At 43.4% G+C, this 57,671-nt stretch carries 43 protein-coding genes (2 of these 43 only partly in view); 13 read left to right on the top strand and 30 right to left on the bottom strand.

Annotated elements, in window-relative coordinates; genetic code table 11:
- The 3 genes from BFG52_RS02800 to BFG52_RS02790 form a co-directional block, all read left to right on the top strand.
- Positions 1-103, top strand: the 3' portion of a protein-coding gene (locus tag BFG52_RS02800; RefSeq protein WP_081408601.1) for an HlyD family secretion protein. The gene continues 1,133 nt to the left of window position 1, outside the view; 103 of the gene's 1,236 nt are visible here — the last part of the coding sequence; the start codon falls outside the window, past its left edge; its stop codon occupies positions 101-103.
- Positions 104-148: 45 nt separating this feature from the next.
- A complete protein-coding gene (locus BFG52_RS02795) occupies positions 149-1,060 on the top strand; it encodes a 1-aminocyclopropane-1-carboxylate deaminase/D-cysteine desulfhydrase (protein WP_067552353.1) in 912 nt (303 codons plus the stop codon).
- 235 nt (positions 1,061-1,295) lie between these two features.
- A complete protein-coding gene (locus tag BFG52_RS02790; RefSeq protein ID WP_067552350.1) occupies positions 1,296-2,495 on the top strand; it encodes a BaiN/RdsA family NAD(P)/FAD-dependent oxidoreductase in 1,200 nt (399 codons plus the stop codon).
- Between the two features lie 111 nt (positions 2,496-2,606).
- Here the strand turns inward: BFG52_RS02790 and BFG52_RS02785 are convergent, their stop codons facing one another.
- Both BFG52_RS02785 and BFG52_RS02780 read right to left on the bottom strand, forming a co-directional pair.
- Positions 2,607-3,011, bottom strand: coding sequence for a hypothetical protein (locus BFG52_RS02785; protein ID WP_067552347.1), 405 nt, complete (start codon positions 3,009-3,011; stop codon positions 2,607-2,609).
- Positions 3,012-3,221: 210 nt separating this feature from the next.
- Positions 3,222-4,823 (bottom strand): mechanosensitive ion channel, encoded by a 1,602-nt coding sequence (locus BFG52_RS02780; protein ID WP_067552344.1) that lies wholly within the window; start codon positions 4,821-4,823, stop codon positions 3,222-3,224.
- Between the two features lie 547 nt (positions 4,824-5,370).
- On the opposite strand from BFG52_RS02780, the gene BFG52_RS02775 reads away from it, so the two are divergent.
- The gene (locus BFG52_RS02775) at positions 5,371-7,038 is read left to right on the top strand and encodes an ATP-binding cassette domain-containing protein (protein WP_067552341.1); all 1,668 of its coding nucleotides are present in this window, start codon (positions 5,371-5,373) and stop codon (positions 7,036-7,038) included.
- A 67-nt stretch (positions 7,039-7,105) separates the two neighbouring features.
- Entirely contained in the window at positions 7,106-7,528 is a 423-nt protein-coding gene (locus BFG52_RS02770; RefSeq protein WP_067552338.1) for a hypothetical protein, read from the top strand.
- Positions 7,529-7,572: 44 nt separating this feature from the next.
- Here BFG52_RS02770 and BFG52_RS02765 read toward each other — a convergent pair whose 3' ends face one another.
- Entirely contained in the window at positions 7,573-8,334 is a 762-nt protein-coding gene (locus tag BFG52_RS02765) for a ferredoxin--NADP reductase (protein ID WP_067552335.1), read from the bottom strand.
- Between the two features lie 85 nt (positions 8,335-8,419).
- Between BFG52_RS02765 and gigC the strand changes: the two genes are divergently transcribed.
- A complete protein-coding gene (gene gigC / locus BFG52_RS02760; RefSeq protein WP_067552332.1) occupies positions 8,420-9,322 on the top strand; it encodes a LysR family transcriptional regulator GigC in 903 nt (300 codons plus the stop codon).
- A gap of 144 nt (positions 9,323-9,466) precedes the next feature.
- On the opposite strand, the gene BFG52_RS02755 is transcribed toward gigC, so the two are convergent.
- From BFG52_RS02755 to ndhC, 15 genes are all read right to left on the bottom strand, one after another.
- Positions 9,467-9,886: a hypothetical protein gene (locus tag BFG52_RS02755; protein ID WP_067552329.1), complete on the bottom strand. Its 420-nt coding sequence runs from the start codon at positions 9,884-9,886 to the stop codon at positions 9,467-9,469.
- Between the two features lie 180 nt (positions 9,887-10,066).
- Positions 10,067-10,702: a uracil phosphoribosyltransferase gene (upp, locus tag BFG52_RS02750; RefSeq protein WP_067552326.1), complete on the bottom strand. Its 636-nt coding sequence runs from the start codon at positions 10,700-10,702 to the stop codon at positions 10,067-10,069.
- 172 nt (positions 10,703-10,874) lie between these two features.
- On the bottom strand, positions 10,875-12,443 hold the full coding sequence (gene nuoN, locus BFG52_RS02745; RefSeq protein WP_067552323.1) for an NADH-quinone oxidoreductase subunit NuoN: 1,569 nt from the start codon (positions 12,441-12,443) through the stop codon (positions 10,875-10,877).
- Positions 12,444-12,445: 2 nt separating this feature from the next.
- Positions 12,446-14,062 (bottom strand): NADH-quinone oxidoreductase subunit M, encoded by a 1,617-nt coding sequence (gene nuoM, locus BFG52_RS02740; protein ID WP_171257358.1) that lies wholly within the window; start codon positions 14,060-14,062, stop codon positions 12,446-12,448.
- A gap of 7 nt (positions 14,063-14,069) precedes the next feature.
- Positions 14,070-15,965: an NADH-quinone oxidoreductase subunit L gene (gene nuoL, locus BFG52_RS02735; protein WP_067552316.1), complete on the bottom strand. Its 1,896-nt coding sequence runs from the start codon at positions 15,963-15,965 to the stop codon at positions 14,070-14,072.
- Positions 15,962-16,270: an NADH-quinone oxidoreductase subunit NuoK gene (nuoK, locus tag BFG52_RS02730; protein ID WP_067552313.1), complete on the bottom strand. Its 309-nt coding sequence runs from the start codon at positions 16,268-16,270 to the stop codon at positions 15,962-15,964. The genes nuoL and nuoK overlap by 4 nt, the downstream gene beginning before the upstream one ends.
- A complete protein-coding gene (gene nuoJ, locus BFG52_RS02725) occupies positions 16,270-16,788 on the bottom strand; it encodes an NADH-quinone oxidoreductase subunit J (RefSeq protein ID WP_171257357.1) in 519 nt (172 codons plus the stop codon). The genes nuoK and nuoJ overlap by 1 nt, the downstream gene beginning before the upstream one ends.
- Positions 16,788-17,324 (bottom strand): NADH-quinone oxidoreductase subunit NuoI, encoded by a 537-nt coding sequence (gene nuoI, locus BFG52_RS02720; RefSeq protein WP_067552308.1) that lies wholly within the window; start codon positions 17,322-17,324, stop codon positions 16,788-16,790. The genes nuoJ and nuoI overlap by 1 nt, the downstream gene beginning before the upstream one ends.
- Before the next feature lie 18 nt (positions 17,325-17,342).
- Positions 17,343-18,359 (bottom strand): NADH-quinone oxidoreductase subunit NuoH, encoded by a 1,017-nt coding sequence (nuoH, locus tag BFG52_RS02715; protein ID WP_067552305.1) that lies wholly within the window; start codon positions 18,357-18,359, stop codon positions 17,343-17,345.
- Positions 18,356-21,046 carry an NADH-quinone oxidoreductase subunit NuoG gene (gene nuoG, locus BFG52_RS02710; RefSeq protein WP_067552301.1) on the bottom strand — a complete coding sequence of 897 codons (2,691 nt, stop codon included), beginning with the start codon at positions 21,044-21,046 and terminating at the stop codon, positions 18,356-18,358. The genes nuoH and nuoG overlap by 4 nt, the downstream gene beginning before the upstream one ends.
- An 11-nt stretch (positions 21,047-21,057) precedes the next feature.
- Positions 21,058-22,392 (bottom strand): NADH-quinone oxidoreductase subunit NuoF, encoded by a 1,335-nt coding sequence (nuoF, locus tag BFG52_RS02705; RefSeq protein WP_067552298.1) that lies wholly within the window; start codon positions 22,390-22,392, stop codon positions 21,058-21,060.
- A complete protein-coding gene (gene nuoE, locus BFG52_RS02700) occupies positions 22,389-22,898 on the bottom strand; it encodes an NADH-quinone oxidoreductase subunit NuoE (protein WP_067552295.1) in 510 nt (169 codons plus the stop codon). The genes nuoF and nuoE overlap by 4 nt, the downstream gene beginning before the upstream one ends.
- Positions 22,899-22,912: 14 nt before the next feature.
- The gene (gene nuoC / locus BFG52_RS02695; protein ID WP_067552292.1) at positions 22,913-24,700 is read right to left on the bottom strand and encodes an NADH-quinone oxidoreductase subunit C/D; all 1,788 of its coding nucleotides are present in this window, start codon (positions 24,698-24,700) and stop codon (positions 22,913-22,915) included.
- A 98-nt stretch (positions 24,701-24,798) separates the two neighbouring features.
- Positions 24,799-25,476: a NuoB/complex I 20 kDa subunit family protein gene (locus BFG52_RS02690; protein WP_067552289.1), complete on the bottom strand. Its 678-nt coding sequence runs from the start codon at positions 25,474-25,476 to the stop codon at positions 24,799-24,801.
- 6 nt (positions 25,477-25,482) lie between these two features.
- The gene (gene ndhC / locus BFG52_RS02685; RefSeq protein WP_067552286.1) at positions 25,483-26,031 is read right to left on the bottom strand and encodes an NADH-quinone oxidoreductase subunit A; all 549 of its coding nucleotides are present in this window, start codon (positions 26,029-26,031) and stop codon (positions 25,483-25,485) included.
- A 965-nt stretch (positions 26,032-26,996) separates the two neighbouring features.
- On the opposite strand from ndhC, the gene BFG52_RS02680 reads away from it, so the two are divergent.
- Positions 26,997-27,353: a hypothetical protein gene (locus BFG52_RS02680; protein ID WP_067552284.1), complete on the top strand. Its 357-nt coding sequence runs from the start codon at positions 26,997-26,999 to the stop codon at positions 27,351-27,353.
- A gap of 96 nt (positions 27,354-27,449) precedes the next feature.
- On the opposite strand, the gene tuf is transcribed toward BFG52_RS02680, so the two are convergent.
- The 5 genes from tuf to BFG52_RS02655 form a co-directional block, all read right to left on the bottom strand.
- Positions 27,450-28,640 (bottom strand): elongation factor Tu, encoded by a 1,191-nt coding sequence (gene tuf / locus BFG52_RS02675; protein WP_067552282.1) that lies wholly within the window; start codon positions 28,638-28,640, stop codon positions 27,450-27,452.
- A 91-nt stretch (positions 28,641-28,731) separates the two neighbouring features.
- The gene (gene fusA, locus BFG52_RS02670) at positions 28,732-30,870 is read right to left on the bottom strand and encodes an elongation factor G (protein WP_067552280.1); all 2,139 of its coding nucleotides are present in this window, start codon (positions 30,868-30,870) and stop codon (positions 28,732-28,734) included.
- A gap of 185 nt (positions 30,871-31,055) precedes the next feature.
- The gene (gene rpsG / locus BFG52_RS02665; RefSeq protein ID WP_067552278.1) at positions 31,056-31,526 is read right to left on the bottom strand and encodes a 30S ribosomal protein S7; all 471 of its coding nucleotides are present in this window, start codon (positions 31,524-31,526) and stop codon (positions 31,056-31,058) included.
- Positions 31,527-31,686: 160 nt separating this feature from the next.
- Positions 31,687-32,061 carry a 30S ribosomal protein S12 gene (gene rpsL / locus BFG52_RS02660; protein WP_000246374.1) on the bottom strand — a complete coding sequence of 125 codons (375 nt, stop codon included), beginning with the start codon at positions 32,059-32,061 and terminating at the stop codon, positions 31,687-31,689.
- 251 nt (positions 32,062-32,312) lie between these two features.
- A complete protein-coding gene (locus BFG52_RS02655) occupies positions 32,313-33,722 on the bottom strand; it encodes an EcsC family protein (protein ID WP_067552276.1) in 1,410 nt (469 codons plus the stop codon).
- A gap of 449 nt (positions 33,723-34,171) precedes the next feature.
- On the opposite strand from BFG52_RS02655, the gene BFG52_RS02650 reads away from it, so the two are divergent.
- The 4 genes from BFG52_RS02650 (at position 34,172) to BFG52_RS02635 (ending at position 41,507) form a co-directional block, all read left to right on the top strand.
- Positions 34,172-35,275: an ATP-binding protein gene (locus BFG52_RS02650; RefSeq protein ID WP_067552273.1), complete on the top strand. Its 1,104-nt coding sequence runs from the start codon at positions 34,172-34,174 to the stop codon at positions 35,273-35,275.
- Positions 35,272-38,055: a DUF5682 family protein gene (locus BFG52_RS02645; RefSeq protein ID WP_067552270.1), complete on the top strand. Its 2,784-nt coding sequence runs from the start codon at positions 35,272-35,274 to the stop codon at positions 38,053-38,055. Before BFG52_RS02650 ends, BFG52_RS02645 begins: the two co-directional genes overlap by 4 nt.
- A gap of 195 nt (positions 38,056-38,250) precedes the next feature.
- A complete protein-coding gene (locus tag BFG52_RS02640; RefSeq protein WP_228703824.1) occupies positions 38,251-39,342 on the top strand; it encodes a VWA domain-containing protein in 1,092 nt (363 codons plus the stop codon).
- Positions 39,339-41,507, top strand: a complete 2,169-nt coding sequence (locus BFG52_RS02635) for a hypothetical protein (RefSeq protein WP_067552267.1) — start codon at positions 39,339-39,341, stop codon at positions 41,505-41,507. Before BFG52_RS02640 ends, BFG52_RS02635 begins: the two co-directional genes overlap by 4 nt.
- Before the next feature lie 186 nt (positions 41,508-41,693).
- On the opposite strand, the gene BFG52_RS02630 is transcribed toward BFG52_RS02635, so the two are convergent.
- The 4 genes from BFG52_RS02630 to BFG52_RS02615 form a co-directional block, all read right to left on the bottom strand.
- Positions 41,694-43,088, bottom strand: coding sequence for an MFS transporter (locus tag BFG52_RS02630; protein WP_067552264.1), 1,395 nt, complete (start codon positions 43,086-43,088; stop codon positions 41,694-41,696).
- A 48-nt stretch (positions 43,089-43,136) separates the two neighbouring features.
- The gene (locus BFG52_RS17420) at positions 43,137-45,623 is read right to left on the bottom strand and encodes a LuxR C-terminal-related transcriptional regulator (protein ID WP_157758063.1); all 2,487 of its coding nucleotides are present in this window, start codon (positions 45,621-45,623) and stop codon (positions 43,137-43,139) included.
- Between the two features lie 36 nt (positions 45,624-45,659).
- Positions 45,660-46,859 (bottom strand): saccharopine dehydrogenase family protein, encoded by a 1,200-nt coding sequence (locus BFG52_RS02620; RefSeq protein WP_067552258.1) that lies wholly within the window; start codon positions 46,857-46,859, stop codon positions 45,660-45,662.
- A gap of 63 nt (positions 46,860-46,922) precedes the next feature.
- Entirely contained in the window at positions 46,923-48,716 is a 1,794-nt protein-coding gene (locus tag BFG52_RS02615; RefSeq protein WP_067552255.1) for a DUF1302 domain-containing protein, read from the bottom strand.
- A gap of 369 nt (positions 48,717-49,085) precedes the next feature.
- On the opposite strand from BFG52_RS02615, the gene BFG52_RS02610 reads away from it, so the two are divergent.
- A complete protein-coding gene (locus tag BFG52_RS02610) occupies positions 49,086-52,829 on the top strand; it encodes a DUF4132 domain-containing protein (protein ID WP_067552252.1) in 3,744 nt (1,247 codons plus the stop codon).
- Positions 52,830-52,956: 127 nt separating this feature from the next.
- On the opposite strand, the gene BFG52_RS02605 is transcribed toward BFG52_RS02610, so the two are convergent.
- The 3 genes from BFG52_RS02605 to BFG52_RS02595 are packed head-to-tail and all read right to left on the bottom strand — an operon-like array spanning position 52,957 to position 57,203.
- Positions 52,957-53,565, bottom strand: a complete 609-nt coding sequence (locus BFG52_RS02605) for a hypothetical protein (protein ID WP_067552249.1) — start codon at positions 53,563-53,565, stop codon at positions 52,957-52,959.
- A complete protein-coding gene (locus BFG52_RS02600) occupies positions 53,546-54,457 on the bottom strand; it encodes a hypothetical protein (protein WP_067552246.1) in 912 nt (303 codons plus the stop codon). Before BFG52_RS02600 ends, BFG52_RS02605 begins: the two co-directional genes overlap by 20 nt.
- Entirely contained in the window at positions 54,447-57,203 is a 2,757-nt protein-coding gene (locus tag BFG52_RS02595) for a type VI secretion system Vgr family protein (RefSeq protein ID WP_067552243.1), read from the bottom strand. Before BFG52_RS02595 ends, BFG52_RS02600 begins: the two co-directional genes overlap by 11 nt.
- 359 nt (positions 57,204-57,562) lie before the next feature.
- Here BFG52_RS02595 and BFG52_RS02590 point away from each other — a divergent pair, with 359 nt between their 5' ends.
- Positions 57,563-57,671: the beginning of a beta-ketoacyl-ACP synthase II gene (locus BFG52_RS02590; RefSeq protein ID WP_067552239.1), read on the top strand. 1,121 nt of this gene lie beyond the right edge of the window; the window shows 109 of its 1,230 coding nt (coding positions 1-109); its start codon is at positions 57,563-57,565; the stop codon falls past the right edge of the window.

Raw genomic sequence — 57,671 nt, 5'->3', positions numbered from 1 at the left:
TGCCATTGATCCCAATCAGCCACACCTCGAACAGCTTCGTCCAGGTATGTCGGTGGTGACCTCAATCGATACGCAAAGCCAGCCGATGCAGCTCAACCCCTAAAAGCCTAAAGGCTTACAGCACTCGATCAAGGATACCGCAACCACCATGTCTAACCCACAAAGCGCCCCAGATACAGCACATATTTTGCAAAGATTTCAACAGATTGCACAACAAATCCCCTATCAAGATTTGGGTGAGATCGCAGGTGTACAGCTTGGTATTAAACGCTTGGATTGCATACATCCGCAGATTTCTGGCAATAAATTTTTTAAACTAAAATACAATCTGGTCGCTGCACGGGCACAAGGCTATCGACAATTGCTGACCTTTGGCGGTGCCTATTCCAATCATATTGCCGCCACTGCCTATGCCGCACAGCTTTTTGGCTTTGACAGTATCGGGATCATCCGTGGTGAGGAGCTGGCAGAGCGCCCACGCAATGCAACCCTGCACCATGCCGAACAGCTTGGTATGAGCTTAAATTTTGTTTCACGTGAAAATTATAGGCAAAAACAACAGCCTAGCTATATGGCACAATTACAACGACACTACCCAGATGCTTATATCTTGCCAGAAGGTGGCAGTAACCTGCTGGCTGTACAAGGCTGCGAAGAGATTTTGAGTGCGCAGGATCGAGAGAATTATGATGTGATTTGCTGTGCTGTAGGTACAGGCTCAACCTTGGCGGGACTGATTCGTGCCAGTGACACCCGTCAGCAAGTGCTTGGTTTCTCGGCATTAAAAGGTTGTTTTCAGGCAGACAGCATTCAACAATATACGCGGGCGCAACATTGGCGCCTGACTGATGACTATTGCGGTGGAGGCTATGCCAAAAGTTCTACCGAATTACGGGCATTTATGCAAGATTTTGAAGCGCGTTATCAAATTCCACTCGAACAGGTGTATACCGCAAAAATGTGCTATGGCGTGATTGATTTAATTCAACAAGGTTATTTCCCGACTGCGAGTCGCATCTTACTGCTGCATACTGGCGGGCTACAAGGGCGTAACATCTAAGCTGCTCTGTCTAAGTCACTAATATGCTAGTTAAGCCACTGATATGCCAGTATAGGCGAGCAACATTATTCCTATGTCTGCTCTTGATTTCTTCAAGAGATTTCGAGATATATAGAATATAAAGCAGTACGCTCAAAAGGCTGAATGCCGCGCCCCTAGATGGACTACGATCTATTGCCGAAAAAAAACTAGAAATTGTTTATAATGCGCAGCAATTTGATTGAATGAGTCCATTATGGCTACCTCAGAATATGACGTAATTGTGCTAGGCGGTGGTGCATCAGGGTTAATGCTCGCTGCGCTTGCTGGTGCACGTGGTCGTCGCGTATTGGTTTTGGAAAAATCCAATAAAGTCGGTAAAAAGATTTTAATGTCTGGTGGCGGTAAATGTAATTTTACCAACCTATATGTCGAAGCTGAGCACTTTATTAGTCATAATCCTCATTTTGTTATTTCGGCATTGTCACGTTATAGCAATTGGGATTTTATTGGGCTGGTCAGTGATTATAAAATTGCCTATGAAGAACGCAAACACGGTCAGTTATTTACCCAAAATGGTGCCAAAGAAATTTTAGACATGTTGCTTGAGCAATGCCAACGCAGCCAAAATGTCGAGATTCTGTGTCAGTGTGACGTGAGTAAAGTACAAACGCGCTTAAATGGTCAGTTTGAAGTCAAAAGCAATCAAGGCACATGGCGCGCTCAGTCTTTGGTAGTGGCGACCGGTGGGCTGTCGATTCCAACGCTCGGTGGTTCAGGCTTTGGTTATGACTTAGCCAAACAATTTGGTCATCAAGTCTATCCAACCCGTGCCGGGCTTGCCCCCTTTACCTTTAGTGATCAATTTAAAGCACTTACCACCCGTCTAAGTGGTACGGCGGTCGATGTGATGCTATCCAATCAACGCCAGTCTTTTCATGAAGCACTCCTATTTACTCACCGTGGTCTGAGTGGACCCAGTGCTTTACAGCTGTCGAACTATTGGCATTTAGGGGAAACGATTCATATAGATTTTTTCCCAACGCGACAACTCTATGCAGAACTTAGCCACGCCAAAAAACAACAGCCGAAAATCCTGCTACGAACTTGGTTAGCCGAATGGCTGCCGAAAAGCGTGGTCTTAGAATTACAACAAATCATTTGGTTGGAACAAGCTGAGTTACCTTTGGCACAGATTGCCGATGAGAAGTTATTATATATTGCCCAGCAATTACATCACCTCACCGTAAAACCAGCAGGTACTGAGGGCTATCGTACGGCGGAAGTGACCTTGGGAGGTGTCGATACGCAGCAGGTTTCCTCTAAAACCATGCAAAGTCAGATACAACAAGGGCTATATTTTATTGGTGAAGTATTGGATGTGACGGGTCATCTGGGCGGCTATAATTTTCAGTGGGCCTGGTCATCTGCCTATGCCGCCGCACAATATGTCTAGATGTCTAGTCTGCGATCACCATAAACGATTAAGAGCGCAATAGGAAAAGTCATAACGCCGCTTCCCTGCTGCGCGCTGCTCAAATTTACCGTAACTTAAGCTGATGAACCATTAAGCTTTTGGCGTGCTAGACTGGTCTTGATCACGATCTGCTGTGTTATCTGTATTGCTGTCTGTATTGCTGTCTGTATTGTTATCGGCATCGGCACTATTGTCTATGCCGTGGTCTGTATGCTGTACTTCAGCCGTTGCCACTCTACTCTGTTGTGCTTCATCTTCAGCTTTAGGCGCACTTTGCGTGACTATAACATCGAGTTCTGCTGCCGCAGTTGCTGCCTGTTGTTGCAGCGTGTCAAGCGTGGTTGTGGATACTGGTGCCAAATCCACTGCACCGTGTAGGTCTGCTAGTTTTTTCTTTTTTGCAAACACAAAACGATATGCTGCATAGAGAAAACCAGCAGTAACCCCAACAATGACGAATGGTGCCAATGCACCGCGTTTTTTAGTTTGAGACATGAAGCATTACTCCTTAGACAAGCGCATAACAGCACGTAGACTCGCCCACATGCTGTTATGCTTATTTAAGCATCTGATATTCATAAGAATGAGTGTAGAAGAATTTTGTAGATCTGCAACGCTATGCAGAGATAAATAACAAAATTCCCGAGCACTGTAAAAGTGCTCGGGAAAATGACGCAATAAACTGATAAATTTGCAGTAATCGGCTTAATGGTTTTGATCTGGTGTATTTTGATCCGGCGTATTTGCATCCGATTCATTTGCAGACTCTGGCGCTGCAGGCTTTTGCTCTAACAAGGCTACAGGCTCTGTACGTGACTTATCACAGTTTTTCTCTTGTTCATCCAAGAATCTGTTTAGTACACGTTCTGCAGGTTGACGACCACCCAAGCCGAAAGCCAAAGCGAATGCGACAGCAACCGCACCGAGGGTTAAGCCGAAGGCAAGGTTAACAATAGAGTCGGCAATGCCCATGGCACGAAGCCCCATTGCCAATACCAATCCCATAATCAAAATACGGACTAAATTGGCTAACCATTTGGAGTTGTGGCTAGAACCACGTTGTACCGTTTCGGCAACCAAATTGGCTAACCAGAAACCGATCACCAAGATCACAGCACCAAATAAGATATTGGCACCAAAATGGATAAACATCGCAATCAAATCACTGACTTGATCTAAACCAATACGATGCGCAGCTTCAGATACTGCAAACAACATGGTAAAGAATACGATGAAGTAACCAATAATCACCGATAGTTTTTGTTGGTTGAGTAAGCGTTGTAAACCGATTTTTTCAGGTAAGCTATCAATTCCTGTACCAGATAATACTTCTGTGATCAGACGTGCGATTAAGCGCGCCACCACATAAGCAAAAATCAGAATCAATGCTGCAGCAATAATATTTGGAATCGCAAATAAAATCTGATTCAGCATATTGGTTGCAGGATCAGAGATCGCATGAATACCAAGAGCTTCAAATGCGATGATCAAAGTCGTGATAATCACCACAGTAAAAACTAATGTTCCAAGGAAGGTCGAAATGCTGGAGTTTTTAAATAAACCAATTTTTTCGACATTTTGCTGTAAGCTCAGACTATTACTCAAACCTTCCACAATACCGCGTAGAATTTTGGCAATGATATAACCGACAAACACAATTACAGCACTAATAAACAGCTGCGGTAAGAAGGTAATGACGTCATTAACCATTTGCTGTACTGGAGCCAGCAAACCATTGAGTTTTAAAATCGATAATACGATCGGTAAGAAGAGTAATAAAATAAGCCAATACACGATCTCAGCAATATTTTTACTGATCTGGCTCACGCCAACTTCACTACTGAGTTTCTCATCAAGTTCTGTTTTTGATAATGCCGTCGTTAAAGCGCTACGCACCAAATTGGCCAATAACCAACCCACAAAGGCAACGATTGCAGCGGCAATCAGATGTGGAATAAACAGCAGAACCTGAGCTACCATTGAACTGAGCGGACCGCTGACACTACTGATATTGAGAATATTCAGTGCTGCAATAATGGCAATAATTAAAATAAACCAAAATACCAGCTTGGCTAATAAACTTTCATAATTTAAACTAGATTCATTGCCAGATATTTTTCCTGTAGCTGAGCTGAGATGTTGGTTTGTATTGATCTTATTGAGTAGTTTCTTAACGCCAGCAGAAATCAATAATGCTAGAATCCACCCTAAAATTAATATCAGTACAGCCGAAATAATAGGTTGAAATTGTTCCCAATAATACATGGAATCAAATCGTCCCAATGTTTGTCCAAAATAATCGTGCATCTGGATACCCTCTTCTTATCATTGCTTTGCGCAACTTAAAACATTGTGAAGTATTGAATGAGTAGTAATAATTAAATATTAGCCTAGTTACATAATCGCTTATGCCGTTCACATGACATGCTGAAAAAAACAGATATAAGCAAGAATGCTATCACATAATTGTGCTTAACATCACAACAAATATATAAGTCTGCTAAATAGATAACACTATATCAGACTCTTTATTTTGTTTTATTTGATGTATTTATGATCTACTTATAGCAAACTTAAGCAACAAAGCTCAAGCAAGATTACATAAATAGTGCTGTAAAAATAAACGCATCGCGACAGCGACTTTGAAAGGAGAAAACCTACTCGTACAATTACTTGCAAGCTTTTCTATCGAAATTGAGAGCCATGAATATCTAAAAACTTATTTTTTTATTGGATATATTATGCAGAAGAAATGGCCAAAAAATGACAGCGATAGATCACAAAGAGATATCTTAAGTTTGATTAAAATATTTTATCAATCGCACAACCACAAAATGCCAAGATCGGAAGTAACATGTCACCCATTTTAAGAATCGTACAACAACAAGGCATAGCAATTGGTATCGCGCTTTTCTTCTCCTTTATTTTGCGCCTGCTGATATTAGTTATCCCGATCATCTTTGGTAAAGTACTGGACCGATTAGCTGAGGGACAAAGCGACATTATGTCGCTGTTACTCCTCAGTGCTGCTATCAGTATTTTATATGCCTGTATGGCGCCCTTTTTGGTGCAAAAAATTACGCAAACCTTTCAAGAAATACTCAGACAATTTTCTATTGCAATGGTGCGTGTTATTTTTCAAAAAGACTATCAATTCTTTGAACAAAAAGGTTTGGGTTCACTGATTCGACAGCTAGAACGCGGCACCTTGGCTTATGAGAAACTCTTTCTTTTTATTGCTAATATTTTGCTCCCCAATAGTATTGGGCTGGTGCTGATTGCCGTATATTTGGCGTATACCGCCAATCTCAGTCTGGTCTTATTTTTAATGGTCTGGTCGATTTTATCGGTGTGCTGTATTTCCTATGCCATTAAATGTAGACGCCCACATATTCAAGCCATTAATGACACAGAAGACCAGCTCAGTGATGACTTTGCAGAAACGTTTTTAGCCGCACGCAGCATTAAGAGTTTAAATAGTCTGGATAAGTCTGCCCAACAGTTAAATCGAAGTTATCGGGATTATGCGCAAAAGAGCAGCATCCTGTCATTTTATTCAGAGAGCTTAAAATCGACACAGTTTATTTTGCTCAATTTAGCAAGCTGTATGATCATGTTGCTCGGTGTTTATATTTTTTTACAACAACAGCGCATCAGTATTGGTGACTTTGTGGTGATTTATAGTTTGGCAGCAATCTTTATGGGTAATATTATTAGCCTGACCGAGGCATATAAAGAATATGATCAGTTTAAACTCGATAAAGCGCAGTTAGATCATATTCTCGCTTTAGACAATATTCGCATGCAAGCCAACACCCCGTATGATGTTCAAACTCCACCTATACTGACCATACAAGCTTTCCAATATGAGATACATCCATATAAAACACTGACCAACCCTAGCAGCTTTCAAATTGAGGCAGGAATGAAAGTTGTGATTGTGGGTGCCACAGGTGAAGGGAAAACCACACTCATGAAAATTCTGGCGGGTATTATCGATCTACCACAAACCGTATATGTCGATGCGACAGATCTACACGATTTCAGTGCGCAACAACTGGCACAATGTCGCTCAGTGTCAGCACAATTTCCAGATTTTCTTAGTGGTGATTTTCAGCGCAGTATTTTATTGGATTATTTACATGCTGAACCTGAAAGTTGTCGAGAACATTTACAAACGCTCGGCTTTGCCGAAACGACGATTCAACGACTTTTAACTGAAACTGTTGCTATTGAGCAATTGTCGGGTGGTGAGAAAAAACGCCTTGATATTTTAAGAACAGCGTATATGCACAGCCCGATTATATACTTTGATGAACCAACTGCATCCTTAGATGGCGAGGTAGCCACACAAGTTTGGCAATTTATCTTTGCGGTGCATCGGGCTAAAACCATGATCTGTATTAGTCATGATGCATCCTATTTGCAACATTTTGATTTAATAATAAAAATCCAAGACAGCCAACTACAGGTCTATCGCAATACGGAGCAGCTTGAATCGCTTTCAGCAACCGCTATTTAGACAATGAGGCGGTTTTTTCAGTGGATTTCAGCTATAATGTGCGCTGTATTTTTTATCCAAATGCATTATGGCTTATCCACGACAAACCGTTTCGCTTGAACTAGACACCGATGTTACGCATCAGTGCTCTCTACATCACACGCGTGACGATCATTTGATCGGCATTATTAGTTTTCAAAAGCCTAGCCTATTTTTAAAATGGGGAGACTTAGAATACTTTCGTCGCCGTAGCGATGAATTTTCAGTCATGCCGTTTCCAGATTGTGTCAATGCCATGATTATCGATATTCAAGAGGTATTGGCTTATCTAGATCAAGATGTTCCCTTAGTCCCTTGGCGCTTATTAGAGGAAGACTGTCCTGTACGTATTATCGTACCAGCAGAACGCCTAGATTATTATATGGGAATCTTTGAACCGACTTGGTTATGTAGCAATATCGACATTGCAATTACTGAGCTACGTGACTTTATGGATATGTTAGTGCACTAAATCCACAAAACCACCAAAACCTCACGCTGAATTTGACAATCAAGCTACCAATAATTTTCCACCGCAATATTGCCCTCACCTCGGCGATTCATGGTTAAACCGCGCGCTTTCAGCGCAGCCTTGGTATCTTCAACCATTTGCGGGTTGCCACATAACATAATATGACTGGTCTCAGGATTAAACTCATAACCAACAAACTGTTCTAATTGACCATTTTCAATCAAGACGGGTAAACGTTGATGCAACTCAGCCGCTGGATCACGAGTAATAATCGGTACATATTGGAACCCACAATGCTGCTCAGAAAAGTCCGCAACAATCTGTTGGATACGCTCCTGATACGCCAATTCATCACGGTTTCGGACACTATATACCAAGTGTATATGTTGATAATTTTTCCATACATCAAAATCTTGCAAAATAGATAAAAAAGGCGCCAAACCTGTTCCCGTTGCCAATAGCCATAAATCATTGGGCAAGGGCTGTTGGAAGCGATTCAATGTCAGAAAACCATAAGAAATTTTTTCTAAATAAATATCATCGCCCACTTGTAGATGCTGTAATTTGGCCGTTAAAGCACCATCTGGAACCACAATGGAGAAAAACTCTAATATCTCATCATAAGGTGAGGACACCACGGAATAAGCGCGTATAACCAGTTCATCTCCCACTTTAACGCCAATGCGAGCAAATTGCCCCGCAGTGAATTTAAAATGTGCAGGGCGCGTCATGGTGAAACTAAACAGATTCTTTGCCCAATGATGCACAGTTAAAACTTTTTCTACGCTGTATTTATCTAAAGACATACGAACTACGTGATAGCAGGGATGTTGTTTATCCTAGCATAACTGTATAATTTATTGATATTTTAAAAGTGTTAAGGCAGAAACAATGCGCATGACCTTACGCCAATTGGCGGTATTTGTTGCTGTTGCACAAGAAGGCACTGTCACCAAAGCCAGTGAAGCAGTCCGATTAACACAAAGTGCCGCAAGTATGGCATTGGCAGATTTAGAGGATGGTTTAGGAGCTCCTCTGTTTGACCGCTTAGGCAAACGCTTACAGTTGAATGATTTGGGGCGTTATCTCTTACCCCAAGCACTGGAAATTTTAGGGCGTTGCGAAGCATTTGAACAAGCCGCAAAAGGTGAACTACAAAGCGTAGACTTAAGAATTGGCGCAACATTAACGATCAGTGATTATTTAATGCCAGACCTAATGGCAGATTTTTTAAAAATTCGTCCAAAAGCGCATTTACAATTACAAGTTGGCAATACCAGACAGATGATTGAAGCTGTCAATCAATTTCAACTCGACTTAGCCCTGATCGAAGGCTCTTGTCACCTACCACAATTACATTGTATTCCGTGGCGAAATGACGAACTAGCCGTGTGCTGCGCGCCGAATCATCCTCTGGTACAGCTGAATCGACCGTTACATCCACAAGATTTCAATTATGTCGAATGGATTTTACGCGAAGAAGGTTCTGGCACACGAGAAATTTTTGACCATGCCATTTTACCAGACCTAGAGCATGCCAAAATTCGTCTCACATTGGGTCACAATGAAGCGATCTTAAAAATTGTCGCAGGTGGTTTAGGGATCTCTTGTATTTCCAAACTTGCCATTGCCCCTTTACTCAAAGAGCAACAATTGGTCGTCCTGCACACACCATTTTGGCAGCTCAGTCGACCATTATTTATGTTAGCGCATCGTCAGAAATACCAAGGTCCGGGGCTGAAAGCCTTTATGAATTTTTGTGGTATTCCACTCAAAGGTGAGGAAGGCGAATAGCACACAGCCATCATATCGATTAATTGCCAATATATGGGCAATGCCTGCTGGTGCATACAAGCGCTATATCAAACGCGAACAAGCCAATAAATCATCTAAGCATTATTGGCTTGTTAAGCGCGTAAAGCAAAGCCTTGCGGGCTGTTATTTTATGTTTTTGGCATTTTCACAGACTAAATTAAGCATAGCCAAATCATGACCAGCATGCGCTTTTATGATTTCACCTTTTTTATCACTCTTATATTTCACTGCACCATTATTTTTATCGCCAATCATAAAATCTAAAATCTGTATGCTTTGATGTGCACAATCAAAAGCCATATGGTATTGGGCAATGGTATCTTCTTCAAATTTACCAGTATAAAATTTTGTTTCAGGTACGCCAACTAATTTTCTAATCGCTGTAATTTTAAATTTACTTTGAGTCGATGGATAAAACTCTATTGAATCCAATTCAAAAGCATAAGCAATATCACCATACTGAAAATAAACCTCTTCTGCCCGAATACTATTTGAAAAGGCTACACTGACCGCCAATATGAAACCCAAAATCGCTTTTTGCATTTGCTAAAACTCATCTATCCCTTTGATGATCTGATTTTACGGAACGATAGCATCTGATCATAGCTTAGATTTAAAATATATCGCAGCCTAATGCCGATGCCGATAAAAATAAAAAATAAGAACCGCATCCATTGCTGAATGCAGTTCTTGATCGCAGATTGGCAAATCGATATCAGACTTTTAGTCTTTTTGTACACTACCAAAAATTTTATCGCCAGCATCGCCTAAACCCGGCACGATATACCCTTGTGGGTTCAGACCTTGGTCAATCGATGCGGTAAAGATCATTACATCGGGATGTGCTGCCGCAACTTTGGCAATTCCTTCAGGCGCAGCAACCAGCACCATCACGCGAATATCTTTACAACCACTGGCTTTGAGTACATCAATCGCAGCAATCAAAGATGCCCCCGTCGCCAACATGGGGTCAATGATCATGGCAATACGGTTTTGTACATCTGGAACGAGTTTCTTATAGTAGGTGCGTGCCTGTAGCGTTTCTTCATCACGCTCTAAGCCCAAAACAGAGACCTTGGCACTTGGAATCAGATTTAAGAAGCCTTCCAACATACCAATTCCGGCACGTAAGATCGGCACGACAGTAATTTTTTTACCGGCAATACGTTGTGTGGTTACTTTTCCAGCCCAACCATCAACCTCATGATCGCACATCGCCAAATCTTTGGTCGCTTCATACGTCAAAAGCATAGTGACTTCTTGCGCGAGTTCACGGAAGTTTTTGGTGCTGATATCGTTACGACGTAATAAACCCAATTTATGTTGAATGAGTGGATGTCGAATTTCTTGAATGGGCACAGGAGGAACCTAAAAAATATAGTTAAACTGCAGCTATTATAAAACGAATTGTAAAGTGATTCTTATCTTTTCTGCACAAAAAGCCCTCAATCTATGAGGGCTTTTGTTGATTTCTCTAAATTAAGACCTAAGCTGATTAAAAATAACCAGCTCATGCCAAAACTTATACGATTTACTGCTGAACAAATAGCATAAATCCTAGTTGAATCAATTGAGGATCGATTGAGAATGTTGCAAGTTTTGCGAGCTGCAACATTGGCTCTGGATAAACACCTAAGACAAAGACCAAAGCAGTCGCACCAAGTACCATCAAACCACCTGCTTGTTGCCCCCAGTGACGCACAGCTTCAATCCGTGGTTGTTCAGGTGGTGTCATATACATCACCACAATCACGCGGAGATAATAATATAAACCGATACCACTGCCCACAATCACCATGGCTGACAAGAACCAACTGCCCATCATCACTGCTTGTTTGATCACCATAAACTTGGCAATAAAGCCCGCAGTTAATGGAATACCTGCCAGAGAGAGCATCATCAAGGTCAGTACAGCCGTCAAAATCGGACGACGCCAGAACATGCCGCGATAGTCAGCCAAGCTTTCAGCTTCATCACGATTGTTATATGGGCTAGACATTAAGGTCACGACACCAAAGGCACCGATCGTGGTCAAGACATAGGTCAAGACATAAACCGTCACCGCTTGCGTATCGACAGTGCTGATCCCCTGTGCTACGCCACGGAACATGTCGGTATAGTTGATACTGACCAAGCCCACCAAGATATAACCAAAATGTGCAATGGATGAATATGCCAAAATACGTTTGAGGTTAACCTGACGCACCGCGAGTAAGTTACCCACAATGATCGACAGTGTCGCAATGATGATCAGAATCAACAGAACGTTTGGTAATAAGATCAAACCTGAAGACATCACAAAGCGAATGAATAGACCAATCATGGCAACTTTGGCTACGGTACCCAAGAAAGTTGCAATCGGTGCTGGTGCACCCGCATAAACATCTGGTGTCCATTTATGAAATGGAGCCATCGACAATTTAAAGGCCACTGCACAGATCATCAAGCCAAGACCGAGGACCAAAGCAGGTGTAGGCACTTTGTCATAGAAGCCACTCAAGATCCCTTGTAGCGCTTGAGGGTCTACAAAAGACAAGGTTCCTGTATAGGCATAGATATAAGCCATTCCCATAAGCAACATCGCAGATGCTGTTGCGGAGAGCACAAGGTATTTTAAACCTGCCTCTAAAGATTTACCGCGTTGATGGGTATAAGCCAACAAGCCATACAAAGGAATAGACATCAACTCTAAACTAATAAAGAACGATGCATAGTGATTACTTGCCACCATGAGCATCGCACCTGCGGTGGATGCCAACATCATCAAATACAGTTCTTCGCGGTTGTCTTTGTAACTTTCGATATACGCATGTGACAAAGTACAGCAGGCTAATGCTGCCACTAAAATCATGAATTGATAAAACAGCGTAAAACGATCGACTGCAAATAAGCCCATCACTTGTTGTTCTGGCACTGCTGGACCAAACCACATCAAGATCAGATTTAATGCTGCAAGATTCAGCCCAACCACGGTAGCCGTTGCGACCAGATTATGATTACGTTTGACCGCAATCAATAGCATGACCGCAATCAAGGTCAATGCTACGATCATCACAGGTGCCAAAGGCATCAGCGCAGAGAAAGATAGTGTGAAGTTCATAACTATTTCATCTCCACATGTTGTTGAGAAGCCATCTGTTGCAAGATTTGATCAATCACAGGTTGAATCACAGGTTTCAAACTGGTATCGCTATGTACGATCCAATCCATACTAGACTGTGAAATATCCAAGAAGCTTTGTGGGTAGAGACCTAACCACAATAGGCTGACAGCACAAATCAATAGCAACGCCACTTCACGACCAGCAAGATCACGTAACGGGTTATTTGCTTGTTGTGCTGGATTCGGTGTGCCAAATAAAGCACGATGAATCAGGATCAAACCATAGAGACCGGCAAAGACCAAGCTGACTGCCGCCAAGATGGTATATACAGGATAAGCATTGAATGAACCCAACAGAATGAGGAACTCACCAATAAAGTTACCAAGACCTGGAATACCGACCAAGGCAGCGATAAAGAACATTAAGAAGAAGGCCAAATACGGTAATTGACCACGAATACCGCCCATCAAACGCATATCACGGGTATGTAAACGTTCGTAGACCTGACCACACATGATAAACAGTGCAGCGGAAGAAATACCGTGCGCCAGCATCATGATCATCAAGCCTTGGAAGCTCATTAAGGTACCCGCATATAAAGCAAGTAACACAAAGCCCATGTGTGAGATCGAGGTATAGGCCAACAGACGTTTCATGTCGGTTTGTTGGAAAGCACACCATGCACCGTAGAAAATACCAATTAAACCAAAGATGATGGCAATATCGGCAAATTGTGCTGAAGATTCAGGGAAGAACGGTAGCACAAAACGTAACAGACCATAGGCTGCAGTTTTGATCAAGATCCCGGCTAAATCGACAGAACCAGCGGTAGGTGCTTGCGCATGTGCATCGGGTAACCAGCCATGTAATGGGAAGACTGGCAATTTGACTGCAAAACCAATAAACATACAAATCATGAGAATGTATGCCAGTTTTGGAGATACACCTTCCATCACATGTGCTGCTGCCATCAAACTATAGTAGTTAAATGAGATGACACCATTGGTCAAGGTATAACTATAGATCACCAGACCCAAGATACCGATCAACATGATCAGACCTGCGACTTGGGTATAGATAAAGAACTTGGTCGCCGCATAAACACGCGATTTGTTTTCAGAGCCTTTATGCCCCCACAGTGCAATCAAGAAATAGATTGGCACCAACATCATCTCCCAGAAGAAGAAGAAGAGGAACATATCGAGGGCAATGAATACCCCGATCACACCGCCCAAAGACCACAGCAAGTTGAGATGGAAGAAACCAACGTTCTTTTGGATTTCCCCCCAAGAACACCCTACCGCCAACACACCCAATAGCGCAGTTAAACCGACCATGAGCAGTGATAAGCCATCGAGGGCTAAATGGATACTAATTCCGAGTGAAGGAATCCAGTTCACCAAGAACTGTGCGCCCCATTCTGGAAGGACTTGACCTACTTCATATTGATAGCTTTCTTGTGTACCGACCAATACCGTCAGACCCAAGGTGATCAGCATCCCAAATAACGCAATGTAGCGTGGTAGATGCTGGTCGATCTTATCGACCACCCAGCACAACAGACCCGCAATAAATGGGATCAAAATCAGTGCAGGAAGGATCCAGTTGTTTGTAATTTCCATGTTATCCCCCCACGACCTGAAGCATGACTAGAATCATGAGTAACACCACTAGACCAAGTGACATGCTTGATGCGTATTCACGTAACAAACCGGTTTGACGTGCACTGGTAAATTTATTACCACCACGCACTATGGCTGGTAGCATCAACCACAATCCATCAATAGGATCACGACCAAAGATTTTTGCTAGGAGTAAATACGGTTTTACAAACACAATATTATAGAGTGCATCGAAACCAAGTGCATTGCGGCAGATATTTGCCAATCCAGCACCCAGACTGGTTTGTGCAAAGGCTTTTAAGGCTGAATAGAGCACGGTAAATAAAATCACACCGATCACTAAACCTGCCAGCGCGATGCCTACAGCAGTGAGTTCCGCATGATGTACACCCGCTTCTAACGCTTCCGGAATCATAAAATCTGGGATTTTTGCTGAGTTTAATAGATTGCTCACAGGGTCTTTGAGTAAAGCACCGACCGCAGTAGACAACACAGCCAAAATCGCCAATGGACCCCAATAGGTCACACCTTTGATCGGATGATAAGCCGTTTTTTCTGGACCAAAGAACACCACCCATATCAAACGGAAAGTATAAATTGAGGTGAGGAATGCACCAGCAACACCGACCCAATACAAGCAGTTATATAACGGAATACCCGCAATATGGCTTTGCGCCCAAACAGCACCCAAGATGGCATCTTTAGAATAGAAGCCCACGGTAATGTAAGGAATCGCCGCCAATGCACCACCACCGATGGCAAAACAAGCAAAGAGGAATTTGTTATGTTTAAACAAACCGCCCATTTTGAAAATGTTTTGTTCGTGATGATAGGCCAAGATCACCGCACCAGATGACAAGAACAATAATGCCTTGAAGAATGCGTGAGTCAGCATGTGGAATAGACCCGCTTGGTATGCTTCTGCACCCACCGCCATAAACATATAACCGAGCTGACTCATGGTTGAGTACGCCAAGATACGTTTGATGTCGGTTTGTACCAATGCTGCAAAGCCTGCAACCAATAAGGTCACTGCACCAGTAATCGAGATGAAGACCATCACTTGTGGTGCAAGTTCTAACACGCTAAACATACGGCAGCACAGATATACCCCTGCGGTGACCATGGTCGCGGCGTGGATCAATGCCGACACTGGTGTTGGACCAGCCATCGCATCGGCCAACCAAGTTTGTAATGGGATTTGCGCAGATTTACCCGCTGCACCCAAGAACAACATCAAGGCAGTCCAGATGGTGATCGATGAACCTTTGCTCATCACCTCAGCAGCATGTTCTACGATGTACTGAATATTCAAAGTACCAAACTGTTGATAGAACAAGAATATTGCAATCAATAAGAACACATCACCAATACGCGTGACGGTAAAAGCTTTAATCGCCGCTTTGCCGTTGTCTGGATTTTGGTAGTAATAACCAATCAACAGATATGAGCACAAACCAACGCCTTCCCAACCAAGGAAGAGTAACGCTAAGTTATCACCCAAAACCAACAACAACATGCTGGCAACGAAGAGGTTGAAATAAGAGAAGAAACGTGCAAAGTCATGTTCACCGCGCATGTACCATGCTGCGAAGATATGAATCAAGAAACCAACACCGGTCACCATACCCAACATTAACAATGACAAACCGTCTAAGTGCAAGCTGATACCTGGTGCAAAGTCACCGACTTGGAACCACGTCCAAAGGTGAACCACTTGCTGGCTGGCTTGACTGTTAATGAACTGGATCCCTGCAAATAATGCAGACAGTGCAGACAAACCGACTGCCCCGACCCCGATAATGGCTGCCAAGCTTTCAGGAAGCTTATGACGCCCTGCCGCCAATAGTACAAAACCAATCAGCGGAAATAATATAGTTAAAGCTAATAGACTCATCCGCGCATCTCACTAGCAGCATCCACATCCAAGTGATGGAAGCGATGATAAAACTGAAGGACGATCGCAAGACCGATACACGCCTCTGCAGCAGCGAGGGTCAGAATCAAGATAAACATAATTTGTCCATCTGGTTGTGCCCAAGCACTTCCTGCCACCACGAATGCCAAAGCGGCGGCATTCATCATGATCTCAAGGCTCATTAAAATAAATAGAAGGTTGCGACGCACCATTACACCGTAAAAACCCAGTGCAAAAAGAATAGATGCGACGATCAAACCATGTTCTAAAGGAATGCTGCCCATTATTCTTTGCCCTCTTCTTCACTTGGCTCACGTTTACCCAAGTGAAATGCTGCAACCAAGGCTGCGAGCAAAATCATGGCGGCAACTTCAACCAATAATAAATAATGTGTGAATAACGACTGACCGACTACTTTTGGACCGACCATTTCTTTGCCCATCAACAGCGTACTTGGCGCATCGCCATAGCCGAGCATCCAGACCAAAACCAAGGCCAAAAGGAAGCTCATCAATGCAGGATAGGCCCATGCATCAGAACTCAGCCATTTGCGCTCTTGTTCAACCGTATGTTGCCCCAAATTGAGCATCATCACCACGAACACAAACAGCACCATAATGGCACCGGCATACACGATCACCTCCAGCGCAGCCGCAAAGGGCGCGCCGATGGTCAAGAAAATGCCAGCAACAGCCAACAAAGACACAATCAGACTGAGCAAAGCATGCACAGGATTAGTATTGGTCACCACACGAATTGTCGAAACGATAGCCACAACAGCCATCACATAAAATGGCCACATCATGGTAATAAGCTCCGTACATCTACAGGCGCGCTTTCACGTTGCGCTTGACCTTTGTCTTTGCCTTCAATTGCCATACCCGTCACACGATAGAAGTTATAATCTGGATATTTGCCTGGACCTGAAATCAAAAGGTTTTCTTTTTCATACACCAAGTCTTGACGTACATATTCACCCAATTCGAAATCTGGGGTGAGCTGAATTGCTGTGGTTGGGCAAGCTTCTTCGCACATCCCGCAGAAAATACAACGTGAAAAGTTGATCCGGAAAAATTCTGGATACCAACGTCCGTCTTCTTTTTCTGCTTTTTGCAAAGAAATACAACCTACTGGACAAGCTACCGCACAGAGGTTACACGCCACACAACGCTCTTCACCATCTGGGTCGCGGGTCAAGACAATACGTCCACGATAGCGTGGGGGTACCGGTACTGGCACCTCAGGATACAAGATCGTGTCACGCTTACGTACTGCATGGCTAAACACCATAAACAAAGTACGCACGACAGACCCGACTCCAGCGAGAATTTTAAACATGTTGAACTCCTTGCTGTCCTATGCCGAGTGATTTAACAAAATCACAGCACCAGTAACCAATAGGTTGACAAGCGCCAATGGTAAACAAATTTTCCAACCAAAATTCATGACTTGGTCATAACGTGGACGCATTAAAGAACCACGTGCCAAGACAAACATCATGACAAAGAACAAGGTCTTGATGATGAACCAGAATGCTGGTGGGATAAATGAAATTTCAAGGTTGAATGGTGCTAACCAACCACCAAAGAACAAAGTCACCATCAATGAAGAAATCAGAACGATGTTGACGTATTCTGCAACGAAGAACATACCCCATTTCATACCGCCATATTCGACATGATAACCTTCAGCCAATTCTTGCTCTGCTTCTGGTTGGTCAAATGGATGACGGTGCGTCACTGCAACACCGGCGACCACAAAGATCATAAAACCAATGAACTGCGGAATGATAAACCACATATCACGTTGTGCTTCAACGATGTCACGCAGGTTGAATGAACCTGCTATCGCCACCACACCCATCAATGAAATGCCTAAGAACACTTCATACGAAATGGTTTGTGCAGCAGAACGTAAGCCACCCAATAAGGCATATTTGTTATTGGAAGACCAACCACCAAATAACACCGCATAGACTGCAATCCCAGCCATTGCCATAAAGAACAACAGACCGATGTTCATGTCGGCCACGCCCATGGTTGGGCTAACCGGAATCACCATATAAGACATCACGGCTGTTGCCATTGCCACAGCAGGTGCCAAACGGAAAGTCAGTTTGTCGGCAAACTTCGGTGTCCAGTCCTCTTTGAACATGATTTTTAGCATGTCGGCAACGATTTGGAACATACCAAAAGGACCGACACGGTTTGGACCATAACGGTCCTGCCACAAGGCCAATAAACGACGTTCAATAAAGGACAGCAAGGCGGCAAACAGCACCACCACCAACAGAATGACGATCGCTTGTATCACGGAATATGCGATTGGCCAGTCTTGTGCCCAAGTCGGGAGTGCACGAATTGTTTCATTCATGATGAAGCTCCTACCGCAACGGATACAGGCTCAGCAAGCGATACAACTGGTGCTTGGCCCATTGGATAACCGATATAGCCTGTCGGGAAATATTCAACAATTTCGACAGGAAGTTGAATCGCAACATCGCCAGCATGTACCGTAATGTGCTGCCCATCTTGCAGATTTAAACGCTCAGCATCTTGCGCACCAAGCTTAAAGACCGGTGTCGGAATGCGCGTCTGCATCGCAGGGGTCTTCACGGTAAATTCGCCAGAAGCAAAGATGTGATATTGCGGAACCAAACGGAAAGTCTCTGGATTTTGTCGTGCAGTTGCCGGTGCAACATAACTACGTGCTGGACGCTTCGCCAAAAGATCAAATAAACGAATGCCTGCGTCACCACCTTTGAGATGTCCGCCAACATTATCTTGGTATTTGTTCCAAGCTTGGGGTGAGTTCCAACCCGGTGCCCATGCAAAAGGAACCAAGGATGACGCTTTTTGTGGTCCAACATAACCTTCCATGGAGAAGGTTAAAGCAGAGTCAACATCGACAGGTTGCTTCGGTTCATGAATGGAAATCGGTGCACGCATTGCGGTACGACCAGAATAACGACGTGGTTCACGCGCAATTTTTAGACCGTGTACACGATAACCAGCATCAGGTGCGACATCTTGAATTGCTTCAAGTTGTGGGACATTGCGTGCCACTTCTTCAATCACATCATCCAGCAACGTCCAAGAAATCGCTTTGCCAGCAAGCCCGGTTTCTAAGGCATGCAACCAACGCCAAGATTCTTTAATGGCATAATCTGGATGATAGTAACTTGGGTCATAGACTTGATAGAAGCGTTGTGCACGACCTTCTTGGCTCACCACCGTACCATCACCTTCAGCAAAACTTGCTGCAGACAGTACTACATCCGCTTTGGCCACGGTGTCAGTGAGAGAGTGATCCAGTACAATCACCTGTTCTGCTTTGGCCAATGCCGCATCAATTTGTGCTGCTGGCAAACGACGGTATAGGTCATTTTCAACCACGATGATAGCGTCATAGTCTTGTGCAAAAGCTTGCTCTAAGCTTTGACCACCAAACAGTGCCAAGCCCATTGAGTTCACTTCTGGAACAGTTAAGCTTATGCCAGCCGTTTCACCTAAGTTCTGTGCGACTTGCGCTGCTGCTTCAATAATTGCAGCATCTTGTAAGCTGGTGCCCGAAATGACCAAAGGTTTTTTCGCTGCTTTTAATGTTGCAGCAATATCCTGTGCATAGGCTTTGGCATCATCTTCTAAACCAACGATAGGCTCACCAGCAACTGCCGCTGCAATGGCAAAACCTAGGCGTGCAATATCATGCGGTGAAGCAACCACTTCACCCGATGCAACATCGGCAAGACGGGTTTCCGTGCTGGCAATGATGTAAATCGGTGATTTGGCATCTTGACCAATACGTTTTACCGGTTCAGCCAACCAATCTGGGGTACGACGATCTGCCGCCATTTGTTTGGCTTTATTTTTCGCTGCTTGACGTACTGACAAAGCCATACGTGGCGCAGTTTGGGTAAGGTCTTCACCTAAGATCAGCACCGCATCATAGCTTTCGATTTCACGCATACTGGGGTTGTATAACCCTTCGCTTTGCATAATCGATGCCACCAGCTCAACCAAGCTTTGTTCTTTTTGGCTCATACCTGTTGAGTAGGCCTCTGGACCCACCAATTGGCGTAGCGCAAAGTTACTTTCTAAGCTGGCACGTGGTGAACCAATGCCCAATACTTTCTTGGTTTTCAGTTTGCTAATCAAACTGTCCAGTGCTTCATCTACACTGATGTTCTGTAGTTGCTCGGCCACACGTTGTTGCGGTTGACGTGGACGATCTTCACGGTTGACATAACCTGTGCCGAAACGACCTTTGTCACACAAGAAGTATTGGTTAACATCACCATTGAAGCGGTTTTCGACACGACGCAATTCACCATAGCGTTCACCTGGAGAAATGTTACAACCAGAAGAACAACCTTGGCAGACGCTCGGCGCATACTGCATATCCCATTTACGGTTATAGCGTGCAGAATGGGTTTTGTCGGTAAATACCCCGGTTGGGCAAACTTCAGTCAAGTTACCAGAGAACTCAGACTCTAAAGTGCCTGATTCTGGACGACCAAAATAAACCCGCGAGGCATTGGCATAGACACCAAAATCGGTACCGCCAGCATAGTCGGTGTAATAACGCACACAACGGTAACACGCGATACAACGGTTCATTTCATGGGCAATAAAAGAACCCAATTCTTGGTTATAGTGCGTACGCTTGGTAAAGCGATAACGACGACGATCGTGCTGGGTCATAACCGTCATATCTTGAAGATGACAGTGACCACCCTCTTCACAGACTGGACAGTCGTGTGGATGGTTGGTCATTAAGAACTCAACCACCGACGCACGGAAGTCTTTTGCTTCTTTGTCTTCAATCGAAATATAGGTATTGTCAGATGCTGGTGTCATACAAGACATCACCAAACGACCACGTGTATCTTCAGGATTGGCGTATTGGGTTACCGCACATTGGCGGCAAGAGCCGACAGAACCTAAGGATGGATGCCAGCAAAAATACGGGATGTCGATGCCTAGACTCAAACATGCTTGTAGCAAGTTTTCTGAGCCATTGACTTCATACGATTTTCCATCGACATGAATGGTAGCCATAGTCGAATTCCTTAAGCTTGTTCAACGTTCTGATTTGCAGCAACTGAACTATTTTTCAATTTTGCTTCAAATTCATGACGGAAATGTTTGAGTGCGCCCATGAGTGGCTCCATTGCGCCGGGTGCATGTGCACAGAAAGTTTTACCAATCCACAACTTACGCGTAAGTTCTTGTAGATGGTCGATGTCTTCCTGCTTACCTTCACCAGATTCAAGTGCTTTAAGTGCTTTCACTGCCCATGGCAAACCATCACGGCATGGTGTACACCAGCCACAAGATTCACGCGCAAAGAATTCTTCTAAGTTACGTGTTGCAGACACCATGCATTGCGTTTCGTCTACAACCATCAATAAACAAGTCCCCAAACGCGAACCGGCTTTCATGATGCTTTCTGCATCCATTGGCAAGTCTATATGCTCAGCAGCCAAGAAGTCGGTTGAAGCTCCACCCGGTAACCATGCTTTGAGCTTGAGCCCATCACGCATGCCACCAGCATGTTCTTCGATCACTTCACGTGCTGTCGTGCCAAAAGGAAGCTCCCAAAGACCGGGGAATTTTACTTTGCCTGAAGCGCCATAAATTTTTGTACCTGGATCTTTAGACTTTCCTGCAGATAAGTTGATATACCACTCAGGACCACGCAACATAATGGCGGGTAAGTTGTTATAAGTTTCAACGTTATTGACAATGGTTGGACGCCCCCATGCCCCAGCAACCTGTGGGAATGGTGGTTTGGTCCGTGGGTTGGCACGACGACCTTCCAAAGAGTTGATCAATGCGGTTTCTTCACCACAGATATAACGACCAGCACCCGTATGGACAAAGAGTTCAAAGTTCCAGCCGGTGTCTAAGATGTTGTCACCCAAATAACCTTTGGCACGAATTTGCTCCAAAGCGTCATTGAGATATTGCGCAGCTTCGATGTACTCACCCCGGATAAAAATATAACCGTGTGTGGCTTCAAGCGTATAAGCCGCAATCAACATGCCTTCGATCAACTGGTGCGGCAGTTTTTCCATTAACAAACGGTCTTTAAAGGTACCTGGCTCCATTTCGTCGGCATTACAGATCAAGTAACGCGGACCGGAGTTATCATTGGGTGCCATCAAGGACCATTTAATTCCTGCTGGGAAACCTGCACCGCCACGACCTTTCACGGTTGCAGCTTTAATCACTTCAAGTACATCTTTGGGCGGCATGGTAATGGCTTTTTTAAAGCCAGCATAACCATCGAGCTTTTCGTAGTCATCCGCCAAACGTACATGTTCTTGACGGCTTAAACGCCAGGTCAATGGATGCGTTTCTGGGTTACCGTCGCCATAAATCGGTTTTGGTTCAGTATTCATGCATAGGCCTCCAGCAACTGTGGAATTGAGGAGATTTCCACCAATCCATGCGTATCACCATCAATCATTAGGGTTGGACCTTTGTCACAGTTACCCAAACAACAGATCGGGAGCAAGGTAAAGCGACCATCTGCTGTGGTTTGACCGTATTGAATACCCAATTCACGTTGGAATGCTTCAGCTAGGGTTTCAGCCCCCATCAAGAAACATGCAATGGAATCACAGAGTAAAATCACGTGACGTCCTACCGGTTGACGATAGATACGGTTATAAAATGTTGCCACACCCTCTAGGTCTGCAGCACTAATCGTCAGCAATTGTGCGATGGCATGCAGTTGTGCATCATCGACCCAACCATTGCGACGTTGTACGCATTTGAGGGCATCCAATGACGCAGCGCGTGGATAAGGATAATGGCTCAAGTGATGTTGAATTTCATGAATTTCTTCATGAGTTAAAATTCCTTCAACATTCACACGAGGCTTTTTATCAGTCAAAATCATCATAATGCATCTACCCCTTAGCGATCCACGTCAGCCATAACCACGTCAATGGTGGCCAAATAAATGATCAAGTCAGAGACCAAACTGCCATTAATCACTGCAGGCATTTGCTGCAAGTGCGTGAAGGTCGGTGTACGAATACGGGTACGATAACTCATAGTAGATTTATCAGACGTTAGATAGTAATTCGATGCACCTTTGACCACTTCAGCCATAACAGAAGCTTCTCCAGCCGGCATAACAGGACCCCATGACACGCTTAAGAAGTGCGTAATCAAGGTTTCGATGTCTTGTAAGGTCTTGTCTTTTGGCGGTGGAACAGCCAATGGATGATCCGCTTTATAAGGACCAGACGGCATATTGTCTAAGCACTGTTTAATGATCTTGAGTGATTCATTAATCTCATGGAAATGCACCATGACACGCGCATAAGCATCGCCTTCATATTCAAGCGGCACTTCGAAGTCATAGTTTTCATAACCACTGTATGGACGGTATTTACGTACATCAAAGTCAATCCCTGTAGCACGTAAACCAGTACCGGTTACCCCCCAAGCCAATGCTGACTTGGCGTCGTATTGCGCGACTTTCTGGGTACGTCCCATAAAGATTGAGTTGCGCAATGCCGCGGTATAGTACTCATTCATGCGTTTAGGCATCCACTCGAGGATGTCGCGAATCAGTTTTTGCCAGTTATTCGGCAAATCATGTGCAGTACCGCCAATACGAAACCATGCCGGATGCATACGGAAACCGGTAATGGCTTCAATGGCATCATAGATTTTTTGACGGTCAGCAAACATATAGAATACGGGTGTCATACCACCGGTATCTTGGATCGCGGTACCAATAAACAATAAATGGTTATTGATACGGAATAACTCAGACATCATGACGCGTATACATTGCGCACGATCAGGCACGGTAATCCCAGCCAGTTGTTCCACACCCATGACATAAGGCATGTTCTGAGCACAACCACCTAAGTAATCCACACGGTCGGTATATGGAATGAATGAATGCCATGTTTGACGTTCAGCCATTTTTTCTACACCGCGATGGTGATAACCGATATCCGGTACACAATCCATCACTTCCTCACCATCCAGTTGCAGGATGACACGGAAGGCACCATGCGCAGATGGGTGGTTAGGACCTAAGTTCAAGAACATGAAGTCTTCATCGGCATTGCCGCGTTTTAGCCCCCAGTCTTCAGGGACAAAACGTAAATGCTCTTGCTCAAAGTCCTGCTTGGCTTGGTTTTGCATATAAGGGGTATATTCAGTGGCACGCGCTGAATATTCCTTACGCAAAGGATGCCCTTCCCAATAGGTCGGCAACAAAATACGACGCAGCATCGGATGCCCAGCAAAATCGATGCCAAACATGTCATATGCTTCACGCTCATACCAGTTGGCATTTGGCCAGATATTGGTCGCAGTCGGAATGCTTAAATCGCTTTCACTCAAAGCCACTTTGATGCGAATGTCGCTATTACGTTCCAAGGACAATAAGTGATAAAACACTGTAAAGTCAGCGGCAGGTAATCCCTCACGATGCGTACGCATACGCTCGTCTACTGCAGACAAATCGAATAGCATCACATAAGGGCGTGCTACCTTGCGCAGAAACATTAACACATCTTGAACACGTGAACGTTCCACCCAAACGGTTGGAAAGTCTTCACAAGTAGCTTGCACGTAGAAGTTCTCACCAAACTTGGTTTTGAGCTCTTCTACAATGGCGAAAGCTGGGCGGGAATCAGTGATCGCTGATTCTGGCATAGCTAGTTCTGTTTCAGCCATTGGCTTGGCTTCCTATTTAATACAAATTCTGTCTATTTTCTTGTGCTGTAAATCTTGTGCTGTGAGTACTGTGGGTCATCCAGCGATCACAAGAAAAATTACTCAATCTCATCCATAGAGCGTAGGTTTTTCACCGCAATACGTTCGGCATTTTTGCGGTCGCGCTCTGGCATCATCTTCGGCTTATAAATGGGTTGTAAATCATCACCAATTACGGCAGACAATGGACGACGCTCTAATTGAATTTGGTCTTGTAACAGCATTAAAGCTTGCAATAAGGCTTCAGGACGTGGTGGGCAGCCCGGGACATAGACATCGACAGGAATGATTTTATCGACCCCTTGGACCACAGAGTAAATATCGTACATCCCACCAGAGTTGGCACAGGCACCCATGGAAATAACCCATTTCGGTTCGAGCATTTGTTCATATAGACGCTGGATAACTGGCGCCATTTTGACAAAGCAAGTTCCCGCAATAATCATCAAATCGGCTTGACGGGGTGAAGCACGAATAACTTCCGCACCAAAACGTGACATATCATGTACGCCAGTCAAGGTGGTGGCATATTCTACATAGCAGCAGGAGGTACCAAAGTTAAAAGGCCAAACTGAGTTTTTACGCCCCCAGTTGACCACATTGTGTAAAACGTCTTCGAGTCGTGTCATAAACACGTTTTTATTGATTTCTTCCTGAAGTGGATCGCGAACAACTTGACGTTCTTGCAGCGGATACTGATCAGCACTCGGATTCGCACGGGTTAAGGTATATTTCATCCCGAGTTACTCCTTATTTTCAGAGGTGACAGGTGAGTTGACACGTTTTGGACCAGCAGATTGCGCAGGAATTTTCCCGATAGGGTCCGTAACCAATTCTTCAATGGAGTTGAAACGTGTAATCTCAGCAATGTCCATATTAGGTGTACCAATCTTGGCTTTGATTCCTGCTGCTTTACGTCGATCTGATGGTGCCCAGTTCAATGCCCCCGTCGAAAGCTCGTAAATTAAGCCAACAAGCAAAACCAAAATAAATACAGCTGCTGTGATAAAGCCCACCCAACCCACTTCACGCACAGAGCTTGCCCATGCATAAAGGTAGAGTGCCTCTAAATCAAACACCACGAAAAAGATTGCGACCAGATAGAATTTTGCGGACAAGCGAATACGGGCACCGCCGGCACCCACAACACCTGATTCAAATTGCTCTTGCTTCGCACGCCCCCATGCTTTACCCCCAAGGAGTAATGGGACCGTAAGCATAAACACGCATAAAAAAGTAACACCGATTACAAAGGCAATAATTGCCCAATCGTATGAAGTAATGGCACTCATGCGGGGATAACTCCTGGCAGGCCTATAATAAAACTAAAGATTGTATGTATTGGCCTTTAAATACACCAAACACAAAATATAAATCTGCGTAATTGTACCTGATTTATGATTTCTCTTGCTAGTTCATAAACCTAAGTCTTTTCGGTGTTTTTTTAAGCTAAAATTATAATTGTTTCTAATTAAAGCAATTCTCGAGTTTCATAATCGCTTTAGTTAATCAGTTTTTATTTGCGACTCTTTTTTTCGATCAAAAATAATATTGGGTTACAATTTTATAAATTCACAATTAGCAATTTTTCTCATTTAATGCTTCAGAAATATTTGATTATCAAAATCATTTCGCCACAGAGAAATAAATCATCACATTAGAAATTTTACATTTCATCAACTTATCTTTAGATGAGGCTTCGCTAGAGCATGTTATTTTTTTGACGATTTGACCGGCTCAATTTGCATTTATTGCTGTATTTACTGCTGTATTGTTGACCAAATAACTGGCGATTTAAGCACCGCACACGGTATAAATATTAATCTCAGCAGAGATAATATTTTAAGCATTCTATGAGGGCTTAAAATGCTAATGACGCGCTTTAAAACAACATCATTTTAATGCAATGCAATTGCAATATAATCCGTTATTATTTTAATTATGTCGCAGTAGCTCAATGCATTTAGCAAAAATAATAAAGACCATCGTGACAAAAAATTAACGCCCTATGGCATCATCACTATACTTTAGGCAAAATAACCCACTCTCAGTTGCACATTAAATGCCAGAAAAATGCATATTTTTTAGGCAGTAATAGACAAAAATCACACAATCTTTGAATAACTCTACACATGACAGCGCCAAGGCAAAGATATACTTTAGCCTGAACAACAACCTGAACAACTCAACCCTTTAACCCAACTGACTTAAATCCAACCAACTGAATGAGCAAACAATTAATCATGGAGTATTGGCAATGAATTTAGAATATGCACACGAGCCAAATTATTTTTTATTTGCACAAGTTCTTGTTCGCTTCCTTGAACAACAAATTCATAAAAACCCTGAGCAATACCAAGCAAGCTATGAGCTGAAAGTGATCCGCGACGTGTTCCAACAAGATCATGCTGCCAGCACAACCAACTTAGAAAGCATTTTGAATATTGCTGATGAATATACGGTCGATACCTTAGATGGTCCAACCAAGATTATTGAAAGCTATCACGTCAATATTGAAGAGCTCAGCCTAATACTCAATTACAATCCCAAAGCAGTCGCTGCTATTCATGCTGGACAAGCTATTAATGAGCCTGATGCGACGTCTTATCAATAAGTAAATGCACCATTGATAGAAAGATAAAAAAAAGCGCCCGTGTTAAACACGAGCGCTTTTTGCTAAGGTCGGTCAAGACCCTAGCCTTTCGGTTACTTATGCAATTACTTTAGCAACTACACCAGCACCTACTGTACGACCACCTTCACGGATCGCAAAGCGTAAGCCAGCGTCCATTGCGATTGGGTGGATCAATTCTACTGACATTTCTACGTTGTCACCAGGCATTACCATTTCCACGCCATCTTGTAATTGGATTGCGCCAGTTACGTCTGTGGTACGGAAATAGAATTGTGGACGGTAACCATTCAAGAATGGTGTATGACGACCACCTTCGTCTTTAGACAATACATATACTTCAGCGTCGAACTTAGTATGCGGTTTGATGGTACCTGGTTTAGCAAGTACTTGACCACGTTGTACGTCTTCACGTTTTGTACCACGTAGCAAGATACCACAGTTCTCACCAGCACGACCTTCGTCTAGAAGCTTACGGAACATTTCAACGCCAGTTACAGTTGTTTTCACGGTATCTTTGATACCAACGATTTCAACTTCTTCACCAACTTTAACCACACCCGCTTCAACACGACCGGTTACAACTGTACCACGACCAGAGATTGAGAACACGTCTTCGATTGGCATCAAGAATGCTTTGTCGATAGCACGTTCTGGTTCTGGGATGTAAGTGTCAAGTGCTTCAACCAATTGAAGTACTGCAGGTACACCGTACTGACCGTCTTCACCGTTCAATGCTGCAAGTGCAGAACCACGGATTACAGGCGTATCATCACCAGGGAAGTTATAAGTAGATAGAAGTTCACGAACTTCCATTTCTACTAATTCGATTAACTCTTCGTCATCAACGATGTCGCATTTGTTTAGGAATACGATGATGTAAGGTACACCAACCTGACGAGACAACAAGATGTGCTCACGTGTTTGTGGCATTGGACCGTCAGTTGCTGAACATACAAGGATCGCACCGTCCATTTGCGCAGCACCAGTGATCATGTTTTTAACATAGTCGGCGTGACCTGGGCAGTCTACGTGTGCATAGTGACGGATTGGAGAGTCATATTCTACGTGAGATGTATTAATGGTAATACCACGTGCTTTTTCTTCTGGTGCAGAGTCAATTGCAGCGTAGTCTTTCGCTTCACCACCGAAAGTTTTTGCACATACAGTCGCAATTGCAGCTGTTAAAGTTGTTTTACCATGGTCAACGTGACCAATTGTACCCACGTTAACATGTGGTTTATTACGTTCAAACTTGGCTTTAGCCATGATGATCTTCCTTTGTGAACTACTCATGAGGATCACTCATGAGCAACGAGTTTATAACTAAAATATATTTTGGCGTATAGTAATCGAAAGATTACTCGTCGTCACCTTTTTTACCACCAGTTTGGAACTTAGCGATAATACCTTCTGCCACGTTACGTGGTGTTTCAGCATATTTAGCGAATTCCATTGAGTAGGTAGCACGACCTTGAGACATAGAACGCATTTGAGTCGCGTAACCAAACATCTCTGCAAGTGGAACTTCTGCGCGAATCGCTTTAGTACCACCAGGTAAGTCATCCATACCTTGAACCATACCACGACGACGGTTTAAGTCACCCATGATATCGCCCATGTAGTCTTCAGGTGTTTCAACTTCAACTTTCATGATTGGTTCAAGAAGTACAGGATCTGCTTTCATGAAACCATCACGGAATGCATAAGAACCTGCCATTTTGAACGACAATTCATCAGAGTCGACATCATGGTAAGAACCATCATAAAGAACAGCTTTTACGCCTACAACTGGATAACCAGCCAAGACACCATTCTTCATACGTTCTTGAATACCTTTGTCTACAGCACCAAAGAATTCTTTCGGTACCACACCACCAACCACTTCTTCAGCGAATTCGTATTCTTTACCAGCTGCTTCAACATCAAGCGGTTCAAGACGAACATAGACATGACCGAATTTACCTTTACCACCAGTTTGACGTACGAATTTACCTTCTTGCTCAACCACTTTCTTGATGGTTTCGCGGTAAGCAACCATTGGTTTACCGATGTTTGCTTCAACGTTAAATTCACGTTTCATACGGTCAACAATGATGTCTAAGTGAAGCTCACCCATACCTGCGATGATTGTTTGACCTGATTCTTCATCAGTAAACACGCGGAATGATGGATCTTCTTTCGCTAGACGACCAAGCGCAACAGACATTTTCTCTTGGTCAGCTTTGGTTTTTGGCTCAACAGCAAGTTGAATCACTGGCTCTGGGAATTCCATGCGCTCTAGGGTAATGATATTACCTTCGTCACATAAAGTATCACCAGTTGTTGTATCTTTTAAGCCTACACATGCAGCGATATCACCAGCGCGAATTTCTTCGATGTCCTGACGATCATTGGCGTGCATTTGTACGATACGACCAATACGCTCACGTTTCATTTTCACTGGGTTATACACAGGGCTACCTGCTTTTAACACACCAGAATAAACACGAACGAAGGTTAAGTTACCAACGAATTTGTCATTCATGATTTTGAATGCAAGCGCAGAGAACGGTGCTTCATCAGATGCTTCACGAGTTGCTTCAGTTTCAGCTTTGTCGTCAAGAATACCTTTAACCGCAGGAATGTCAGTCGGTGCGGGCAAGAACTCGATTACAGCGTCCAACATACGTTGTACACCTTTGTTCTTAAATGCAGAACCACACATTGCTGGTTGGATCTCAGCAGACAACGTACGAATACGTAGACCGTTGATGATCTCTTCTTTGGTCAAATCACCTTCTTCTAGGTATTTGTCCATCAATTCTTCACTTGCTTCAGCAGCAGCTTCGACCATGTTGGTACGCCACTCTTGTGCAAGCTCAACGAGATCCGCAGGGATTTCGCCATATTCAAATTTCATACCTTGTGTTGCTTCATCCCAAATGATTGCTTTCATTTCGATCAAGTCAACAACACCGGTAAAGGTATCTTCAGCACCGATTGGAAGCACGATTGGCACAGGGTTCGCACCAAGACGTGTTTTCATTTGCTCAACAACGCGAAGGAAGTTAGCACCAGTACGGTCCATTTTGTTTACGAATGCAATACGCGGCACGCCATATTTATTCGCTTGACGCCATACAGTTTCAGACTGAGGTTGTACACCACCTACAGCACAATAAACCATACACGCACCATCAAGTACACGCATAGAACGTTCAACTTCGATAGTGAAGTCTACGTGTCCTGGGGTATCGATTACGTTAATACGGTGTTGGTCGTATTGATTAGCCATACCTTTCCAGAAGCATGTTACTGCTGCTGAGGTAATGGTAATCCCACGCTCTTGCTCTTGTTCCATCCAGTCAGTTGTCGCAGAACCTTCGTGTGTTTCACCAAGTTTGTGACTTTCACCGGTATAGAACAAAATACGTTCAGAAGTTGTTGTTTTACCTGCATCGATGTGTGCAGAGATACCAATGTTACGGTAACGAGAAATTGGGGTTTGACGTGCCATGATTTCTAGCATTCCTAATATTTGTAGTTAAAACAGGACGCATCAAACAGATTTGATTGATGCGTACGAATACTTAAGCAGATGCAGCTTAAATTCCCGCGAACCCTCCACTGGGGTAGAGTGCGATATTAAATCTTGCAGCGGTACGCATAAGTATTCTCCTGATAAGGGACTGTTTTATCCGCTTAGAAGCGGTAGTGAGAGAAGGCTTTGTTGGCTTCAGCCATACGGTGCACATCTTCACGTTTTTTGATCGCTGAGCCTTTGCCTTCAGCTGCATCAAGCAACTCACCAGCAAGACGTAAAGCCATAGTTTTTTCAGAACGCTTAGCAGCAGCTTCTACCAACCAACGCATAGCTAAAGCGGTACGACGGGAGGGACGTACTTCCATAGGTACTTGATAAGTAGCACCACCAACACGGCGTGCTTTTACTTCGACCATTGGACGAACTTTTTCAAGAGTAGTTTCAAAAAATTCAACCGGATCGACTTTGTTTTTTTCTTGAACGCGCTCTAAAGCACCATACACGATGCTTTCAGCAATTGATTTTTTACCATCTTGCATTACGTGGTTCATGAATTTAGCGATTGTTTGGCTGCCGAACTTAGGATCCGGAAGGATTTCACGGGCAGCGACTACGCGACGTCTTGGCATTTTAATACACCTATAAATATGACACTTCAGGGTGATCCAGCAGAGTACAAAGTGTCATGTACTGTTCGCTGGCCTTACTACACGTCGCTTGAATTTACACATACTGAATGCAGAAATCAGACAAGCGAGACGATAAAGGATTTACAGCAACGACCTAAGATTATTTCTTAGGACGTTTCGCACCGTATTTAGAACGTGATTGGTTACGGTCTTTAACACCTGCGCAGTCCAATGAACCACGTACAGTGTGATAACGTACACCCGGTAAGTCTTTAACACGACCACCACGGATTAATACAACACTGTGCTCTTGTAAGTTGTGACCTTCACCACCGATATAGCTTGATACTTCAAAACCTGAAGTCAAACGTACACGGCATACTTTACGCATTGCTGAGTTAGGTTTTTTCGGTGTAGTAGTATATACACGAGTACATACACCACGGCGTTGAGGGCAAGCTTTCAACGCAGGAACTTTTGATTTTTCAACCAAAGTTGTACGACCCTTACGGATCAACTGATTTGTTGTTGCCATATGGCAATTCTCCCGTTAAAAAAAATCCACCAAAAACACCAGTTTTTGGGGGCATGCAATTGTATGCCAAGAAGCAAAAATGGTCAACATTCAATAACTCAACCATAATCGCCGCTTTGCATGATTGCGCATTCGTTTGCTGCGCTTGCGAGAACAGCAATTGACTACTATGCCATAGCAATATTGAAGCTTTTATGACGCAGTGCAATCATTGCTTTATCCAGCAAAATTTTATCTAAATACGGTGAAATTTAACTCTGCTTTGCACGCTTGCTGACTCGTGCAGATGAACCTTGGCGACGACGAGGTGTTGACGTTGCTGAACTTTTTTTTGTGCTTGCTGAAGATGATGCTACGGCTGGTGCTATTTCATGCTCCGCAATTGCATCGGGTGCTGTCGCTAAACGCGCTACAACATGCTCAGTTTGCTCATCCATAACGGCGGTTTCGGTTAGATCTGGCAGCTGGCTCTGATCTACTATGCTCTGATCTACTATGCTCTGATCCATTCGCTCTTGCGCTTCTCCTCGCTCTTGATCGATCAGCTCTTGCGCTGAGGGAACGGATGTAACGACAGTCGCTTGATCTGCAATAAGACTCGGTACTGATGTTGCTGCTGCCGATTGCTGTACAGCTTGTTCATAAGCATAAAGCGGTCCATGTTCAGCAAATTCTGGATGTTGATTAATAAAATCACGGGCTTGTGCAAATACCAATTGTGCTTGGCTCGTCGCTTGTTCTAATAGTTTTAAACTATAGATCGCCCCCACCCCCATATTGAGCAGTCCCAATACTTTACTGAGCTGCGCCAACTGCGGCAGTTGCTTGAGCCATTGCCATTTTAATTCACCGTCATCATTGCTCAACCAACGTTTTAAAAGCTCTACGTCATTTTCAGAGCCTAATATTTTTTGTAATTGCTGGATATCGTGAGTCTGCAAGGTGCTCGACAAAGCCCGTAAAGCAGCTAAAAGTGTTTGTTTTTCTAAAATACTGCCCAAATCAATATGCTTAAAAATATATTCAACCACGGCTTGGTCTTCATCTAACAACTCAAAACCATAAGCCCTGCCCGTCTGATAGATACTCCGCAGTGCCAAAGCAATCGAACTGGGAATATCTAGCGCAGCACCAACCACACCACTCACACCGGTCACAGCGCCAATCACAGCCGCATAGGTTTTATTTTGATTGGCAAGCGCCTGACTAATGCGCCCAGATCGTGCTGGATCTTGTGCCAGTTCAGCCAGATTTTTAGCCCCTACTTCTTGCAGCAATGCCGTGCTAGAACTGAGTTGGGACACCGCATGATTGAGCTGTTCAAATACATAAGCTGCGATTTTCTCATTGAGTTCTGGCGCAATGAATGAGCTGACATGTTGAATACGTTGATAATGCTTACCCAATAACTGTTGTGATAGTTGTGGCAGCTGTTGCTGCATAAATGCCTGCGGATGTGCATAAGCTGATTGTGCTTGCAAAGGATGAATACGTTGCGCATGCCCTTCCACAACCTGACGTGCCTGAGGTGAATCAGTCAAAGGCGCAAGCACATGTGGGGCTTTATGCTGTAGCAACTGTAAACTACTTTGACCAATCGATTGCGCCAATGCCAGCGTTTGAGAAAACAAGCCTTTGCGCTGTGTGTTTGACTTGGACATTTGTTCCTCTCCGCAATGTTATTTTAAAGATGGGCTCTACAACTGAGCTGCTTATTTTACACAAGTTTTACACAAGATTTTTTTTACACAAAATTTTCAACAACAAAGTGTTGCTTATTAAACTGGACTGATTCCCGTGAAATGTCAATTTTAACCCTGTAGCACTTTCTTTTAAACAAGGTTTTGCTTTTGAACAAACTTTTCAACAATTTTTTGAATACGGGCTGAAACAAGGGGGCACAACAAAATCAATCGACTAACCCATCAACCCATCGACCAATCAACCCATCAAGCAATCGACAATGTCTCGCCTGCTCCAGCATTTAGCCTTCCCAGCACGAGCAATTCGTGCGACTTTATTTGTCGCCATACCCATATAGCCAACTAGTCAGGGTTAAAATTCATGGTTATGATGTTTTTAAATTTAATTCATCCAAAGCTAGATTGTCATGAACCAGCTCACTGCAAATACACAACAGTTGAAATTAAAAGCCGAACAACAATATGCCGATGAACTACAACGTCTGGCGGAACAGGACCAACAGCGTAAACCCCAAGGATGGCAACTGTCAGCACACGCAGTACGTCGTTTTATTTTAGGTGACGATCAACTCGCAATTCAAAAGAAGTTTTATGGCGATGATGCTCTGGTTGACCGTGCTTTGGTAACCCTGATGGGCAATCAAGGGCTGATGCTGGTTGGCGAACCTGGTACTGCCAAATCAATGCTCTCAGAGCTCTTCAGTACCGCCATTTGTGGTAGCTCGCAATATACGATTCAAGGGACGGCGGGTACCACTGAAGATCATATTAAATACTCTTGGAACTATGCTTTATTGCTAGCCGAAGGTCCTTCAGAAAAATCGCTTATTGCCTCACCACTGTTTCATGCCATGCGCTATGGCAAAATTGCCCGCTTTGAAGAAATCACCCGTTGCCCACCGGAAATACAAGACGTTTTAGTCTCGTTATTGTCTGAAAAACAAATGATGATTCCAGAGATGGGACAAGACTACAGTCTACATGCACAGCAAGGCTTTAACCTGATTGCCACAGCCAACTTACGCGATCGCGGTGTGCATGAAATGTCTGCAGCACTCAAACGTCGTTTTAACTTTGAAACCGTCAAAGCGATTCGTGATCGTCAGTTTGAAATCGAATTGGTCCAGCTACAACTGCAAAAACAACTGGCAGAGCTGTATAGCGAATTGCATATTCAAGCCCCAGTGATTGAATTATTGGTTACTATTTTCAATGAACTGCGTACTGGACAAAGTCTACAAGGCGCCAACCTAAAAACACCCGATGCCGTCATGTCGACCGCCGAAGCAGTCAACATTGCCCATGCTGCTGGATTGCAAGCCATTTACTTAGGCGATGGCGTGTTACGTGCTGAACATATTGCACAGCAATTGATTGGTGTGGTGTTTAAAGACAATCCAGAAGATGCCAAACGGATGCAATATTATATTGAAACCGTCGCCAAAGAGCGTGCACGCCAAGATGCCGATTGGAAAGCCTTCTACAATGCCAGTCGTGAGTTTTCAGTATGACAACGCACCGAACTGAGCACTGGCCTGAACGCTTACAACAAGCCATGCAAGCCAAACAACAGCTGCAAGCAGAGCAACAGTTATATTTTGCGCCGATTCGCCATCACAGCCCAGCCTGTGCTTATGCCTTACAACATTATATTGCCCAGCTGCAACCGACGCATATTCTGATTGAAGCACCGACCAGCTTTGCTTTTTTGCTGCCGAGTTTGCTTGATGCTCAAACGCAACCACCTATAGCAATCTTTGCCCAAGCACATGCTCGCAACAAAACTGCGACAGCAACGAAAGCGGCAACCAAGACCACCACGACTCACCACGCTGAAAACAGCGCTGACAACAATGCTGAAAACAGTAAAGTTACTGCAAAACAGGATAATGCAGAAAATCAACAACTCGATGCGGCAACAGACGAGGTCGTAGAAGAAGCAGCCGAACAGGTCGCATCTGCCTATTTCCCTTTTTGCGATTACTCACCGGAATGGGTTGCACTGCAACATGGACAGGCTTTCGCTGCAAAAATAGACTTTATTGATCTGCCTTGGCACCAACAAAGTGAGCTGAGTTTAGTCCAACAGCAATTAGACCAACAGCAACGCAGTTTAATGTCGGAACGTTATTTGGCGCATAGTGACTATATCCAACAATTGGCACAGCGCTTACATTGTCGTAATCATGATGAGCTTTGGGATCATCTCTTTGAGTTACAAACACCAGATAAATTACAAAATGCCGCGACTTTTTTTGATGATGTCTTGGTGTGGTGTAGTTTGGCACGTTTGGACTATGAGCCCGAGGTACTCCGTCAAGATGCATCCCTCGCACGTGAAGCACAGATGTGGCAGAAAATTCAGGCTTATTTAGCACCTGATCACAGAGTGCTGGTGATCACAGGCGGTTTTCATAGTATTGCGCTGATTGAACACGCGCAAAGTTCACAACAATCTGCTCAGCAAGCAGCTCAACAATCTGCACAACAACCGATACAACAGAATGTACAACAAGATGCACCCGCTACTGTTGTCGCAAACACCGATACAGCACACATCGGTGCAGTAAACGAGGGGCAAAAAAATTGGCAAGAACAGGCGTGGCTGATTCGTTATAGTTTTGATCGACTGGATGCGCTCAATGGCTATGCGTCAGGGATGCCATCTCCAGCCTATTATCAAAACTTCTGGCAACAGCTACAAGCAGGTACACGAGATCTAGCACAACGCCAACATGACTTTTTAAGCTACCTCAGCCTATTGTGTAGCACACTACAACAGCAAGAGAGTTTAGATATCAACCGCTTCTTAGCCATTCGCCACACTGCCGAAATCGCTTGGCGCTTGGCTGATTTACGCGGACACTATCAACCCAGTCGCTATGACCTGCTCGATGCACTACAAAGTGCCTTGATCAAAGGCGAGATCGATGATGGTCAACAGCATTTATTACAAGAGATTTACCGTTTTCTCAGCGGTCAACAGCTAGGGCAAGTACCCGCCAACCAGCATCAGCCAGCACTGCTGCGCAATGTTTATCAGCAAATTGAACAATATCGTTTTAAACTCAGCGACACTCTCAGTAGACAACGTAAGCTTGATGTATTCCGTAAACCCTTACATCAGCAAATCAGCCAATTTTTACATTTGCTGGCATTTGTAGGTTGCGACTTTGCGCAGTGTTTATCGGGACCAGACTATGTCAATGGTGCTGGACTAGACCTGCTCTTTGAAGAATGGCGCTATGCTTGGACGCCCAGTGTTGAAGCACGATTGCTTGAACTGGCTGAACATGCCAGCCAATTATCACAGATTGCAGTACAAAAATTATTGGCACAGCAACAGCACAACCAACAACAAGGCTTGGGACAATCGGCTGCGGAAACCGCCAAATTACTGGCTTTGGCATGCCGTTTGGGGTTAAAACAACAATTGCAACTCTTGCGTCAGCAACTGAGTCATTACATCCAACAGGAGCAAAATCTTGGCTCGCTCATCAGTGCCGCACAACAACTGTACTATCTCTGGCATGGTCGGACCTTACTACAACTGCCCGCGCAGCAACTGCTAGATCAATTGCAGCTTGCCTTACAGCATAGCTGTCTATTGCTAGAGCAACTTTATGATGCGCATGAAGAAAAAGTTGCTGCAAACCTTCAGCATCTCAAGCAATTACACGAGCTAATTGTCAATACAGCGGCAATGATGCCGGATGCCAAGCTATTGACGCTGCTGTATCAACAAATTGATCGTCAACGCCTACAACAATTTCATCTCAGCCCACTCCTAGGCGCACTTGATGTGCTGCAATTCCTCGATCAGCGTATTGATCAAGCACAACTCAGCCAACGTTTAAAACAAAGCTTTGCCACAGGCAGTCAAGCAGATCAGTCTGTGCAATATTTACAAGGTATGTTCTTTATTGCACCAGAAATTTTTGTGCAGTCTCCGATTGCCATTGAAGCGCTCTATCAATTGGTCAGCGGCTGGTCCGAAGAGGATTTTATTCAAATTTTGCCAGACTTACGTTATGCCTTTAGTCAGCTCAACCCCAAACAAAGTCAAACAATTGCTGAGAAAATTGCCACACTCAGTGGGCTCAGTAGCCAAGATGTATTAGACCAAGTATTTGCTCAATTTAGTGAACAAGACATGTTGCAAGGGCTGCAGCTCAATCAACAGCTACAACATCTCTATGGGCATGATCAGCTACAAGATTGGTTCGAAAATCATGCAGCACACACCACCAGCCTAGCATCGGCAATATCCGCCGCCCCTACGTCTGACTGATCCAGAGGAACCTAAGCCATGTCAAGCCCACAGCAGCAGAATCCCCAGCCCGATACAGCAGCTCAAAATAATAAGATGGCATCATCAGCAGTCAGCACGCCGCAAGCCAATGCCCCGCAAATTAATACCAAAGAGGTAGAGCAAAACACCACAACAGCATTAGACCCAATAGACCAAGCACGTCGCTGGCGCTTAATGCTTGGACGCTATGCCGATCAGCGTCTGTGTGATGCAACACTTAATGCCTCACAACTAAAAATGGAAAAGCATCTCGATTATTTATATCGTCAAGAATACCAACGTCGCGGTATCCAACAACAATCTGCTCGACATGGCAGCCTAGATGCATCACAACTGACCGCCATTCACTGGCTCAATCAAAGTCGAAAGTTATTCCCGAAGTCAACTTTTGAACGAATGCAACGCCATGCGATTGAGCGCTATCAAATGACAGAGTTGCTCAAAACACCTGAGCATATCCAACAACTCGATGCCAATCCTGCTGTGGCCAAAGCCTTGCTCAGCCTACGTGGTCGTCTCAATAGCGAGATGAAACAGGCTATCCGTGAGCTTATAGCCAAAGTCGTTGCCGACTTATTGCAGCAAATCCGCCCAAAATTCTTGCAATCCTTACAGGGTCGTCGTCACCGTTTTCGTCGTTCACCTATTCGCCAAGCACAAAACTTTGATTGGCGCCGCACTATTCAAGAGAATCTCAAACATTATCAGGTAGATCGTAAACAACTGATTATTCAAAATCCCTATTTTAATGCCCGTGTCCAAAAACACTTGCAATGGGACATTGTACTTTGTGTTGACCAAAGTGGCTCAATGATGGACTCCATCATGTATGCAGCCATTTGTGCCAGCATCTTAGCGGCATTACCAGCGGTCAATATTAGCTTATTGTTGTTTGACACACAGGTGGTTGATTTATCACATATGGCACATGACCCAGTCGAGGTACTGCTCACCATACAACTGGGGGGTGGAACCAATATTGGTCAGGCAATGCAGTACTGCGCGCAAAAAATTAACAATCCACAGCGTAGTATTGTGGTGCTCATCAGTGATTTTGAAGAAGGTGCATCCATCCAAACCTTACTCAACACCACCACGGCTTTAAAACAACAAGGCTGTACCTTATTGGGACTCGCGGCTTTGGATCAAGCAGCCAACCCTTGCTATGACCACAATATCGCACAGCAATTACAACAATGTGGTATGCAAATTGCCGCCATGACCCCAGAACATTTGGCAACATGGTTTGCCGAGGTGATGCAATGAGTTGGATAATTTATCAACAATATGACGATGATAGCTTAAGCTTATACAGCAATGCTGGGCTCGTCCGTCGTGCTAAAAAAAGCCTTGATGCGGTGCAACTGGACAATCAAAGCGCAACCGAATTGCATTTTAAGGTTGAGTCACAGCAAGTGCGATTAACACCACAAGGCATTGCAGCAGCACAATGTGACTGTAGTGCCACCCAGTGTTGCAAGCATATTTTGGCTGCGATTGTATGGTTACAACAGTCTGAATTTTTCCATAGCCACACCGCAGCAGTACAGCCCACCCCTAACCCTAAGGCTGACGCACCTTTAGCCCCCAGCACGCCAAGCACAAACACAAACACAGATTCAGCAGCAGAGCATCCGCCAACTGCAAGCGCAGCAGTAGACAATACGGCTGAACAGGCAACTTTAGCCAAAGCATTAGCGTTATCGGTCAGTCATAGCTTGAAACAAGTCAATAAAGCACAGCGTCGTTTGGCTTATCAGTTCTTTCTGGAATGGCAGCAGCATCCTGAACAATGTCAAATTGATTTAGATGCCGACAAAATCTGCTTTCGACTGTCCCTCAGCGCGCAACCGGTTTTACTTTTTCCCTTACTGGGCTTGAATGGCATGTTGTCCGATATCGATGACAAACAACAAGCTGCAGTACATTTGGCTTGTTTGGCTATTTTGTTTGAACGCCATGCTGCCAATACTTGGCAATGGCCAGATGAGCTGAGCGCGCCCAACCACAGTACAGCACCAAGCCTCAGTGCGGAAGATTTGCACTTTATTGTTGAATTACAGCAAATGTGCCGTCAGTTTATTGCGCAGGGTTTATCGCATCTGGCGACAGAAGCGGTATTGGCATTACATATTTTAAATATGCAAGCACGCGCACAAAAACTACCTCGTTTGGCCAGTCAATTACGCCAACTGCACGGCATGATGCGCCAATTTCAAGCACATGACGTACAGGTTGATGAACAACTAATCTTTGACCGACTGGCGCAACTATATGCCTATCTCGCTGCTTTAACTGCCGCAGCACAACAACCTGAACGTTTAAACACTTTACGAGGGCAACTACAACGCGATTATCAGCAACAAAGCTATGCCCACTTGATTCCATTGGGCTGTGAATGGTGGCAATATGACAGTGGTGCTCACGGTCTAAGCCTTTGCTTTTGGGATGTTGACGGCAAAAATATGCTAGAAGTTACCCAAGCCCGTGCCAATCATCTCGATAGCAGCTTTGATCAGAATAGTGCAGCACAATCAGGAATTTGGGGTAGCTCACTAGACTACTTACTACAGCATCAACTCAGCCTGAGCCACGCGCAACTTGCTGCGGATCATCGTTTAAGCGCGAGTGATAAAACCCGTTTTCTACAAAAAGAGCCATTTTCTACACTCAGCCCTAAAGATTTTGCACACCATGCTATCGGCATAACGGACTGGCAGCAATTACAGCAATTGATTCAACCGACATCAAGCATCCATCAAAATCCCAATCACTATATTTTATTACGTCATCAAGAGATTCGTCCTGCTGAGCTCAATGAAGTTGAGCAATATTTTGAATGTCGGGTGATTGATCAACATGGGATGGGCTTAAAACTGATTCTTCCCTTAGATACCGCCTATAAACAGCGCATTCAGCGTCTCAATCAACTCATTCAATATGAAAAACCAATCGCCAGCTTAGTCCGTGTGCAATATACACATGGGCAAATACGTTTGATCCCCTGTAGTTTGATTTTACAAAAGAAAAAAGGCTTAGACATTTTTAGTCTAGATTATCACCGACCACCTCGCCCACCCAAAGGCAATGTATTTGAGCTGATTGCGGGGCGCATTGAAAAACTACTGCAGCAAAAAAGACAGTGGCAACACGGTGCCAAGGCAACGCCCTTGCAACATTTAATCCAGCAATGTCAAAGTTTATTGGAATTCTATGCCAATACAGGACGTGCGCAATGTGATGCCAATGACCGACAAGCTCTGCTGGGCTATGCGCAACACTTTGAAAGCTTAGGTCTGAGCATGGTCGCCAAGACCTTGCGTATGATCGATCAACAAGACTTTCGGCACCTCTTGCTGCAATGGCGCCATCTGTTGCTGCAATTACAAGGATTACAATATCAACTTGATATCGAAAAACCCGCTGCGTAGCGGGTCAATGAACAGATCAACAATGTGAATATCATTCGGTGCTTATAGCCCATGCTTGCGGTAGCGCTTAACCTTAACGCAAGCCCCAAAGGGCTGTCCGATCTCACTCAGCCCTTCAGCCCTCCTAGATCATCGACCATCTCCTTCAATACCATCAGTGGTCTGTATAAGGGGCTGAAATAATGCCTAATTCTTCTCGCCCTTCAATCGATCGATATATTGTGTCTCTATCTCTGTTAGTGTTATTTTATCTTTAAAGTCTTGCATATATCGTTTTGACAACCAAATTGCAGGAAGTGACAAAACACAAATAACAGCAGCAAGGAATGAAACGGAATAGGCCACAGCCAATAAAGCCCCATGACTTTGTTCAAGTAAAGCATTACCAGAACCTTGCCGAAACCCTGCAACTTGTAAAATTAAACCCGCTAATCCCGCACCGAGCGCAAGCCCAATTTTTTCACCCCATATCCAAAGACCAGTAAAAGCACCTTCTGATTCAATCCCCGAAGACTGACGTTGTTTTGCAATAATATCAGGTACAATGGCAAAGCAAAATAATTGTTGCCCAGCATTGGCAATACCAAAAATAAATATGGCAAACCATAGCCCAGCAGCGCCATATATCGCAAGCCACAATGCAGCCGTTGCCAAACCATATAGTACTGTCGCTATCATAAAACTATGATATTTACCTAAACGTCGTGCTAAATAAGTCCAGCACCAAGTTGTTGCAACAGTAAGTAAGGTCAAACCCAAAAATATACTTGGCACAACTGTTGGATCATTACCTAGCCAGTACTTACTATAAAAAGGCAACATCGCTGTGCTTAATGCAACAGACATCATTTGTATGACAAAAGCAATCCATAACCAGCGAAATGCTCGATTCTGAAAAGGTGCCAGTAAAGCAATTTGTTGCCGTTTATGCTTCTGTTGAAGCGGAATTCCACCCGTACCAATAACAGCACTCATCATGCCTGTAAATGCAATCAGTGCAATTAACACCGCCATAATACGATAGGCATGATAGTCCCCGCCATAAGTTGCAACCACCCATGGCGCTAAAGCGCCTGCTAGTAAGAAACCTAATGCTAGAATTGCACTACGCCATGCAGCAATGCGTGTTCGAATATGTGGATCTTCAGTCACTTCTGCCAACAATGTGGCATAAGGAACCGTAAATAATGAATATCCAGTACTGGTCAATGTATAAAACAACACAACCCATAATAAAGTACTTTGCCAATGCGCTAAATTCGGTGCAAAGAACATCATCATAAAAGCCATTAAAAATACCACTGCACCAACAGCCATCAATGGTCGTCTTCTTCCCCAACGGGTATTCAAACGATCCGACCAACGACCAAGTAAAGGGTCAAATATTAATTCCCATATCTTCGGTATCAGTATGCCAATACCGGCAGCACCTGGCGGGATCGCTAAAATCTCCGTCATAAAAAATAAAAGTAAAATCTGCGGGGTCAATATAAAAATGGCTGGTCCTAGACTTCCCATACCATATGCTGGTGCAAACCAGCGGGTTGGCAACGACGATGCCGTCTGCTGATACTGACTCATAAGCTCATCCCTTAAGCGTAAATTGTTATTGATTTGATCTTTGCATTTTTATGCCAATAGTCCTAATGTCTTGGCTCTCGCTACAGCCAATGTGCGTCGATTCACTTGAAATTTTGCATTAATTTTTTTGGCATGGGCTTTTACAGTGTGTAGTGAGATGGATAATATCTCAGCAATTTCTGCATTTGAGTATCCTTTGGCAATCAGCTCTAAAACAACATGTTCTCGCGGACTTAATACACTTTCCATCGGCTCAAGTGATGACTGAGCTCTGCTCGATTGTGTGAAATAACTTGTCACTGTCGCTGTTGTTGTACCAATCGCTGATTGTGCTGATTGCAATGTGGTTAATTGTCCTTGACCTTGCCGCACAGCCATCGCGGTTGCTGAAGCCAACAGACGTTCAGCTTGATGACCATCACCACGTTCATGACGTGCTTTAGCCAAAGCCATCAGTGCTTGACTTACAATAATTTGAAAGCCCGATCCCTGTGCTTTTTCTAATACATGTGTTAATAATCCAATCGCTTGATCTAGTTCACCTTGCGAACAGAGTGCTTGTGCATGCACTAACTGCAATAACTCAAAGAATTCTGGACATGAACTCGGCGGGGTAAGCAAATTAAAATCATGGCACTGACCGTGCATTCGTTCCAAACGCTGTACTGCCGGTTGATACTGATGACTGAGCAGCTCAATGCTCGCACGCCCCAGATGTAAGATTCGTCGATAAATAGACTCAGCTATATTTTGACGATACATAACTTGTTCTATGTCCATCAAACGTTGCTGTGCCTGATGTATTTGCCCAATACGTGCATCTAATTGTGCCAAAAGCACGGCACTATAAAAAAAGATCGGACTCCCTGATAAAACAGACAGCTGATAGCCTTGTTGCAAAGCCTCCCGTGCAGCAGCATCATCACCGATTAACATCAACAACCAACCACGACGAATCTGTTCAGCACCACAGAGCATCACTGAACCACCATGCTGACTAATCAGTATTTTTATACGGTCCAATAACTGTATTGCCTGGTGTAGATTGCCTGCCAATTCTTCAACTTGTGCCTGATCTAGCATTAACTGACAACTTAATAAGATTTCATTTTTACGGCGTGCTAATTCTAAACCTTGGCGTTGTTGATTCAATGCTTGGGCATAATGACCTAAAGCCAGTTCAGCACGAGTCAAACACGAAAAACACAGTACCATCTGCACCCAGTCTTGATTCTGGTCAAAATAAACCAATGCTTGTACAGCCAAATTACAAGCATTTTGCGCCTGACCGCGATGTAAGGCAAATTCTGCATGCAAAGCCAGCGCAGCACCCGTTACATCATACTGTTCTAACACAGCCAAATAACGATCTGCAGCATCTAACTTCCCCCCCATGATCAAAGCCCGTGTTGCCAGCAGCAACGCTTGAGGATGTGCTGTAAAGTCATCAGGAGATAAATACTCTAAGCCAGACAAGATTACAGCAAGGTTATTTTTAACCCATAATTTTTGTACGGCGACTTGTGCTAAGGCTTGTACTGCACGCGTATAGGCTGCGACAGCAACTGCATAAGCAAATGTACTCAAATAACGCTGATTCCGTTCTAACCAGTTCAGCACTGGCCATAATTTTTGTTGCTGCTGCGGATAACGTATCTTGAATAAAGCACGCAATGGTTCATATAAAGTATAACGATCTGTACTACCAGGCTGAATTCGTAGCAAATTTTTCTGAATCGACAAGTCCCGTAATAAGTCCGATTGTCCAGATAAGAAATGACAGATCATATGATCTACAAAAGGCGCATGCGCAATCACTTGCAACAAATGTAGTTCTTTCTGAGGCATTACATGAAGCACTTCATGATCAAGATAATCCAAGACATAAGGACACTGATAGAGCTGAATATGATTATGGGCTTCACGCTGATTTTGTGCATACAAAAACAGCCGTAATACAGCAGCCCAGCCCTGGCTCTGTTCATATAAATGTTGGGCGCAAAGATGCTGTGTTGGTGCAAATTTCACTAAGATCTCGCTAATTTCAGTCTCTGTCAAAGCTAAATCTTGACTATTTAACGAATTGAATTTCCCCTCCAATAAGAGTCGACTAAATGACCATTCTGGACGATCACGACTGGTAAGTAACCATTGAAGTGGACTGCGTTGTATGGTCTGGAATAACCATATGTCACAGGCAGGACTGGACTGATAATGATCCAATACCATTAAACAATCTTGATGTTTGGCATAACATTGCTCTAAGCTCTGCTCATCATCTGAAGATGCACCCAATGCTTGACACAGATAAGTCTGCAGCGCAGTCGCGGTAAGATGGGGAACTGTCGGTAGTGTCAACCATATCACTGGTCGCTCATATTGTTCTGCAAACTGCTTGGCCAATACAGTCTTTCCAAAACCAGCAGGACCATATAACAACCGAATCGCTACATGACGCGTGGGATCCAAGCGCTTCAGCAATGCTTGACGCTGAATCATTCCTGTTAAAATAGTTTGAGAATTAAAGCATTCCATCGCCATCTCCCCTACATAAAATCGCGCCAATCGGCTTTAGCGCATTGCTTCAGACTGAATGGTTAAACCACACCCTGCATTGCCACAGAAACCATCTAAAAGCTGAAAAAAAACATCTGGATCAATGGCTTGCTCTGGTGCTAACACACCAAGACCACGTACAGCATTTCGTCTTAATAAAGGCAAAAACAATGCCAATGGAATCCCTGTCACCGCACTCATTCCGCCTGCAGGCACCTGCTTTAACGTCGCTCCCACCCGAATAGCCTGACCATCTTTTAGTCCTTCGGCATAAGCCATAATACCAAGAGGTGCCTTCTGCATATGGCTCTGTTCATTGCTTTGCTCAAACTGTAAGAGCTTTTCACGTCGCTCATCTCGACCACCTTGTGCCATTAATTGTGCAGCAGCTTGATCAACTGTTATTGCTCCTGTACGAACGTGTTCAGCCAATGCTTGTAAATCGTCAACCAATACATCAACTCCCAACATGCCATTCATACAATTTTGCAAGGTTGGAAAATTTCGAGGAAAGGTTACGGCCTCAGGATGACCGATACTCCATAAATCCATTTCACCATAACCAGGATAGTTAAAACGACGTTGCTCTAACGGCATTCGTTGTGTGATCACACCATCTTGTACTATAGGAATACTTTCTGTTAAACAGTGCACCAAATGTACCGCTGCAGCATCCGCACTGGCAGCCGCCTCACCTGTTTCAAAGAAACCATCATCTTCGTTATGCGCATTGGACAAACGCCATGCAGAATATAACGTATCGACTCGATCTAACTGTTGCACAGCTTTCATCGCCAATAAATTGGCAATACCAGGGCTCGCACCTAAACCAATGATCGCTATAACGCCTTGTTGCACAGCTTTTTCATGTAGATCAAGCATCGCCAAAGTCGGTTGCCAATCATCACAAATATCACAATAATGCTTAGCTTGCTCTATTGCTGCTTGCAATACTGGTAAGCCAAAACGAAAAAAAGGACCTGCACTATTTAACACCACATCGCATGCTTGAATGGCTTGATGCAATGCCTCGTGATCAGTAATATCCAGATAACATGCTGAAAAACGAGTATCATTTAACGATACAACAAAACGCGATGCCCGTTCATAATCTAGTCCTGCTAGTACTACTTGTTCAATAAAATCAAATTTTTGCAATGCTCGTACTGTAGCACGCCCCATACTACCGCCACCACCTATCGCTAATACTTTCATATTCTCTCCTTGACATTGACTTAGAACACTCCGTCAACTTTTATCATTATCCAAATTACACACCTAGAATTTCATACCGACACTAAGCGCAATAAAATCCCGATCCTTCCACGTATTGTAATGACCACCAAAGTAGTTCTTTGCTGTCACTGTCGCATGATATTTTTCGCGATAGTGTGCGCTCAAAGACAACTCGAGTGACTTTGCTTGTTCATTGAAGTTTGGCCCCCAACCAGATACATCATGTGTCCAAACCAACATCGGGCGTAAACGAATGGATTCCTCTGCAAATTTCCCAAACTCTCCAATCAAAGCAGCCCGATATCCCCATGAATCTCTTGTATAAAATCCTTTATTATGACAATACTGTGGGTTTTCAGTATTGAGTAAACTTTCACATAAGCCATCACGTCCTACAGCACCATAACCATAGATCGAGTCTCGCCCAAAACGTATAGCTCCAGCACCCGTTTTTAAGTCACTGATATGATTCCATGCCAGCTCCCCCATCAATAAAAACCAATCCGCTCCCCAAATCCCAGGTAAAAACTGACTCACCGCGAATTGCGCCTGATAAACAGGCAAACGACGATACCCTTGTAGATACGCCCCCTCCTCGACAGTCTCGCCTTGCATCACGGTTGGGCTGACAGCAGTCCCAATATACTGTTCGGCAATACGATCAATGCCCAGCGCGGCATACGTCAGGTCAGTACTATTTACTTGTAAAGGCATATTAGGACGTATACTCAACTCACCAGATAATGTGGTTGCTCCTTCAGCTAACTTCGTCTTAAAGGTCGCAGCATATAACGCTATGTTTTCTGGATAATCCGCCAAATAGCCTGCCAGTGGCGAATTACCCACTAGATTGACATCAAATTCAGGCTGATTGATATCTAATACACTGCTGGCGATCACACTATAAAATGGTGCACGACTATGATAACGCGTTGCAAATAAGCCAAATTCGGTATTTGTTAGCGCAGACTCAGTCCAATGTAAGGCCACACCATATTCACCACCATCTTTTGCAGCACGATCCATTTTGCGTGGAATATAGAGATAATCCGGATCATTGGGTCTAAAATCACTGCCATAGATCAAATTGCCCGTCATACAACCATCTTGGATGACGTCTGTGGTCGAAAAAAAACTGCCACAATTACTCACGGCCATTTTTTCCCAACCATATTGATAGAACAATTCAATATTAGCGTGATGGCTTAAGTCCTGTTTGAGATAAATCATTGGTGCAGGGATCAGTGCTTCTTCTAATATCATGCCAGGTCGACGATAAGCATTACCATCATAGGCATATAGATCATTTAAAGCATGGGTATAATCATCATTGCCCCAAGTGATGACCTGCCGACCAACACGAAGTTCACCATCTTTACCATCTAACTGCCAGCGAGAAAAAGCATAAGCATCTAATAGCTCTATGCCAGATGTGCGTGCATAGTGGTAACGACCAGCATTGCTAATATCATATAAATGCTGATGTCGGTCTTTTTGCTCAATGTCATACCACCATTTCGCACGCATGAAGACACCAAAATTTTCATGCTCCAGACTCAAAGCATGTACGCCTTTTAAGACATTGCTATAAATCTCACCTTGCTCAAAATTAAGTCGATGATCATCTGATGATAAGGTCGAAGCCGTTCCACCATTTCCTATACCGATCATTGATTGATCTGGTTTAGACAATGCCCAACCCACCCCATAACTGATATCATTTTGCAGTTCCCCTTGAACCCAATCATTTTCAAACTCAAATGCCCATAGTGGAGTATTGAGTAAAATTCCGCAGGCAGCCAAGGCTAAACTCAGTTGATTTTTTATTTTCATCATCAGTACTTCCTGTACTTATCGCGCAAATTATCTGCAACCTGTCTATACCCTAGCCAATATAGTGACGACAGCACATTGCCCAAAAGGGTGATTCTATTCCCCCTCCTTGTCATTTTTTGCTTAACTGATGATGAATTATTTACTAATCACATTTATACATGCTAAACCAAGCACTCCTGCCCAATACAAATCCACTATGACTTGACCTAGTCAAGTCATGTGCTGTAAGACAAGTTATGTCGTACTATCGCAATCATGATCTAGTGTTTTTATAAAATCGCATTATTATTTAAGCATATTCATTTTATATAGTCTGTTGATCTTCAATCTACGCCCCCAGCCTACAGCGCATACATTTAAGGACAATTCATGCTCAACCAAGTCTACCAACACCTCAAACACCTCTTCTCTTCAGACAATGCCAGAGCGTGTTCACTGCTGCAAAACGCTTTACTTCCTTTAGCAGAAATCGATCAAAAACTTGCCGAAAAAAGCCTGGCTTTTATTTTAAATGCAGAACACGTTGAAGTTTTATTAGAGTTACAGCAATTGGCTGATGATAAAGCGTGTTTATTACTCGGTAATCCAGGGGTTTATCATTGGTACCATGGCCAAGCAACTCTCAGCAAAGCACAAGAAAAACTCGCCACAAAATCTAAGAATGCACGCAAAGAACTCTATGAAGGCATCTTTGAGCTCCTTTCAACTGCGCAAATTATTCGTTTGGGTAAACTCTTGGAAGCGGCAACGCAGCAACGGACACTGACTCATTTATATCCTGACTTACCCATTTGGTTTCACTATATTGTGATCGATGGCTTGGTCAGCAGTTTGGCACATTTGGGCTTTAGTGAACGCGACCATTCTAAAGCATTGCGCCAGCACTGGAGCCTTGCACAGCTCACGCGACTTTTACAAGCAGATGAAGCTGGGCAGTCCACAAAGTTGATTGCTTTTTTATTCGAACGCCAAAACGTGCCGAGCTACTATAATGACCAACTCGATATACTCTACAAACTCTCTGATAGCGTTGCGTATTTAGAGCAGCATCTGACTGAGCTACAACACAATATTCCCAAGCTTTCAGCAGATGCCCAGCTAAAATTCTTAGACTTTATAAAAAAACAAAAAGATCTACGCAGCAAACTGCCAGAGCTGTTGGTGATTTTATCTATAAGCCCTGCAAAAAAAGTGCGTGATTCCGCCAATAGCACTTTGGCCGATTTAAGCAAAGAAGACAGTATGCACTTTTTAAGTCATTATCTACAGCATGGCAGCAGCAAACAACGTGGTTATGCCGCAGAAATTCTGGCGCGACTCCATGCCGACAGTACACCTGTACTCGAACAAGCATTACAACAAGAGACACAAAAATCAGTACAACTGCTTATTCAAACCGCCATACAACGCTTAAGTGCCGTCTCTACAGCAGATGCTGTGACTCATCTGGAAACACCGCCCGTACCCACTCTGCCTGATGTTAAAATTCCAGCAGAATTTACCCAAGTGGTGTTGGACAATTATCAACAAATTTTAGAAAAAGCACGTATTGCTGCTGCCAATGAAATTGAAGAAAATAAAAACCGTGATTATAAATATCAATGGGCCAATAACCAGTTAAAACGCTTACAGAAAGTTAAAACTGAAAGCTTAGAACGCGTGGTGGCCTATTTAAATGGCGAAACCGCATTAAAGCGTTTTGAAAACTCTGAACAAATTATTAATTATAAAAATGCGCTAAAACACGTTTCAGGTTTTAATATTGTCCATGCACTACGTGTATCTGCGCTCGATGGTCGCCATTATATTAATTGGTCAAGTATCTTTGAAATGCTGAAGCCAGAACAATATGCGGACTTAGAATTGCGTCAACTGCTATGGGCCTTAGAACAAGCTGGATTTAACAATCCTAAACGCATGATTGCCAAAGAAATGCTCATCGATCATTGGCATGATCTCAATGCTTACCTCCCCAAAGCAGAACAAATCTGGCCATTCTTTGCAGAAAACATCGAATATCTCGGTGAAGCCTTAGGACTAACGCCGTCTCAAGAAGAAAATAAATACCAATCTTTTGATATTGGTCGTGCCATTGTAATATTAAATAGCTTCCCAGAAATTCCTCAGCAGTTTATTCCACGTTTACTTGAATTTGCTTTAGGGGAAAATAAACGTCTGCGTTTTGATGCACAACAAGCCCTGCATCGACTGCCCAATATTCATTTACGTGCCATTGATGCACTGTCTTCGGGTAAACAGGAAATTCGGATTACCGCCATTGAGTGGCTGGCGCGTTTACAACATCCAGATGCCGTTCCTGCGCTAAATGCACTGTTAGCCAAAGAGAAAAAAGAAGTGGTGCGTGCCGCGATTTTGACTGCATTAGAAAAACTAGGTCAAGATATACAGGCCTATTTACAGCCCGAGGTATTATTAAAAGAAGCACAGCAAGGCTTAAAAGCTAAACTCTCAGCAAGTTTCGCTTGGTTCGACTTTAGCCAACTTCCACGACTAACTTGGCAAAATGCTCAGCCGGTAGATCCTGATATCATCCGCTGGTGGCTGGTCCTTGCAGAAAAGCTAAAAGACCCCAAAGCCAATGAACTCTTACAACGCTATATGGGTTTATTAAGCGAAAAAAGCCAACAACAACTGTCTGCCCAACTACTACAAAGCTTTATTTATCAAGATACGCGTGGACCAACCGCAGAAGAAGCCACCGCGTTGGCACAAAAGGAAGCGCCATCACGTCTTGCCAACTACCAAGATTGGGCGAAACGCTATCCTGACTATTATGGTAAATATGCTAGCTATACTTTAGAGCAAGTCATTGATGAAATTAAACGTGCTCATATGGCAACCTATCTCGGTTCTGCCATCAAAAGCAAAGGGATGTTGGCTCTAACACACCATGCCCAAGGCAGTTTTGCGGTCAAACAACTGCAAGACTATATGAAGCAACATTACCAACGTCGTGCACAAATTGAAGCCATGCTCAATGCACTCTCGCTCAGTAATGATCCTTTGATTATTCAGCTATTATTAGGTTTATCTCGCCGTTATCGCACAGCATCCGTGCAAACGCTGGCAAATCAGTTGGTCAGCGATATTGCGGCACGTAATGATTGGAGTAGCGATGAATTGGCTGATCGCACCATTCCTACAGCGGGCCTAGATGAAAATGGTATTTTACAAATAGATTATGGTTCACGCCAATTTACAGCCATCGTCGACGACAAAGATAAATTTGTGCTAAAAAATGAAGAAGGCAAAATCATCAAAGCGCTCCCTGCGGCTCGCCAACATGATGATAATAGCCTGATCAAAGAGGCTAAAGCGCTACTCAGCAATAGTAAAAAAGAATTAAAACAGGTACTTGAACTACAGACGCAACGCTTGAATGAAGCGATGTGTAGTCAACGACAATGGCCTGTCGCAGAATGGCAAGAATACATCTATGCTCACCCGATCATGCAACGTCTTATCCAGCGTTTGGTATGGCAAGAACAACGTCCAGATGGTGTCATTCAATACTTCCGCCCCAGTGATGATGGCTGTTTACTCAATCTAGATGATGATGAAGTTGAACTATCAGCAGACAGCACGATCCAAATTTCACACGCAGTTTATGTTGGAGAGGAACTCGCACAACAATGGTTAGCGCACTTTAAAGACTATAAAGTGAAATTTTTATTTGAACAAATGAGCCACGCTTTACCAAGCACACTCGACCTAAAAGCTGAGCAGTTTGATGATCGTAAAGGCTGGTTAACAGATACCTATACCTTAAGAGGTGTACTCAATAAACTTGGTTATCAACGTGCTGCCATTGAAGATGCAGGCTCATTTGACCGCTATACCAAAAGCTATAAGCAACTCGGCATCGATGTACATATCAGCTTTAGTGGTAGTTATGTGCCGGAAGAAAATATTCCAGCGGTACTGTACGAACTCAGTTTTGAACGTAAAGCCAAGCATTATTGGAACAATACAGTACTAACATTGAACGAAGTCCCTGAGATTTTACTGGCAGAAAGCTATGCTGATTATCATAGCGTCGCTGCTGCCTGCGCAGGTTATGATCCTGAGTGGGAGAAGAAAACACCTTGGTAAACCGCAAAAGTTGGGTGATGCTTATACTTCGTCCAACACATTAATCGCAGCAGTCAAACAGCAAACGATCGATATAGATGTTCTGGCTGCTTCGCGATTAGTACTTAAACAAAGAAACTTCATTAAACTAACGATCAAATATAACGGCTAACTGAATAAAATGAAGATCTTTATCTATTTCTTTTTGTTTACTACTAAAAAAATAAGTCGCTTTACGACCTTCTTCATATACTAAAAAACTATGCTCAAAAAGTTCTTGCCCTTTATAATATGGATAATTCAACTCTCCATCTGTTCCTAGTGATTTTACACCCTCATATTTAAATTGATGATCCAACAACCACTTAAATGGGATCACCAGATCAGACTTAAATGCTGCCATACTAGTTGGCGATACAATAAATACTAATTGCCTATTTTTATCATTTACACCAGATACACGAATTGCAGCAGGATAATTACTGACTACATTTGAAGGTAAAGAATACTTACCTGAATCTGTGACCGTACCATCTTTTAATACATGTAGACTTAATGGTCCTCGAAAGAATTTACTACTATTCCATCTCTCACTAAAGCCAACTCGTTTTATTTCCAGAATCAGTTGGTAAATATTTTCTTCAATCATTTTAGACTCCTGATATTTTATAGCATGCGTATTTGCTAAGGTCGTATTTAAACTCAATAGCAATACTAATAGCGTATTGATAAAAATCTTATCGATATTTATGTTCATTTAACGGATCCTCATCACCTGCTAACAAATACCAATTTAAATCTCTACTTTTTGTATTAAATTGTGGTTCCATCTCCAATCCCTCATTTTGAAGTTGACGCGCTACATCGAATGTTCTTAACTTATAAAGATATTGTTTTGTCTTGATGCCATTTTTATCAACTTCATTATAAGCGGCTAGAAGCTTTTCGGCTCTACCTACATTAGGATACTCTGGAAAAGTATAGTGGTTTAGATTTGCTGCTGCTACTTTTTCATGCCAAGCATAAGGATTGACAGCTTTTTTTGATAGACCTTTGACTTTTACATAGCCCATACCCGCTGGAATTTGCGGAGCTAAATGCTTTCTTAAAATCTCTTCTGCCTCTTTGGCACAGGTTTCATTCGTTAAGGCACGATATTTTTTATCCATCGATTGATGCCTTTCCCACTCCTCAGTTTCTTCGTTATAGATGTAGTTATTTGTTTGCATATAGATTGCATCTACATCCGCTTTAATCTTATCGGCAGTCTCTTTATCGATATCCACTGTAAATAACTGTGCAACCTCTCCTATATCATATTGACAGGTTGCGGAGGTACCAATTATTGACCCTCCTCCTGTTTTTCGTTCACCACGCGCTTGCGCCTCACTTTTATCAATCGACGGTCCATAACTAAAAAAACAATATACAGCTTCATTTTTGACTATATAAAAAAAAGCATGCCCCCAATCCCATACACCATTACCATCCATAAACTGATGTTTTTCTATTTTTCTTGATAAGGTAGTTTTAGCATTTCTATACGCTTGCGGCACATTCACTTCAAATCCGACAACCAAATAATATTGATCAATTTTAATGACTGATGTTGGTTTGTTTTCTTCTGTACTATACGTCTCATTTGGCATTTATTTTACCTACGGATAATTCTACTGTTACTTGCTCTGGCTTCGATGTCATAATGCGCTGGGTTAATCCATCTTTATCAGAGATACCCTCATATTTCACACCACTTGCTAACGTAATGACATATGGTTTATAGGCCAGAATATTTTCATTGTTATCTTTTAATACAAATTGATGCGAATAATTTGAGACTAAAGGTAAATATGGTAATGCTACACTCACTTTCTCAGCTTGCTTAAACAAATGCTGTCCCGCTTTAACTTCAAACTTTTTATCGGTGGTAATAAATATACCAGTCTTGTTAATTTCTATTCTTGAACCTTCAACCGTAAATACTATTTTTTTGCTGGCACTCATTTCTATCGCGTCTTCAGTTGAAATCATCTGCACCTTGCTACGGGCAATAATATCTGCACCATCACCTTGTGCTTGTATCTCAATATTGCCTTGACCAGCATACAATCTTGCACCTTCTGTCGCGGCAAATAGACTAATTTTAGACTGAGCATGTGCAAGCAAAGCATTTTGAGTACTGATATTAATGCTGTCTCCGGCACTGTGGCTCATTTGACCATCTGCTGATACATGAACATCTTGGCTAGAGCTTACAGCAATACTTTGCGGTGCCGTGAATAACATAATCGCCTGTTTAAATGCTGCAGCTTTACTCTGATCTTGTTGCTCTAAATTTTCGATATAGCCTTTTAGGTTGTCTAAGACTTCTAATGGATCTGTTTGTTGATTCTTGGCTGCTTCACTCAATGCTTTCGCACGATTTAAGCTCGATTCCAACTGCTGCTTAGCCTGCGCTGCCTCTAGAAGCACACCCGCCGCTTCACCTTGCTGATGGGTACTTACAAGCAACCCCTGCCCAGCCCGCACTGCGCCCCATTGGTCAGTACGTAATTCAAATCCTTCACCACGGCCTTCACTTTCTTCGGCAGATTTGGGATGGCTTAAATTTCCCAAATTTAGCTGACTGGCACCATGACTACTTTGGAGTTGGGAGCTGATCTGACCAGTGCTGTCATCAAAGCGAAGCTGACCATAACCACTGCCACCCACCTCATTGGAACGTACGCCACTCAAGCGGCGGGTATCAGGCAGTTGTCCTTTCATATCAAACTGCGTCGGACTACGCTGTGCCTCATGGATACGCCCAATAACAAAAGGTCGATCGACATTGCCATCAAAAAAGTCGATCACCACAATTTCACCGATCCGCGGCAAGAAGCGTACACCATAGCCTTCGCCAGCCCACGGCGTTAACACATCAACCCACGCAGAGTCTGTGTCATTGTCATTGCTGCCAGCACCGCCATCATGATGATGGTCCTCGGCACGCGTAAATAGGAAACGAACTTTTATTCGCCCCCACTCATCGACATAAATACTTTCACCCGCGGGTCCCACCACACGGGCACGCTGCGGATGTGCGGCTGGGCGATGTTGCAAAGGATTGTATTCCGGCACTACTGTAATATTACGTCGTTGTAAGGTCAGAATATTCGCTTGTCGTTCATCGGTTTGATCTTCAACCAACCACTGACTTCTCGACAATAGACTTTGCACTTGTTGATTGAGTTCTTTAGGGAGGTTATTTTGGTTATAAAAGGTCTTGGCAATAATTAAGAACGCTTGATCAGCACTATCATGTCGATCAATTTCAGGATGTTCTTGGAAAGTAAACCAATAACCCACTTGCGCATCACGGACAGTCGACTGCGCAGTAAACTGCTTGGCCTGAGCATTATGATAGGCGCTTAAGGTTTTATTATAAGTTTCGATCTGCTGATTACCCGAAGCAGTTGCACCATCTTCGCCATTGATATCTTGCATCCACGCAGGACTAAAATGCCAAGCATCTTCTAAAGCCAAACTGCTATTATCATAGAGCTGTGAATGTTTCTGTGTACTGAGTACTGAACCCGCACCTTCATCCACATCCAGTGCATCGGCTTGCCATCGGTTAATATAAACCGCGGTCGGTTGTATTTGCCGTTCTGCAACAAAACGCGTGATGCTGTCCCATTGCTCCGTCGCATCACTACGATGAAACCGAATACAACGTCTATTTAAAGCTTGATATGGCTCATTATGATCAATCAAACGAAGTTTTTGTGCTTGAATGTGTTCTGCTGGCGTGGCAACTTCTAACTGCGCTTCATCAATCAACCAACTTATGCCTTCTTGGCGCATTAACCGTGTTAGAAACTCATGATCTGTTTCAGATAACTGCATAAAGAATGGTCTTATATCATACTCTTTACTTAGACCCGTTAAATCCAAAGTCAGTGCCTTACTAAATAATGCACTTTTTTGTTGCCATTCTTTAAACATGATTTGTACGACATCAACAACGCTTTTATTCATAAACACACGGCTATTGCGCCGTTTATGCCATAAGGCACTCGCATCTTGTAAGCTAAGTTTATAAATGGTCAATGCGCCATCACTTTGTCCTTGACTGGCGGCGGTAATAATCCCTGTACTACGAAATAATGTACCGCTGTCTGTCACTTGATCAACGGCAACCTGACAACCAATAAACTCTTTCAGGGCAATAGCGGCATCTAAGGACAAACAAATTAATTCTGCTGATAAACCCTGATTCAGCCGATGCTGTCCATCAATGCGTTGCAAAAAAATACTGCGATTTAGCGCAGGATTGGAAAACTGAATATGAACAGCGCGTTTTTTTGCGCTTAATCCTAAGTTTTCTAATATATTTTGAATAGTATTGATCATGATTTATTTAATATTAATTGAGCTTAATTTTTTATCATTCTGCCTAAAAGACCACTCTCTTCAATAAACTTATTGTAATTTCCTACAATAGATTCAACGAAAAAATTTTAATTTTTAAATACGATCTCATTTCAATCGATATAATATAAAAAGCATAATAATTAACGCATCATCTAGCTCCATGACTTAGCGTTAATTTTATTCTACAATGCAAATAATCTGCAAAATAGCAGTGGCAATACAGACATTCTCTCTTCTTCCGGCGCGCTACAATATCTATATCTTTCGCCATTGCGAGCCGAACAGAAAAACGTTTAAATAAATTCCATTCTTTCATTATTTAATTCAAAGGACTTTGCATGAATCGTCGTGTTGTTATTACAGGTATGGGTATCAACTCGTGTATAGGAAATTCACTCGAAGACGTCACTCACTCATTACAGAATGGTCTCTCAGGTACACGTCACA

The sequence above is a fragment of the Acinetobacter larvae genome, from assembly GCF_001704115.1.
GTDB classification, from domain to species: Bacteria; Pseudomonadota; Gammaproteobacteria; order Pseudomonadales; family Moraxellaceae; genus Acinetobacter; species Acinetobacter larvae.
This window is presented reverse-complemented; position numbering and strand designations above follow the sequence as displayed.

Bases quoted from the DNA above. Each gene is read 5' to 3' on its own strand.
- fusA (WP_067552280.1), bottom strand. From the start codon at position 30,870: ATGGCACGTCAAACCCCAATTTCTCGTTACCGTAACATTGGTATCTCT.
- BFG52_RS02615 (WP_067552255.1), bottom strand. From the start codon at position 48,716: ATGATGAAAATAAAAAATCAACTGAGTTTAGCCTTGGCTGCCTGCGGA.
- BFG52_RS02610 (WP_067552252.1), top strand. From the start codon at position 49,086: ATGCTCAACCAAGTCTACCAACACCTCAAACACCTCTTCTCTTCAGAC.
- BFG52_RS02770 (WP_067552338.1), top strand. From the start codon at position 7,106: ATGGCTTATCCACGACAAACCGTTTCGCTTGAACTAGACACCGATGTT.
- BFG52_RS02640 (WP_228703824.1), top strand. From the start codon at position 38,251: ATGCTTGGACGCTATGCCGATCAGCGTCTGTGTGATGCAACACTTAAT.
- BFG52_RS02595 (WP_067552243.1), bottom strand. From the start codon at position 57,203: ATGATCAATACTATTCAAAATATATTAGAAAACTTAGGATTAAGCGCA.
- gigC (WP_067552332.1), top strand. From the start codon at position 8,420: ATGCGCATGACCTTACGCCAATTGGCGGTATTTGTTGCTGTTGCACAA.
- nuoJ (WP_171257357.1), bottom strand. From the start codon at position 16,788: ATGTGGCCATTTTATGTGATGGCTGTTGTGGCTATCGTTTCGACAATT.
- BFG52_RS02775 (WP_067552341.1), top strand. From the start codon at position 5,371: ATGTCACCCATTTTAAGAATCGTACAACAACAAGGCATAGCAATTGGT.
- ndhC (WP_067552286.1), bottom strand. From the start codon at position 26,031: ATGAGTGCCATTACTTCATACGATTGGGCAATTATTGCCTTTGTAATC.
- BFG52_RS02790 (WP_067552350.1), top strand. From the start codon at position 1,296: ATGGCTACCTCAGAATATGACGTAATTGTGCTAGGCGGTGGTGCATCA.
- BFG52_RS02755 (WP_067552329.1), bottom strand. From the start codon at position 9,886: ATGCAAAAAGCGATTTTGGGTTTCATATTGGCGGTCAGTGTAGCCTTT.
- BFG52_RS02765 (WP_067552335.1), bottom strand. From the start codon at position 8,334: ATGTCTTTAGATAAATACAGCGTAGAAAAAGTTTTAACTGTGCATCAT.
- BFG52_RS02780 (WP_067552344.1), bottom strand. From the start codon at position 4,823: ATGCACGATTATTTTGGACAAACATTGGGACGATTTGATTCCATGTAT.
- BFG52_RS02605 (WP_067552249.1), bottom strand. From the start codon at position 53,565: ATGAACATAAATATCGATAAGATTTTTATCAATACGCTATTAGTATTG.
- rpsL (WP_000246374.1), bottom strand. From the start codon at position 32,061: ATGGCAACAACAAATCAGTTGATCCGTAAGGGTCGTACAACTTTGGTT.
- BFG52_RS02785 (WP_067552347.1), bottom strand. From the start codon at position 3,011: ATGTCTCAAACTAAAAAACGCGGTGCATTGGCACCATTCGTCATTGTT.
- BFG52_RS02600 (WP_067552246.1), bottom strand. From the start codon at position 54,457: ATGCCAAATGAGACGTATAGTACAGAAGAAAACAAACCAACATCAGTC.
- nuoF (WP_067552298.1), bottom strand. From the start codon at position 22,392: ATGAATACTGAACCAAAACCGATTTATGGCGACGGTAACCCAGAAACG.
- nuoI (WP_067552308.1), bottom strand. From the start codon at position 17,324: ATGTTTAAAATTCTCGCTGGAGTCGGGTCTGTCGTGCGTACTTTGTTT.
- BFG52_RS02645 (WP_067552270.1), top strand. From the start codon at position 35,272: ATGACAACGCACCGAACTGAGCACTGGCCTGAACGCTTACAACAAGCC.
- BFG52_RS02650 (WP_067552273.1), top strand. From the start codon at position 34,172: ATGAACCAGCTCACTGCAAATACACAACAGTTGAAATTAAAAGCCGAA.
- nuoH (WP_067552305.1), bottom strand. From the start codon at position 18,359: ATGAATGAAACAATTCGTGCACTCCCGACTTGGGCACAAGACTGGCCA.
- nuoK (WP_067552313.1), bottom strand. From the start codon at position 16,270: ATGGGCAGCATTCCTTTAGAACATGGTTTGATCGTCGCATCTATTCTT.
- BFG52_RS02635 (WP_067552267.1), top strand. From the start codon at position 39,339: ATGAGTTGGATAATTTATCAACAATATGACGATGATAGCTTAAGCTTA.
- BFG52_RS02680 (WP_067552284.1), top strand. From the start codon at position 26,997: ATGAATTTAGAATATGCACACGAGCCAAATTATTTTTTATTTGCACAA.
- rpsG (WP_067552278.1), bottom strand. From the start codon at position 31,526: ATGCCAAGACGTCGCGTAGTCGCTGCCCGTGAAATCCTTCCGGATCCT.
- nuoG (WP_067552301.1), bottom strand. From the start codon at position 21,046: ATGGCTACCATTCATGTCGATGGAAAATCGTATGAAGTCAATGGCTCA.
- nuoE (WP_067552295.1), bottom strand. From the start codon at position 22,898: ATGATGATTTTGACTGATAAAAAGCCTCGTGTGAATGTTGAAGGAATT.
- BFG52_RS02690 (WP_067552289.1), bottom strand. From the start codon at position 25,476: ATGAAATATACCTTAACCCGTGCGAATCCGAGTGCTGATCAGTATCCG.
- BFG52_RS02655 (WP_067552276.1), bottom strand. From the start codon at position 33,722: ATGTCCAAGTCAAACACACAGCGCAAAGGCTTGTTTTCTCAAACGCTG.
- BFG52_RS02795 (WP_067552353.1), top strand. From the start codon at position 149: ATGTCTAACCCACAAAGCGCCCCAGATACAGCACATATTTTGCAAAGA.
- nuoL (WP_067552316.1), bottom strand. From the start codon at position 15,965: ATGAGTCTATTAGCTTTAACTATATTATTTCCGCTGATTGGTTTTGTA.
- BFG52_RS17420 (WP_157758063.1), bottom strand. From the start codon at position 45,623: ATGGAATGCTTTAATTCTCAAACTATTTTAACAGGAATGATTCAGCGT.
- tuf (WP_067552282.1), bottom strand. From the start codon at position 28,640: ATGGCTAAAGCCAAGTTTGAACGTAATAAACCACATGTTAACGTGGGT.
- BFG52_RS02620 (WP_067552258.1), bottom strand. From the start codon at position 46,859: ATGAAAGTATTAGCGATAGGTGGTGGCGGTAGTATGGGGCGTGCTACA.
- nuoC (WP_067552292.1), bottom strand. From the start codon at position 24,700: ATGGCTGAAACAGAACTAGCTATGCCAGAATCAGCGATCACTGATTCC.
- BFG52_RS02630 (WP_067552264.1), bottom strand. From the start codon at position 43,088: ATGAGTCAGTATCAGCAGACGGCATCGTCGTTGCCAACCCGCTGGTTT.
- nuoN (WP_067552323.1), bottom strand. From the start codon at position 12,443: ATGAACTTCACACTATCTTTCTCTGCGCTGATGCCTTTGGCACCTGTG.